Here is a 57671-nt window from a genome sequence, read left to right on the forward strand (position 1 = left end):
CATTCAGCCATTCAGCCATTCAGCCATTCAGCCATTCAGCCATTCAGCCATTCAGCCATTCAGCCATTCAGCCATTCAGCCATTCAGCCATTCAGGGCATCATAAATTGACAAAAGTATGCTCACCCACTTTAAAAAGACAACTCATAGCTAAAATCAGACAACCTTGAAGAAAAATGAAAGTCACAGAAATAAAAAAAGCTTTGCCGAAGCAAAGCTTTTAAATTCTGTTTTAAACTTAGAAATTCAAGATTAAGAAACGAATTGTAAGAACAACCAGTATAAACCACCTGACAATGCAATCGTCGCGGGTAAGGTAAAGATCCACGCTGAAAGAATGGTTTTCACCGTTGCGAAGTTCAAGCCTGATCGATTCGCAACCATGGTCCCTGCAACCGCACTGTTTAACACGTGTGTGGTTGATACTGGCATACCTAAGCCATCCGCCGCAGCAATGGTGCTCATTGCGACCAATTCAGCCGACATCCCCTGACCATAAGTCATATGGTTCTTACCAATACGCTCACCAACAGTCACTACAATACGCTTCCAACCCACCATTGTACCTAGACCAAGTGCCAGTGCTACCGCAACTTTCACCCAGTTCGGAATATATTGGAGGAATGAATCCAAGCTACTACGATATTCTTTAACCACTTTCGCTTGCTCTTTATCCATTTCTGGTAAAGCTTCCGCTTTGTCTAAACGTTTGAACGTTGTCGTACTTAAATACATGTCATTGCGGATTTCACTGACAGCAGCTTCAGGAATCGCTTTAAGATCGCCATAACCTGCAACACGTGTACCTAAATGAGCCGTCATACTTGCAAGTGCAGGTACAACTTCAGCAGTCTGCTCTTTGGTTTGAATATACTTGGTTAATACATCACGCGCTTTTTCATCTGTCAGCTCGTTTTGATTAACATTTAAAACCGTCGCAGTTTGTGAAGAAAGTTGCTCGAAAGACTGTAAATGCTGAGCATCTAAGTTTTTATTCAATGAATAAGCCAATGGAACCAAACCGATCAAGATCAACATGATCAAGCCCATGCCTTTTTGACCATCGTTTGAACCATGCGCAAAACTTACACCTGTACAGGTAAAAATCAAGATAGCACGAATCAGTGGTGGTGGTGGCTTATTGCCTTCTGGTGGCTGAAACAGCTCCATTTGGCGTTTAAAGACTTTCTTCACCAATAAGAATAGGATTGCTGCAAAGGCGAAACCAATCAATGGCGAGAACAATAAAGCCTTACCTACTTTAATCACCTGATCCATATCAATACCACTACTGGTCGCACCAGCAGACGCATTCAAGATATGGTTCATGATGCCCACACCCAAAATCGAACCGATTAAGGTATGTGAACTTGATGCAGGAATCCCCAAAAACCACGTCCCTAAATTCCATAGGATTGCCGCGATTAACAGAGCAAAAACCATCGCAAAGCCAGCACCACTGCCGACATTCATGATCATCTCTACAGGGAGTAATGCAATAATACCGTACGCAACTGCGCCACTCGCCACCATAACCCCAAGGAAGTTACAGAAACCAGCCCACATCACTGCTGCTGGAGCAGGTAATGCATTGGTATAGATAACCGTCGCTACAGCGTTTGCCGTATCGTGAAAACCATTTACAAACTCAAAGCCTAAAGCAATGAAGAGTGCCGTCGATAAAAGAATAACTGAATATAAACTTAAAGGCGGTACATGTGCCAAGTCAGCACTGAGCTGAAAACCAATATAAATCAGTGTCGCAACAATAACAGTTAAGAACACCGGCATAAAAAATTTCGGTGTTGGTACATGTACATTCGTCGATTTTGCCTGAGAGCTGGCAAGCGGTGAATCCGAAACAGGAGGAAGATTAGAATTCATGTAGACGGTTAGAGGATAATAAAATCCCCTGTATTGTTTAATTAAATTATGACAATTATATGACAAAGGACTGTCACATAAAGCCAAAATTTCATGTTTTCATCACATTTTTTTGTATTTTCTTGCGATAAACCCGCCCTACTCTTTATTTTAATTAATAAAAAACAATGCATTATAAATTCAAAAACAGCGATAGAACTGTTTGTCTGATTTTGCAACAAATGCAAAGAAATATGAAATCAAACTGTCATATTTCGAACAAACTGTTTGCTTTTTAGGCATTATCTATCTCAATTGTGACAATTAAATGAAGCTTTTATGACATTTTAAAATGAACCAATGAATCATCACTGCTGACTGCTGAAAATACGCGCTTTTGCCTCGCTTCTGTTACAATGCCCCTGCTTTTTTATCTTCATCATCGACTGGGGTTTCTGAATGTCCACGCTTACCACCCTACAATCACTTCTTGCCCAACGTATCCTGATTATTGATGGTGCGATGGGAACCATGATTCAACGCCATAAATTAGAAGAAGAAGATTATCGTGGTGAACGTTTTGCAGATTGGGCATCAGACCTGAAAGGCAATAACGACTTATTGGTTTTAACCCAACCCCAGATTATTCAAGGTATCCATGAAGCCTACCTAGATGCAGGCGCGGACATTATTGAAACCAACAGTTTTAACGGCACCCGTGTTTCAATGTCGGATTACCACATGGAAGATCTTGTTCCAGAGATCAACCGTGAAGCGGCACGTTTAGCACGTGCAGCCTGTGACAAGTACTCGACCCCAGATAAACCTCGTTTTGTTGCAGGCGTACTCGGCCCCACTTCACGTACCTGTTCAATTTCACCGAATGTTAACGACCCTGCATTCCGTAATATTACCTTTGATGAACTCAAAGAAAATTATATTGAAGCTGCCCATGCCTTGATTGAAGGCGGTGCTGACATTCTGTTGATCGAAACCGTATTCGATACTTTGAACTGTAAGGCTGCAATTTTTGCGGTGAAGGAAGTCTTCAAGCAACTTGGTCATGAACTGCCGTTGATGATTTCAGGCACCATTACCGATGCATCTGGCCGCACCTTAACAGGTCAAACCGCAGAAGCGTTCTGGAACTCGGTGCGTCATGGTGATTTACTGTCGATTGGTTTTAACTGTGCCTTGGGTGCAGATGCCATGCGTCCACATGTGAAAACGATTTCTGATGTTGCAGATACCTTTATTTCTGCCCATCCAAACGCTGGTTTACCGAATGCCTTCGGTGAATATGATGAAACGCCTGAACAAACGGCAGCATTCATCAAAGAGTTTGCTGAAAGTGGTTTGATCAATATCACGGGCGGTTGCTGTGGTACCACACCCGACCATATCCGTGCTATTTATAATGCAGTCAAAGACATTCAGCCACGCCAAGTGCCTGAAACTGTTCCTGCTTGCCGTTTAAGTGGTTTAGAACCATTTAACATTGATGAAAATTCATTATTCGTGAATGTTGGTGAACGTACCAACGTGACGGGTTCAAAAAAATTCTTACGTTTAATCCGTGAAGAGAACTTTGCCGAAGCTTTAGAAGTGGCTCAACAACAAGTTGAAGCTGGTGCACAGATCATCGACATCAACATGGATGAAGGGATGCTCGATTCGCAAAATGCGATGGTGCATTTCCTCAACCTTGTCGCATCTGAACCAGATATCTCTCGTGTGCCGATCATGATTGACTCATCGAAATGGGAAATCATTGAAGCAGGCTTAAAATGTGTACAAGGTAAACCTGTTGTTAACTCAATTTCCTTGAAAGAAGGTTATGACGAGTTTGTCGAAAAAGCGCGCCTATGCCGTCAGTACGGTGCTGCAATTATTGTGATGGCCTTTGATGAAACAGGTCAGGCCGATACCGCTGCACGGAAGCGTGAAATCTGTAAACGTTCTTATGATGTTTTGGTCAATGATGTCGGCTTCCCTGCTGAAGATATTATTTTTGACCCGAACGTATTTGCCGTGGCAACAGGGATTGAAGAACATAACAACTATGGTGTCGACTTTATTGAGGCTACAGGTTGGATCAAACAAAACTTGCCGCATGCCATGATCTCAGGCGGTGTCTCTAACGTATCGTTCTCTTTCCGTGGTAATGAACCAGTGCGTGAAGCGATTCACTCGGTATTCCTTTACCATGCCATTAAACAAGGCATGACCATGGGGATCGTGAATGCGGGTCAAATGGCGATTTATGACGATATTCCAAAAGAACTGAAAGAAGCGGTTGAAGATGTTGTTCTAAACCAGAACCAAGGTGAGTCTGGTCAAAACGCCACAGAGAAACTGCTTGAAGTGGCAGAAAAATTCCGTGGTCATACTGGTGCACAACGCGAAGCTGAAAACCTTGAATGGCGTAATGAATCGGTTGAAAAACGTCTTGAATATGCCTTAGTTAAAGGCATCACCACGTATATTGATGAAGATACCGAAGAAGCCCGTTTAAAAGCCAAACGCCCACTCGATGTGATTGAAGGCGCATTGATGGATGGTATGAACGTGGTTGGTGACCTGTTTGGTTCAGGTAAAATGTTCCTGCCACAAGTCGTGAAATCTGCACGTGTGATGAAACAAGCCGTGGCATGGCTAAACCCGTACATCGAAGCTGAAAAAACGGGTAGCCAGTCGAAAGGTAAAGTGTTGATGGCAACTGTAAAAGGTGACGTACATGATATTGGTAAAAATATCGTGGGCGTGGTCTTGGGTTGTAATGGTTATGACATCGTTGACCTTGGCGTGATGGTTCCTGCGGAAAAAATCCTGCAAACTGCGATTGATGAGAAATGCGACATCATCGGTTTGTCTGGTTTAATCACCCCATCTTTGGATGAAATGGTGTTTGTTGCCAAAGAAATGCAACGTAAAGGCTTTGACATTCCACTGTTGATTGGTGGTGCGACCACATCGAAAGCGCATACCGCAGTGAAGATTGATCCGCAATATCAGAATGATGCTGTGATTTATGTGGCAGATGCTTCTCGTGCAGTGGGTGTTGCAACGACCCTGCTCTCGAAAGAAATGCGTGGCAATTTTATAGCAGAACATCGTGCTGAATATGCCAAGATTCGTGAACGCCTAGCCAATAAGCAACCGAAAGCAGCCAAACTCAGCTATGCCGAATCAATTGAAAATGGTTTCAAGGTGGATGACAACTATGTGCCACCGATTCCAAATCATTTAGGTACGCAAGTGATTACCAACTATCCATTGGCGACCTTGGTTGAATATTTTGACTGGACACCATTCTTTATCTCTTGGAGCTTGGCAGGTAAATTCCCGAAAATTCTGACAGATGAAGTGGTCGGTGAAGCGGCAACTGATTTATATAACCAAGCACAAGAAATGTTGAAAGACATTATCGAGAATCATCGTTTCGATGCGCGTGCGGTGTTTGGTTTATACCCTGCACAACGTACAGCTGCGGATACAGTCAGCGTGTTTGATGAAACTGGTCAAAAAGTGACGCATACTTTTGAGCATATTCGTCAGCAATCTGACAAAGTGACAGGCAAACCGAACTTATCTCTCGCTGACTTTATTAGCACCTCTAAAGAGAATACTGATTATCTTGGTGGTTTCACTGTATCGATCTTTGGTGCAGAAGAATTGGCAAATGAATATAAAGCCAAAGGTGATGATTATTCAGCAATCTTGGTTCAGTCTTTGGCTGATCGTTTCGCCGAAGCATTTGCCGAGCATTTGCATGAGCGTATCCGCAAAGAATTCTGGGGCTATAAAGCTGATGAAACTTTGGATAATGAAGCGCTGATCAAAGAGAAGTATGTTGGTATTCGTCCTGCACCAGGTTACCCAGCTTGCCCAGAGCATTCTGAAAAAGCGGTGTTATTTGACTGGTTAGGTTCGGAAGCGAAGATCGGTACCAAGTTGACTGAACACTTTGCCATGATGCCACCTTCTTCTGTCAGTGGTTTCTATTATTCGCATCCTGAAAGTGAATACTTTAACGTGGGTAAGATTTCTCAAGATCAGCTTGAGGATTATGCGAAACGTAAAGGCTGGACACTGGACGAAGCGAAGCGTTGGTTAGCACCGAATTTAGATGATTCGATTGGTTAAGTTAGACTCCTAATCTCCCCTAACCCCTCTTTAAAAAAGAGGGGAACTTTCACGTATCTAATAAATTACGTGACAGCTCCTCCCTTTTTAAAGGGAGGTTGGGAGGGATTGAATAAGAAAACATGATTAAGTCTAAATTATTTAAAGAAAAAATTATAATTGTAATAAATTCAAGAGGAATTCATATATGTTGGTATATAAATATCGTGGTGGTGCATTTGAAAGAGATCTAAAATCTTTAAAAAATAATGAGTTTTGGGCATCAAATACAAAACAACTCAATGATCCTTGTGAAGGACTAATAACTAGTAGTGCCTACCAGCAACAAATTAATGTTCTTAAAGATATTTTCCCTCAAAACAAAAACAATATAACTTTAATCGAGCAATGTCTTAAAAACATTATAGATATGAAAGATAGTAAACTTGGTATCTTTTCTTTAAGTAGACGTTATGATGATGAACTTCTGTGGGCACATTATGCTGATAGCCATAATGGTTTTTGTATTGAATACGATCTAGAAAGACTGTTATCAAACCAAAATCCTAGACATCGATTTTTTGACGTTCAATATACGAATAGCATCCCTAATTTAGATCTTTCAAATATTATAAATCAAAATGACTCTGATAAATTAATTAGAATAATGCTTGGATTTAAATCTCAGCGCTGGGAATACGAGAATGAATTAAGAATTATTACAGAAAACCAAGGGTTAACTACATATGATTTCAGAGCTGTAAAAGCTATATATTTTGGATTAAAAACCCCAAAAGAAGATATAGAACTGTTAATGCAGGCTTTACAAGGCAGAAAAATAAAATATTTTCAAATGCAATTAAAACCAAATTCTTTTGAGCTAGAAGCTAAACAAATAAAAGATAAATTTCCAACTAGTGTAAAGTATAAATATTCAATAGCACCTATCAGTAAATTAGCAGTCGATCCTTCCACCTTAAAACTGGAATACCAAAAATTTTCACCATATTTACAGAAGTTAGCAGAAATTATTAGACGAGAACCAGATTGCTATGAAGTTGACTATATAGATATAAGTCTTTCTAAAAGCACATTAGATAATCCTATATTTTTTGCTCAATATAGAACTCAAGAGGATGTTTTTTTCACCCAAACTGTACATTACACCACATATGAAATTGATACAGAATATGATCAAATTGATGATCTCTAGTATAACAATCCTCCCCAACCCTCCTTTAAAAAGGAGGGAGCGGCGCGAATCCACGATATAGGTCCAATTCACAGCAAAGCTTCCCTCTTATATAGCGGGATTAGAATGGCTCTAACCTTTGCCGAATCACATAATAAATCTGCTCTACTACAACATCAAGCTCAGTCAAAATCTGATGATTACTTAATCTTAAAGTGATCAGACCTAATTCACTTAAAGCATAATCACGATTTTGGTCAGCTTCCAACCCTATTTCGGTGTAATGCTGCCCACCATCACATTCAATTACTAAACTTGCTGTGGGACAATAGAAATCTACAATAAAGTTTAGAATCGGTTTTTGTCGATAAAACTGTAATCCTAGTATCTGTTTACGTCTTATTCTTTGCCATAGCAGTTGCTCAGCATCTGTCATATTGCTTCTTAAATTTCGAGATGCTTGCTTTAGATTTTTATTATAAGGCTTCATCTAATCAATTCAACGTTAGAGTAAAATTAAGAAATAAAAGACAGCTAAATCTTTAGCTTACCAATCTTGTATACTTAATCTTCCAAAATTAACAATCATCAAAGAACAACTTATATTTTAGAAGTTTTCCATTTTTAAAAACAAATTCTATTGAATCATTTCCACTTTCAGCCAGCCCACTATAAACAGCATTCTTATTTTCAGCATCCATCCACAATTCATATTTTTTGAATTGTTGCATAAAACTCTTTTGATCTATCCCACTACGAATCTTTTGCCCATGAAACACTAGCGCATTGTTCTGACTAAAATAAACCTCTTTAATGACACCCGTGTCTAAAAGTTTAAAACTGCCATAATCATATTCATCAGGGAAATAGCCACCGTTACATTCATCTGGTTTTCCTTTAACAACACTTTTCGGTTTACCCAATGAACGTATAGGCACCTCCCAATTATTGTACGTTTTACCCTGAATCACAGGTTGAACAAATGGAGCTGCAAAGAGTGGCTGTGAAACCATACTCATCAATGCTAAACCCAATATTTTATTTTTCATTTTAGATATTCTGCAAAAACTAATCGGCTCAGTATAAATAAAATTTGAAGTAAATACGCCCCACAAGCGACAATTCAACCAACAATATTATTTAATACGATGTTTAAACCTTACATCGGAAAAACATCGCACTAATTTAGAACCTATATCATTTCAATATAGGCTCTCTACGCCTACAGCTCTTTATGCTTTTCAATCAAATCCTCAAGATTCTGATAAACATGCAACACCCGATCTTTATGCGTTCGTGCATGATCCAAACGCTGCTCAGGATCAACTAACAGCAAATTATGACCATCATCAATCAAGCGATCAATACCTTCTAAAAACATCCGTTTTCCGACATCATGAATCAAGGAAATCTGAGTTAAATCAATCACAATAGAACTTTTATCGACAGGCTCACATTGCAAGGTCCGTAACAACATTTCCGCTTCAGTAAATTTCAATACACCGCGAAGCACATACACACTCAAAGATGCATCTTTTCCAGTGCGATAATGGCTCTGCACAATGGTTTGCGCAGACGGCGTGCCTTCCATCAAATGCAAGCCCATATCACGGGAGAGCCGCTCCAAGATATCTATGCCACGTACACTGTTACCATGTTCATCGAGTCGAGGAGAAAAGGCTGCAATACTCACCTGACCTGGCAACACACCCAAGATTCCACCTGCCACGCCACTTTTAGCAGGAATACCCACCGTTGTGAGCCAATCCCCCGCTGCATCGTACATCCCACAGCTCATCATCACACTCAGGACTTGGCGTACCACTGCCCGATTCAATAGGCGTTTACCAGTTTTTGGATCAACTCCACCGTTGGCAAAAACACTGCCCATCCGCACTAGATCTTTGACCGTGACCAAGATCGCGCATTGGCGAATATAGCCGTTCACAATCTCTTCAGGATCGGATTCCAAAATCCCCACGGTTCTTAACATATAACCAATCGAGAGATTACGGTAAGCCGTTTTTACCTCAGATTCATATACCGCATGATCAAATTGCAGCTCACGTCCTGCCAGTTCACTCATAAATCGACGTAAAATTTCTGCGCCTGATACATCTTCTTTGGCAGGTATTAATGAATGTGTAGTAATTGCACCCGAATTAATCATCGGATTTTTAGGACGGCGGTCTTTACCCAATGAAATTTCATTAAAGGCTTCGCCTGAAGGTTCAACTCCAACTTTCTCTAATACCGCGTCTATACCAAGCTGTTGTAGCACGTAGGCATACGTAAATGGTTTAGACATCGATTGAATGGTGAATTCAATCTCATCATCCCCAACGGAATAAATCTCACCATCAACTGTGGATAAGGCCAGTGCCAGTCGATTCGGATTGGCATTGGCTAACTCAGGAATATAGTCTGCGAGATGCCCACTATTATCGATATCGCAGGCATCTATCACATGTGCCAAATAATCAGGAAGTGGAGTTTTCATGGTCATCTAGCCTTTAAATGTTTCAAGTTTTAATTTAGATAAAAGTTATAATACAGATCACTGATTATATAAAAATTATAGCTTTTGTAATGATTTTATGAGCTTACAAACATAACTAACTCAAACGCTCAACAAATAAAATACCATCCAAATGATCCACCTCATGCTGAACAATACGCGCAGGAAAACCCTCAAAAGTGGTTTCAATCACTTCACCCTGTAAGGTGTAATAGCGAACTTTGACCGCTTGTGCCCGTTCAACCTGCCCACGTTCATCGGGCACACTGAGACAGCCCTCCTCACCCAAACAAGACTCTTGAGAAAACGCTAAAATTTCAGGATTGACCATCACCACAGCATCCATTTCAGGCGCATCGGGATAGCGTGGATTGGGACGCGATGCCACAATAATCAATCGCTTCGAGATATAGACCTGCGGTGCGGCAATCCCAACACCATTACGCTCCAGCATGGTCGCATGCATGGCAGAAGCCAATTGCAACAACCATTCACTATTAAATTCCCCGTTCGCGACCGTTGCCGCTTTAATTTTTAGAACTTCTTCACCACGTTGTGCTACTGGTAGAATTACACTCATCCCACGCCCTTATAATTGTTTTGACCAAATAGTGAATATTATCGTATTGGATATTTTATCGCGTTACCATAATTTTCATTTAAGAATCTTGTCATAATATATTCGCGATAAAAATAACGCATGGCAAAGCACATGAATGCAACTCAACTATTTCTAGGTGTCATCTTTAGCTCAATAGGCTTAGGCTATTTTATGTATGGCAAAAAGCAGAAAATGACTGTGCCTTTAGTCTGTGGTTTGGTCTTGATGCTCTTTACCTATTTTATTGATAGCACGGCCATGATCAGTATCATTGGCGTGGCGCTTTCGATTGTTCCCTACTTCCTGCGCTTCTAAATAAAAAAACTCCCCACATGGAGAGCTTTCTTTCCTGCAAAATTAAAGGTGTTTCTTTAATTCATCGGCCACGATCTCGATTTCAAGCGTGCTGAATTTACGGATTTCACCTTCTGCATGCTTCTCTAGCATACCGCCAATCAAAGGTACTTTAACTTTAACCGTCCACGTTAAAGAGATATTCACTTTTTCACTATCACCCGTAACACTGCGCTCGCCCTTCGCTTCCAAAGGCAGGTTTGCACCCAATTCAACTGTCGAGGTTAAGTTTTTCAAATGGGTAATATCAGCACGTTTTAAACGGAACGCATTTTTTAATAATTTTTTCGCCACCTCTGGAATATTGACATCCAGATTATATTCACGGCGTAAGGTATAAATATCACCATTAATATTCGATTCGATAATTTCCAAGTTCTCACCCGGAATACGTTTACACACTGCTTCATGCAATGAAGTATCCGCCACCAGTCTTGAAAAGTCCTCAATTGAAACACCATGAATTGTTTCATTAACCGTAAATTGATGTGCCATTTTTAAATGTCCATTTCGTTTTATTAGGATGTCATCATTGCGCAAAAGTATAGCATTCTCATTTAGATCACAAAATCTGATCAGACAAAAAAGGATGACTGCTTGGATTAGTTATTTTTATTGTAATGATGCCGTATGCCTAATTTGACCGTGACCCGTTCCATACGGCTGATATATAGATAATGATCGCCATATTCAATCACCGCATAAAAATGTTCTGCTCCATCATCTAAACCTGTGGCTGACCACGTGGTGCCTTGCGGAAACGCATCTAACCATGCCGCTTTGTAGAAATCTGAAACCGAATCAAAATCCAAATAAAACGCTGGATCAGCCATAATTTTGGCTGCCATCTGGTCAAATTTTTGTTGTTTAAACGCCTCTAAACTCAATAACACAAAGCTTCCTTCTGATTTAAATCGTGCTTGAATTGCATGGTTAACTCTCAGCTTTATTTTCCACTGAATTACAAAAATACAGTGATTTTCTTATGCTGCTATTTTGCTGCGGAATATGCTGTTTTTCTACATTATTTTCAGTTTTATCATATATTTTTAAGCCGTTCTGATTTGCTAGTGCAGGCTCAATATGTTATCACCTTGTTATGTTTTCTATTTTTACAACGATAAACGATAAGGAGTAAATATGTCTTACCAAAATATTTTAGTTCCTGTTGATGACTCTCCAATTTCCTATGCCGCAGTCGAACATGCGCTTTCTTTAGCAAAACTCTCTGGGGCAAAAGTCACTATCCTGAGTGTGGTTGCGGTTGACCCATTTGTCGGTGTGGATTTTTATCAGGTTGCCCCTGCAGTGACCGATTATTTTATGCAAGCCGAGGCACAAGCCAAAACACAACTACAAGACATTTCTCAATCCTTTGTCCGTGATGGCATTCAGGTGAATACCAAAATTCATCATGGCACAGCCAGTGAAGGCATTATCTTTGTTGCCGATGAAATCGGAGCTGATCTGATTATTATGGGTTCACATGGCCGCACAGGGGTAAAACGTTTATTGCTGGGTAGCGTGGCCCGTGCCGTTTTAACCGAATCACACATTCCAGTATTGATCGTGAAGCAATAACGCTTTGCTTGAAGTGAAAAAACCTTGTGTCTCGGCACAAGGTTTTTTTATTGTCTCAAAGTTAGGGATTTGACCGCTCCGCCCCCCCATATTGATCATTTTCAACCCTATTCCAGCCCTGTAAAAGATGTTTCACTCAAACCTAGGCATTGCATTCACTTTCCCACGAAAGTGAGAAGATGACCGTCAATAAAAACAGCATGTTTAAGAATAAGACACAGTTTTACAAGGATGATCAATATGAAACTCAATCCAATGGTGATTGCCCTCTGTGGGATGTGCATCAGTACATTAAACCACGCTGCGGCACTGGATCAATCGGGACAATCCATTCTCCCTTTTCTGGAAAATGGCAATTATGTCGAGGTCAATGCCACAGCTGTTGATGCTGATATTTCAGGAAAAATTCGTAATCGTCCAGAACTGGTCAATGATCCGCAAAATCTTAACTCAGGCAATATGGGCAATAGCTTTCAATATTATAGTGCCGCACTCAAACTCCAACTGACTGATCGAATCAGCTTTGGTCTGCTCTATGACCAGCCTTTTGGTGCCGATATTACTTATCCAATACAATCGAATAATACCTTTTCGGATAATGAATTTACCCAGCAAGGCACATCGGTCAATGTTGATACCGAAAGTATTAGCATGATTTTGGGTGTCAATCCTTTTAGCAATTTTCAACTCTATGGCGGTGCCGTCTATCAATCGGTCAAAGGTGATGTCGCGCTGCGTGGTAATTCATACAGCGAAGCCTTTAATGGCTATGATGCCAAATTTAAACAGGATCATGCTGTCGGTTGGCTGGCAGGCCTGAGCTATCAAATTCCAGATATTGCCTTAAAAGCTGCGGTGACCTATCGCTCCAAGATCGACCACGATATGCAAGTGACTGAGACCATGTTCGGTCAACCGTTAGAAGCAACTACGCCAAGTAAAACCAAAATTTCGACACCACAATCGGTGAATGTTGATTTTCAAACTGGTGTGTATAAAGACACACTGCTCTATACCAATCTACGTTGGGTCAACTGGAAAGATTTCCATATCCGCCCTACTCAGTTTGGTGCAGTTACGGAGTATCTAACAGGTTTGATCAGTGAAGGAAGCTATACGGGTGGTTTTGATTTAGACAGCTATCAAAAAGATCAATGGACGGTCAATGTCGGACTTGGACATCAGTTTACTGAAAAATGGAGTGCATCGACTGAAGTCAGTTGGGACTCTGGTACAGGCGACCCTGCATCCACGTTGAATCCAACCAAAGGGTCTTGGGGTATTGGTCTAGGCGCTCAGTTTAATCCTGCCCCGAACTATTTTATTGCCGCTGGAGTTAAATACTTCTGGTTAGGTGATGTGGTTGCCGAAGACGGTACCTATTATATTCCTGTACCAGGGATTAAACCTATTGCTGAACAGGCCGATTTTAAAGATAACAGTGCAATCGCTTATGGTTTGAAAATAGGCTATCACTTTTAATCACGACATCTCATCAAGCCAAATAGGAACAGATCTGCTTCTGGTCTTGCTCCTACTTGGCTATTTTCTGGCTTTCAATCAACGGATTAGTTTAGAATCTCAAAGCATTATTTTAATAATGAATGTCATCTCTCGGAAAAATCCAATGAAAAAAATCGCTCTTGTCTTTTCAATATTTATATCTAGCTTCGTTTTTCCTTTTACCACTTATGCCAATCCGACTGATCCCAAAGAAAGTATGGATATTTTTATGGGCACCTTAACGATAAAGGATAACAAAGCCATTTTGACACGATGCGATATTGCACAGAATGAATATGTGTTGAAAGATGCAGACTGGTCGAATGAAAAGGCGGTATCAAGTTTTCTCTCCAAAGCCACGATACTCAAACAGCCGATTTATGCAGAAGTAATTGCAGCATATAAAAATGAAAAAGATATTAACATCCTCTTGGTTGATTCCATTGACAATCTGACTGAAGCAAAAAGCTGCCATTTGAGTGATTTATTTTAAAACTCCAAATACACGGCAGATTTTTAGATCAAATATTGGTAATCGCAATACCGTTATTCACTAAAGGTTTGCCATGTCTCAAAAGCATGTGTGCGATACAGCTTTAACACGGAAAACTGAGGAATAATTGCTTCACTCTGCGTTGGTCTTAAAAATACAAAATCATCGACTTGAATATCACAATCCTTCGGTACATTAACCAATTCCTGATTACTGCTACGCCCGTACAATGCGTGAGTATGTGCTTGATGAGGATAAATATAATCAGCCAACCAATAGCCACCATAAATAAACAGTGCCTTACATTTATGTGGCAATTTATCCAATAAAGACATAGAGGGAAGCTGGGTAAATGGCAGTATTTTTAATACAGGCGCAGCAATCCATAACGCAGGTTGTAAGGCTCTTAAAAAATCACTGTCAAAATCACTTGGTTTTAATAGCATTGAACCAAAAGACAAATCGTTGCAGACACTTTCAGTGGTATGAAAGCTAAAGGTTGGACTGCCACCGCCATTAAAACAAAGCTCATCGTGCCACAGCGTTGGGAACTGTTTTTGAATTAACTGTTTATAACAGGCATAGGTTTGCTGTGAGCTTTGATAAGCCAATTCAGGTTTTTTAATGATGGCTGGAATTTTAGTGACATGTGCATCATAACCCATCAAACCAGAAAGTTTTAAATACTGTGGATACTGTTGAATCAGCTTTAAAATTTCGGTTAGTTGCTGTGTCGACTGTACCCCACCACGATGTAAACCAACATCAATTTCAATATTCACATCCAAACACAGAGAATAGAGCTGAGCGATCTCGAGATATTGCTGTAAGCGTTGCTTAGTATCAATCAGCCATTGAATTTTGGCATTCGACCACTCCGCATGCTGATCAAAAAATTGATGGACTGCTTGAGCAGGCATCGGCTTACCCAACAGAATATCGGCTTCGGCAAAATTTTCTAGGATCGAAACAATATGTGGTTGGTGAAATACCATAAAGCGTTGCGTATTCAGTTGTTCAGATAACAACTTAAGTAGGTCTAGGCTTGCTAATGATTTCACGACCAAGCGTGCTTGTAAATGTTTGGCATGAGCAAGACGAATCTGAACATGCTGAATATTTTGTTTTAACGCTGCTTCATCGATGATCAGTTGCGGAGTCGCAATCCCCTGTTTTTTTAGATCGAGATTGAGTTGTTTAAAATAATGATCCAACATGGCTATACCTTTTTTATTTAATCGTGATCCTAAAAAAACCATCTTATACGAGGGAATGTCATCTACAACCTGAGCAAGCCAAAGCGACTAAAGCTTTGGCAAAACGCAAGAGTTTAAATACATCTTATGCTTCTTAGGATGAAACCAAAGTAAATCTAGCTGAAAGCTTCACCCTTAATTGGATGGGAATTCGATATGATTCCGTTAAGTACTTTCAACTCATAAAAATTCGATTTAACCTAAAAACAGCTTTTCCAGATAGGGATTTAAAAACTTAGCTTCTGGGTCAAGCTGCTGACGCAAAGCCATAAAATCATCCCACTTGGGATATAAAGTCCGAAGCTGTGTTTTGTTCATTTGATGCATTTTACCCCAATGCGGACGCCCTTGATATTTTTGCAAGATTGGCTCAACCACATCAAAAATCAAACGCGGGTCTTGCTTATGATATTGATGCACCGAGATCGAAATGGAATCCTGCTGATAAAACGGACTGAGCCAAATATCATCCCCTTTGACAAAGCGAAATTCGAGCGGAAAAAAGGTGGCTACGTTATAACTTCTCAATGCGTGTAGCACCTCATCCAGACAGGCAATCCCTTGATCAACAGGAATCTGATACTCCATTTCATTGAACTTCGTATTGCGTGGTGTTGGAAATATCTTGCTCGACCAATCGATATAGGTCGTCGGTTTAACAAAAATGCCGAGTAGCTTCTGTAAGTACGGATTCAACGAAGGAAAATTTTTGGTCAGCTCTGAACAAAAGGTCAGTAAGGTATCATCCGATGGGAAATTTTCCTTACGGGGCAAAACCGCTTCATCTGTCTCATCCAAGGTTTTCAGCATCAACTGCTTTTCATAGGAAAATATAAAGCACTCAATATGTCGATGCTGATGTTTCCATTGCTGAATGTGTTGCATCATGTCCTCGACTGGACAAAGTTGAATGTGTTCTTTGAGTTTATAGCGCGGACGATTTTGCATAGTGATTTGGGTCAAGATGCCTAAGCACCCCAAAGAGACTCGCCCTGCGGCAAAGATTTCAGGATGCTCTGTGCGACTACATTTTAGGATTTCACCCGAAGCCGTCAATAGCTCAAAAGCTTCAACATAAGCTGAAATGCAATGTAAATCTGCACCTGTGCCATGTGTGCCTGTAGAGACTGCACCTGCCAGACTTTGCTGATCAATATCGCCTTGATTCATCAACGCCTGATTAATCGATTGCTGCTGTAAATGTTGGTCTAGGTCATATAAGCGCGTGCCTGCATAAATACTACTCTGACATCGCTCAAGATCAGCCGATGCAATTCCCGCAATATGATCCAAAGACAATAAGGTTGCATCGGTACACACCAACGGCGTAAAAGAATGCCCAGCACCGACTACCCGTATTTTTTTCTGCGCCTGAACAATGGACTGTAGTTCTTGAATATTGGCAGGTTGCAAAATCTGTTGCGGCATAGATTTTTGAAAACCAGACCAGTTTGACCAAATGCCCTGTGTTAAATCACTCATACTGCCTCTCCTTGGCTAACGGCAGTTTTTAAATTGCCATGATTAGTGCGTTTTGCGAGTTCCTGCGCTGGAATATACGGTGGTCGTGTCATTTCATCGTAATGACGTTTATCTTTTTCTAATAATAACTGTTCTGCTAAGCCTTGGAACTTGCTCTGACAGGCTGCCAATGACCATTGACCAAATAAGGTATGCCCACCTTCATACGCCTGCACTTGGTATTCTTCATAGGTAGTGACATAACCCATGTAATCATTGCAGTACGATGCTAACCAAACTCTTTTAATCGAAGCCTGTGCGGCAAGCATCTGTTTAACTGTATCAACCACCCGCTGCCCTGCAATAGTGGTAAATTCGCCCGGACAACATATCAATGCCAAAGACCCTAATCGTACAATCTGTAAGGGAACCACACTTGGGACTAAAGGACTGTCCTGAATCGCACCCGCTTTCACTTGTCGGTTCATTTCTGCAATCAGCGGATCAAGAATACTTGGCGGAAAACCAATCTGTTGACCTAGGATCTTTTTGGCGCCTGCTTCCAGTAAAATCCGTTTCGGCCCTTGAGATGCATACAGCTGCTGATATGCTACAAAGTCTGCTGCTTTGGGATGTTTGATTTTTTGTTTGCGAAATTGATCGGCTAAAAATTGCATCCCCATCATTAAGGGTTTAGGCGCACCTAGACCATCGACAGGCGTACCTGCAAAAAATGCGGTGCCATGACAAGGCTGGCTGGTCTTTGCATGCTTTTGACCATCTGCAAATGCATCGGGAATCTCAATATTGGTCAGATCCACATAGGACAAAACAGCATCAATCTTGCCTTCAACTTTTTGCAAATTTTTAGCAATATTCCCCTGTAAGCTAGTTAAAGCCAATTCACTCTGATAACGCCCATTTTGTTGCGCATATTGATACTCCTGCTCACCTTTAATTTGATTGCGAATCTTGAGCTGATCTTTACCATGGAAATGCGGTGATACATCCCCAGCGGTTGCTTGGGCAAAAATCGTGACTGGATTATCAACTCCTTGCTCAATTAAAGCCTGCTCAGAAAATGCAGCTGCATAACCCTTGTTATCGCCATCATAGGCTTTTAAGGAATTTCCCAAACAAGTCGCATGTACCCCAAATAATGAAATAAAGGACTGCAATTTTTGTTCACGATAAAAACCAAGCAATTGCATTTCACGATTCAAAGCCAAATGCGTTTCGGCATCAGTGCGTGGCAAAACCTCTGGATTACGATTATAGGCTTTGATCGAACGATTCCATGCCACAGCGGTATGTTCTGAAAAATGTTGCGTGCCCAAGAAAATCTCGGTGTCTTGTTCAGATACAATCGCATTTTGAATACTCAGTACAATCGCCTCGACAATTGCACTGAGATGCTCAGGCACAAAACCGGGTGTTGGCATATTATATAAAGCTTCATAACCGCAACCACCAGGCCCAGAGTGGGTATGGGTTGCCATTAACACCAGTTGATTTTCATCAAATGGCGTACCTATGATTTGCGTGAGTCGCGCTACCGTTTGGCTGCGCATGGCATGGGTAATACAACCTAAATCAAGACAACAAAGCAGCAGTCGATGATCGGATGAATCGACAATACTCACGCTACGTGCAAATAAAGCTGTGCGCTGTTCATAGGCCCGATGTGACCATTGCCCATAACCAAACATGGCATAGCCTTTCGGTGTAACTTTGATTTGTTGTTTATCCCAGCCCACTTGATACATTGGCGCGTCCCTTTCTCAGTTCTTTTTCTAACTGTGTTAAAGCCTGTTGAAAGTTAATCAAAATTATGCGATACCCAACAGGGTTAAAGACACTTTTCTTTGGGGGGCAAAACGGACTTATGCCTAAACAATTCATCAATAGCGCTGAAACACAGCAATATATTCCACCCACCATTCTGGCCAGCCTGATCCATTATGCAGAGCAGCAACAGTGGAATTATGCTGCATGGTTTCAGCATTCAGGTTTAGACATTGCACAAATACAGCAAACTCAAGGCGTGGTTCGCTTCTCTCAATTGTGTGATGTGATACGTCAGGCCATGACAGCCTACCAACAACCCGACCTCGGTTTAAAGCTTGGCAGTAGTGAAGGTTTAATTTCAATGGGGATTCTCGGTTTCGCCATGCAATCCTGCAAGACTGTTGCAGATGCCTTAGACATTGCGCTGCGTTATCATCGTATTTCAGGTAGTGTCTTAAATATCAACTTTTCCATCCACGCTGATCTCTGTGAATTAGAAGTCACTGAAACCTCTCCCTGCAATGAACTCAAAGCTTTTTTCTATGATGAATTATTTAGCAGCATCATCACCTGTTTAAATGCAATGCTAGGTGATCATGATGATGTGATCAGTCTTGAACTCAGCTATTTTCCAAGCGAATATCAACAACAATATAGTGATCTCTTTGGCTGCCCCGTCCAATTTAACCGTGATAAAAATATCATGCGTTTTAGTAGTCGCCTATTGCAGCGTAACTTAAAAAATTACAGCCCCGCCAACTATGCAACTGCACTACAGATTTGTGAACAGGCGTTAAAAGAAATAGACCAGCTCAATCAAGTCGGCTACGTCCATTTACTTGATCATTTGATTGAACAGCATTTACCTGAACGTTTTGAGATGCAACAAGCTGCCGAACAATTACACCTCAGCGAGCGTCATTTAAGACGACAATTATTGGCAGAAGGTTTGAGTTTTCAACAAATTCGGCAAAATGTGTTGGAGCGGAAAGCTAAACAATTACTGGAACAGAACCTATCCATGAGTGAGATTAGCCTACAACTAGGCTTTAGCGAATTACGTGAATTCCGACGTGCCTTTAAACGCTGGACTGGCCAAGCGCCTTCGGTTTATAAACAAGAGAGCATTTTACATAATGCCTAAGAATAAAACGGTCTAGAAATTTCCAAGCGCAGATGCAGATAAAACCGAACCGTAAATGCTTTTTCTTGTAATTTTAAATTCTCGCAAATATTCACTACCGCGCTCGGCGGCATGGATGCCGCCAGTTTGGCTGTGATACAAGGAAGTATCATCAGCCAAACAAAGGATTTTTGTTACTTTTCATCCCTGAAAAGTAAGAGAGAAAACGGATGCTTATCCAAAATAAGATGAGATCTCTGTAAGATTCCACAAAGACGATCGGACTATAAAATAAAAAGCTCAGGATTTTACCCAAGCTTTCTAAGCTAAATCAAACCTTAACTTGCTGCTTGATAAAACGGTACATCACCATTAATCGTGGCACGATGCATAATCCGATGCGCCTCACCATAATCAAATAAAGCCTTATGCTGCGTGCAACGATTATCCCAAATCGCCACATCACCTACCTGCCACTGCCAACGCAAATGGAACTGCTCATTAGTTGCATGGGCAAATAAATACTGTAGCAATTCAGCACTTTCAGTCTCATCCAGCTCATTAATACGCGTGGTGAACCCTTCACTCACAAACAAAATTGGCTGACCCGTTACAGGATGTGTTCTCACCACAGGGTGAACAACGGGTGGATTACGCTTAAATGTGTCTTCCAGCTTTTGACGCTCTACATCATTATGCGCAAAACGCTCAATCGGGAAAGACTGACGAATGTCATGTGTTGCAGTTAAGCCTTTTAACTTTTGCTGCAAACCTTGATCCAAGGCTGCAAATGCCGCTGCCCCACTCGACCAAAGTGTATCACCACCAACAGGTGGAATCTTAATCGCTTGTAAGACACAGCCCAATGGCGGTTTCTGGCTAAAAGTGACATCGGTATGCCAAAGTTCATTGTCACGTAAGTCTTGCTTCCAACTGTCCAATACAATGATTTCAGGTACATTTGCTACGGATGGATAAATAGGATGAATATGCAAAGAACCAAAACTACGTGCCAACTCCGCTTGCGCCTGAGGTGCAAGTTGCTGATTGCGGAAGAAGATCACATGATGATCCAGCAAAGCCTGTTGAATTTGTTGCGCGGTATGTTCATCAGCCGTGTTTAAGTCAACATCATGAATAATTGCACCGATTGTTGGTTTAATAACTTCAATATTTAAGGTCATCTTCTACTACTCACACTTATAACTGTTGGCCATACCAAGGAGATAATTGTTTCTGTAACCAACGCAAAAACAATTCAAAACTAACCGCGACAATCGCAATCACAATAATGCCAAGAACTACGGTATCCGTGATCAGGAATTGTGCCGCTGACTGCACCATAAAACCAATACCGCGATCAGCTGCGACCAATTCCGAAGCCACCAACGTTGACCAACCCACGCCTAAACCAATACGAATACCCGTCAAGATGTGCGGTAAAGCGGTTGGCAGAATCACATGCCAAAACACTTGTGATTGGCTCGCACCCAAAGACAATGCCGCTCGCTCACGATTGAGCTGGTGACTGAGTACACCATGAGTACTGCTGATAATCACAGGTGCAAGGATCGAAAAGAAAATCAAAAGCACCTTGGTGGTTTCACCAATCCCGAACCAAATCACCAATAAGGGTAAATAAGCCAAAGGTGGAATCGGGCGCAATAACTCAACCAATGGATCAAGCACCGCACGCACCCATTTGTTCAATCCCATCCATAAGCCAAGCGGTACACCAATCGCAATCGCAGCCACTAAAGCCAACAAAACACGAGAAATACTCGCGGCCAAATGCTGCCATAAAGTGGCTTTCATAAAACCTTGTTGGCTGACTTCTAGAAATTTTTGCCATACTGCTTGTGGGCTCGGCAAAAATAGACTCGGGACAATTTTTAATGCCGTGATCAAATACCAGATCACCAATACGCTCAAGACACTGGAAAGGCTCAGCGCTAAACTACGATGGCGTGTAAAAAAAGCACCAATTGGACTAAAAAACGAACCCGACTGTGCTTGGTTTGTCGATTGTAGTTCCTCGACTTTATTCACCTCATAGGCCGTATTCTTTGCTTGCCCTGTCATACAGCCACCTCATGCCCTGCTTGTTTCTGCACACGTAGGCGTTCAAATAATTGCTCACGTAATTGAATAAATTTTGGGTCCGATTTAATCGCACGAATCGATTCACCTTGCTTATAACGTTCCGCGAAATCTAATTTTAAGGTTTCGACAATTTTGCCAGGACGAGCAGTCATCAATACCAATTGATTGCTCAGTAGCAAAGCTTCTTCAATATCATGCGTGATCAAGAAGAAAGACTTATTTTGTTCAATCCACAAATCCAGCACCAACTGCTGCATGGTTTCACGGGTAAAGGCATCAAGCGCAGCAAAAGGTTCATCCAACAAAATAAACGCAGCATGACTCACCAATGCACGTGCAATCCCCACCCGTTGCTTCATACCACCCGACAATTCCCAAATATTGGCTTGAGCGACATGGCTTAAACCCACGATTTTTAAGATTGCATCGACTTGCTGCTGAATCTCTTGCGCTTTTAAACCCTTAAGCTGTAAAGCAAAACCAATATTTTCAGAGACATTTAACCAAGGTAGTAAAGCATGATCCTGAAACACCACCGCACGGCGCGCATCAGGTGCAGTCACCACTTCATGGTCCAGTGTAATCTGACCTGAACTTGGCTTTTGAAAACCCGCCAAAATATTCAGCAATGTTGTTTTCCCACAACCCGACTCGCCCAAAATCACAGTCAACGTACCTTCTTCAATCTTCAGATTGATATCTTGCAAGACAGGTACGGTCTGCTTTGGAAAAGTTAAATGAAGATGCTCCGCAGCTAATACGCTCATTTCGATCTCCTATGGCTGTAAGAAATTGGTGGTCACATTATCTTGATAATCAGGCTTCACTTGATCGACCTTGCCTTGGCTCTTTAAGAAAGTTGCGGTGTCGAAAATATTTTTGGCAAACTCACCTGATAAAGTCGCTTGTTGCTGCTGACGATCCAAATAAATATTTCCTGAAAGCAACAATGGAATATCTTTTACATCAGAACCCGTCAGTTGCGCGATTTTCTGGATATGGTCAGCATTCTGCTCAAATGCTTTTGGATCTTTCTGGTACGCCTCAACTTGTTTCAAGCTGGTTTGCACAAAGGCCTTTAAAAACTCTGGATTTTTCTCAGCGAAATCTTTACGAACCACCCATAAATCATAAGTTGGTGCGCCCCACTCGCCGACTTGTTTTGAGTCTGTTAAGACATGGCCACTGGCTTTGACTTTGCTTAACGCAGGTTCCCAAACATAAGTCGCATCAATATCACCACGCTCCCAAGCGGCAGTAATTTCAGGTGGACGTAAGTTAATAATCTTGACCTGGTTATCCGCAATGTTCCAATGCTTTAAAGCTGACAATAAGCTGTAATGCGTGGTTGAAACGAAGGGTACAGCAATGGTTTTACCAATCAAATCTTGAGGGTTTTTGATGCCTGATTTGTTACTCACCACCAAGGCTTCAGAACCACCTAATTTAGCCGTCACAAGGAATACTTCAATCGGTAAATCACGACTTGCTGCGGCTGCCAATGGGCTAGAACCAATGTTACCAATCACCACATCACCTGAAGCGAGTGCATTGACCACATCTGATCCTGCATCAAACTTACGCCATTGGATTGCCTGTTGGCTATCACGTTCATAATCACCATTGGCTTGTGCAACCTTGGTTGGATCTACACCAGTCTGATAGGCAATCACCACCGCTTTGTTGTTTTTAGACTGAACAGGTGCAGCATCTTTTTGATTTTGATAGACAATAAAAGCAACAATCGCCACAAGGACGATCGCTGTCACGATTAACGGCTTGGTGTTCTTGATGCCCATAATTAGATGATCTTTCAACAATATAGGCTTATGGTATGCGGCATGCTTTATGATTAAAAATAAGAAAAAGTGACTTGCTTATTCCTTTATGAGATAAGAATAAGTCTTAGACAATTTATGCTGCTTTTATCATCAAGTGCGATATTTTTAATGTGTTTGCATTTAATTTTCCAAATCATGCTTTTAAATATTTATCATCCAACTTAATTGAAAAGTAAAATATTTAATCTCGATAATTTCATCTTTAAATTAAATAAGATCATTCAATTTAAAGCTAGGTTTTAAACCATATTCCGAATAAGCCGATAAATACTTATTATTTATCAAAAATAGATATATAAATAAATTTTGCTTATTTTCCTGAATATAAAAACCGTCCTAAGATAAAAAAATCATCCCGCTGATGTATATAAAGGTTGTAAAAATGAATGCTCAATTTGATTCTGCTCAAGCTTTGGAATCCAACATTACTTCCCACGGTTCTTTCAACGATCCACAAGATATCCTACAACGTGCTCAGCAATATGCTGAAGAAAATGAACTTGATTTCACGGGCAGCATCCCTCCTAGCGAAGCTTGGTATTTGGTTCAACAAGGCCATGCTGTCTTGGTTGATGTAAGAACCAATGAAGAACGTAAATTTGTCGGCTATGTGCCTGAAAGTATCCACGTCGCATGGGCAACAGGTACATCTTTTAACCGCAATCCTCGTTTTTTAAAAGAACTGGATAGCAAAGTCGGCAAAGACAAAACAATTTTATTGCTGTGTCGTAGCGGTAAACGTTCTGCTTTAGCTGCAACAGCAGCTTTTAGTGCAGGTTTTGCACAAGTCTATAACGTACTGGAAGGTTTTGAGGGTGATTTAAACGAACAGCAGCAGCGCAATCAAAGTAATGGCTGGCGTACCCACCAATTACCTTGGTTACAAGATTAATGCTGCTTTCTTAAGCAAAAAATTAACGATTTATTCATGACTTTGATTTGCAAGGAATTCTCGTGAGCCAATGGAAAATACAGCCTGTCGTTGAAGGTTTGCAACAAGCGAGACACGAATGGAGAGAGCGTCAACATCGCATCAAAGAATTTGGTGGACGCGAACTCCCATCTAAGGATGCGCTGAAGTCAATTTTAGATGATCTGTGTGGAATTCTGTTTCCAATGCGACTTGGCCCCAGTGATCTGCGTCAAGAAACCGAGGATTACTATATTGCCTATACCCTAGACCGCGTACTCAATGAATTATTTTCACAGGTAAAACTGGCCTTAAATTACGAAACCAAAAGTCGCGTCAAACCGATCCCTGTTTCAAGCAATGAACGTCTGCTTTATGAACAGCAAATCGCTTTGGCACAGACCATCGTACAGGACTTTGCCAATATCTTGCCTGATATCCGTCGCGTATTAGATGCAGATGTCTGTGCCGCATATGAAGGTGATCCTGCTGCGCATAGCGTCGATGAAGTCCTGCTCTGCTACCCAGGTATTTTGGCAATCATCCATCATCGTGTGGCACATCAGCTCTATCACAGCGTTCCGCTACTTTCACGAATTATTTCTGAATTGGCCCATTCAGCCACAGGGATTGATATCCACCCAGGTGCACAAATTGGTAAAGGCTTCTTTATCGATCATGGTACAGGGGTGGTAATTGGTGAAACCTCAGTGATTGGTGAATATGTGCGTATCTATCAGGCCGTGACCCTCGGTGCAAAACGTTTCGAACTGAATGAGGATGGTGCCTTGAAAAAAGATTACGCCCGTCATCCAATCGTGGAAGACCATGTAGTGATTTATGCAGGTGCAACAATTTTAGGCTGTATCACTATTGGTAAAGGGTCAATTATTGGCGGCAATGTCTGGCTCACCCATAGCGTTACAGCAGGCAGTCAGATTTTACAGTCACCCAGCGAGTCACTCCACAATAGTAAAGTTTAAATGAATGAATTATTTAAATAGTTCTTAGAATAAATAAACGTATATTCAATACTTATATTTATTTCATATAAATATATTCTTATGAGTAATAAGTAAATAGTTCACGATTATTTATCTCATAATAATATTTTTAAAAATACTAAATAGTCTCTAGTCTAACTAAATAAATCATTCAACATTATTGCAATAAACCAATTTTATTAACAAAGCCAAAAACAACAGGAAAATTGATTCATGGCAAAAACCACAGATAAAGTCCAACTTGCACTTGGTGATCACGCAGCCAGACAGCTTGCAAATGCCACCAAGACCGTTCCACAACTATCGACCATTACCCCGCGTTGGCTCACGCATTTATTGCAATGGATTCCTGTTGAAGCAGGTATTTATCGCGTTAACCGTGTCAGCAATACTGATGATATCCAAGTCGCGTGCACCCAACGTGATGAGGCCACTTTGCCACAAACTTTTGTGGATTATGATGCACAACCACGTGAATATTTCTTAAATGGTGTTTCGACTGTTTTAGATATCCATACCCGTGTTGCTGATCTTTACAGCAGCCCGCATGATCAGATTAAAGAACAATTACGTTTAACCATTGAAACCATTAAAGAACGTCAGGAAAGTGAGCTAATCAATAACCCTGAATATGGTTTATTGGCCAGTGTCGCAGAAGACCAACGTATCTCTACTTTGAATGGCCCCCCAACACCCGATGACTTTGACGATTTACTGCGTAAGGTCTGGAAAGAACCTGGTTTCTTCCTTGCCCATCCAGATGCAATTGCTGCTTTCGGTCGTGAATGCACCCGACGTGGTGTTCCACCACCAACTGTGAGCTTATTCGGTTCACAGTTCATCACGTGGCGCGGTGTTCCACTGATTCCATCAAATAAGATTCCTGTGGAAGATGGTAAAACCAAAATATTGTTACTGCGTGTGGGTGAAAAACGCCAAGGTGTGGTGGGATTATTCCAACCGGGCTTGGCCGGCGAACAATCCCCAGGCCTTTCTGTACGCTTCATGGGCATCAACCGCAACGCGATTGCGTCTTATCTAATCTCACTGTACTGCTCATTGGCGGTATTGACTGAGGATGCATTGGCTGTGCTCGAAGATGTGGAGGTGGACAAGTATCATGACTACCCAGTTAACTACAAGTAATTTACACGGTAGTCCAACGGGTTCTGAAGTGGTCGGTGTTAGCCCACCGTCCAACTTCCCAGATGAAGCAACACTTTCACGGCTTGCCTCTGAATTTTTTGCTGCCCTGCCAAATTCTGGCAGTGGTCATTCCTCTGGTTTGAATTTGGACTTACCCCATGTTGGTACGCCCCCACATCAACCACAGCCCGCTGAACCTTTAGCTGCGCTCAGTGGTCGTGCGCCCAATATTGCTTATGAAAAAAGTTTAAATCCTGAATATCCTGAGCATATTCCAAACTATCCTGACTATCCTGAACGTCGTGCGATCGCCTCGGCGCCGGTCGTGGGTGGTGCCAATTTACCACGTCCACCGATTGAACCTAATTTTCCTCAAGCGGTTCATAGTGCACCAAACGTTCCTTTAGTTGAACCCTCTCGTCCTTCAACAAGTGATGCGTCACCCTTTTATTTTTTGAATGAATTTACAGCACCGAGTTCATCCAGTTCTGAATTTGATGCTGCCAATTTTGCCACGGCACAATCATTTCAATTGCCTCATGGTGATGCATTAAAAAGTCTGTTGCAGCAAGATACTCAAGCTTCTACTCAAGCAAAAAATAATGCGTCTTCAGGCTTTTATTTCTTAGATCTGCCGCAACACAATGCAGGTTATGGCAATTATCAAGCTTCTCAGCCACAGTTTGTTGCCAATGCTGCTCAGCCCTTGGATATTCAAGCGATCCGTCGTGATTTTCCAATTCTGCAAGAACGCGTTAATGGACGGTCCTTAGTTTGGTTTGACAATGCAGCGACCACGCAGAAGCCACAAAGTGTGATTGATCGTATTGCCTATTTTTATCAGCACGAAAATTCCAATATTCATCGTGCTGCACATGAGCTGGCAGCACGTGCAACCGATGCCTATGAACATGCGCGTAATGTGGTGGCCCGTTTTATTGGGGCAAAATCATCCAAAGAGATCATTTTTGTTCGTGGCACCACCGAAGGCATTAATCTGATTGCCAAGACCTGGGGCGAACAGAATATTGCTGAAGGTGATGAGATTATTGTTTCGCATCTTGAACATCACGCCAACATCGTTCCGTGGTTCCAACTCACCAAAAAAGTCAGCGCCAAACTGCGTGTTATTCCTGTGGATGATACTGGTCAAATCATTTTGGAAGAACTACCAAAACTGATCAATGAACGGACCAAACTGATCTCGATTACCCAAGTATCCAACGCCTTAGGTACGGTAACACCTGTCGCGGAGGTGATCAAAATCGCGCATGCCAAAGGTGTGCGGGTTCTGGTCGATGGTGCTCAATCTGTTTCGCATATGCCAACTGATGTCCAAGCGATTGATGCCGACTTCTTTGTATTCTCAGGACATAAAGTGTTTGGGCCAACAGGTATTGGTGCAGTTTATGCCAAGCCTGAAATCCTAGAGACCATGCCCGTCTGGGAAGGCGGCGGCAATATGATTCAGGATGTGAGCTTTGAACAAGTGGTTTACCAACCTGCCCCCAATAAGTTTGAAGCAGGCACAGGCAATATTGCCGATGCAGTAGGTTTAGGCGCTGCATTGGAATATGTTGAACGCCTTGGCATTCATAATATTGCGCGTTATGAACATGACTTGCTGGAATATGGCCAGCATGCGTTAAGCAGTGTCACGGGGTTAAGACCAATTGGTACGGCGAGAAATAAAGCCAGTGTAATGTCCTTTACTCTTGAAGGTTATTCGACAGAGCAAGTGGGTAAGGCACTGAATCAACATGGGATTGCAGTGCGTTCTGGGCATCATTGTGCTCAACCGATCTTGCGTCGTTTTGGTGTAGAAAAGACCGTGCGTCCATCTTTGGCCTTTTATAACACCACAGAAGAAATTGATTTGTTGGTGTCGGTCTTGCACCAACTGACCAGAAACAAACGCAGTGCCTAAAACTCCTCTCCAATAAAAAAGACTGCCTCAGTGCAGTCTTTTTTATGTTCAAGTAAAGGCAACGCTCCAGATCAATCGTATTGCAACTGCACTCAAGATAATCCCCATCGCCCGTTCAAAATACACCCCGAACTCCAAAAAGCGTTTCCGCACAATCGGTTGTGCAAACATGATGCTGACCAAAATAAACCATAATGCATTGACTAGACACATCCAGACACCATAACCAATTTGAACCTTTAACGGTGTGGTCGGGCTAACAATGGTGGTAAAAATCGCCAGAAAGAAAACTGTTGCTTTCGGATTCAAAGCATTGGTTAGAAAACCCATATTAAAGGCTTGAATTAAGCTCGGTTTACCCATCACCTCGCCAGCCAAAATATCCAGATTGGCATTCGGTTGACTACGTAAACATTGCCAGCCCAAATAAATCAAATAAGCCGCCCCTGCTACGCGTAATACCGACATTAACCAAACGCTTTGCTGGATCAATACGCCCACCCCGACCAAGGTGTAAAACACATGCACCGAAATGCCGACACCAATACCAATTGCAGTGATACAGCCAATTAGATAGCCATATCGAACACTCTGTCGTACTGTAATAATAAAATCAGGACCCGGTAAAACAACGGCCATAAAATGGATCAATGCCAAGGCCAGAAACTCATGTCCATACAACTGCCACATTTGATTTATCTCCATCATGACTACAGGAAAAGATTGTATTGCGCTTTTTAAATCGCGATAATCCAATCAAATTCCAAATAACTTTTGCTTCATGAGCACAAATCAAAGTCTGGTTCTGTTAAATGAAATGGCAACCTTTGTCAAAGTTGTCGAAACGGAAAGCTTTTCTGAAACGGCACGTCAGCTCGGTTCAACCCCTTCTGCCGTAAGCCGTGCGATTGCCCGTTTAGAACGGGCTTTGGGCACACGCTTATTACATCGCACCACCCGTAAACTGCGCTTAAGTGAAAGTGGTCAACAGGTGTACGAACGCTGTGTCGACATGGTCAATGCTGCGCAAGCGGTGATGGAAAGTTCAGGACAGTTTCATATTGAGCCACAGGGCATTATTCGGATCAGCGTGCCCAAAGCCGTTGGGCATTTTATGCTGCATCCCCATCTGCCCGAATTCTTGGCCCTATATCCAAAAATTGATATCCAACTGCTGTTGGAAGACCGCTATATTGACTTGATTGATGATGGTGTCGATCTGGCGATTCGCATTACCGAGCAACCTCCAGGTGGATTGATGGGGCGAAAACTGATTGATATTGATCATTTGATCTGTGCCACACCTGAATATTTGCAGAAAAATGGCACACCGCAACATCCACACGACTTAAAGCAGCATCAGTGTATCTATTTGGGTGAACAACCGAATGATTCGAAGTGGAAATTCCAGCAAGAACAGAAATCAATTACGGTGCTTGTCCGTGGTCGTTATGCTGCCAATCATACTGGGGTGCGCCTCAGTGCCGCTTTACAACATTTAGGCATTGCCAGTTTGCCGTACTTCGTAGCACGCCATGCTTTGGAGCAAGGCACACTTGTTCAGGTCTTACCTGATTGGCATTTTAAAACCCACTACAGCGGTGGCGCATGGTTGCTCTATCCACCTACCCGTCATGTGCCACCGAAATTGAGTGTATTCATTCAATATTTAGCAGAAAAATTAGCCGCAGAACCGATTTTAGTTCAACAGAGCTCACCAATAAAAAATAATGATTAACTCATCTAAATTCAATAATTTCATCATTTTGAATTATTAACTCACTAAAATTTATAAACTCAATACTCAATTTTATTTATCATCTAGAAATAAAAAGAAAACTCTTTGGAATACATCATGCAATCAGCTGATCCTACAAATCCAACGCCAACAATTCCGTTCAGGCAAGCCTTTTTGTTCTGGCTGAAATTGGGATTTATCAGCTTTGGCGGACCTGCTGGTCAAATTGCAGTGATGCATCAAGAACTGGTAGAAAATAAACGTTGGATTTCTGAAAAAAGATTCTTACATGCGTTGAATTACTGCATGCTACTCCCCGGTCCTGAGGCACAACAGCTCGCCACCTATATTGGTTGGCTCATGCACCGAACGATGGGCGGTCTTGTTGCAGGGATTTTATTTGTTCTGCCCTCCCTATTTATCCTGATCGCGCTATCATGGATTTACGTGCAGTTTGGTGATGTACCGATTATTGCAGGCTTGTTTTATGGGATTAAACCTGCGGTCACGGCGATTGTCTTTCATGCCACTTATCGTATTGGTAGTCGTTCCTTGAAAAATCCATTTCTATGGGGAATTGCTGCTACTGCATTTATTGCCATCTTCGTATTTAACGTCCCTTTTCCTTTCATTGTTTTAGCAGCTGCTATTTTAGGCTATGTACTGAGTAAGAAAAAACCAGATTTATTTACGGTTCAGAATTCCCATCAAAACAGTCATAAAAGTTATGGGACCGCCCTAATTGATGATGATACGCCAACACCTGCCCATGCAATTTTCCATTGGTCAACTCTTATTAAAATCGTGGTCATTGCAGCCTTGCTCTGGTTGATTCCAATCACACTGTTAACCCTAAGCCTCGGTTGGCAAAATGGCTATACCCAAATGGCATGGTTCTTTAGCAAAGCCGCCTTACTCACCTTTGGCGGTGCTTATGCAGTTTTGCCCTATGTGTATCAAGGTGCGGTCAATCATTATGCGTGGCTGAGTCCAACCCAAATGATTGATGGGTTAGCACTTGGTGAAAGTACTCCTGGCCCGTTAATCATGGTGGTGGCTTTCGTGGGTTTTCTGGGGGCTTATAACCATGCGTTATTGGGGGCTGATCAGCTCTTTTTAGCAGGTGCAATGGGTGCCGTGATTGTCACTTGGTTTACCTTTTTATTTTCCTTTGTATTTATTTTAGCCGGCGCACCAATTATTGAATCTACGCACAATGAACTAAAATTTACGGCGCCACTCACTGCCATTACAGCCGCCGTCGTCGGGGTGATTTTAAATCTGGCGTTGTTCTTTAGTTATCATGTGCTCTGGCCAAAGGGCTTTGATCATGCTTTTAATTATGAAGCGGCTTTTATTACCATTGCCGCACTGATTGCTTTATTCAAATTTCAGCTCAACGTATTGTATGTGATTTTTGCATCGGCCTTTTGCGGCCTCATCTTATATATCGGTGCTTAATTCAATTCATCGAGTAGAACATCTCTCTACTCGATGTCCCTCAGTATTAAATATGATGAATTTCCACAGACGCATGAACAATTTCGTCATGAACCGCCAATTCCGCTTTAACCTGATCAGGATTGAGATCAGTCATGGTGGTTTCCAATCCTAAAATACAAGAGAACTTGCCTTTCCCGACCTTCCATACATGCAGATCAGTAATTTCAACCTGTGAAAACTGGGCAATCACCTCACGTATTTCTTCAACCACAGGATGCCCCATTTCGGCATCCAATAAAGTTTTTGCTGTTTCCTGCATCAATCCCCAAGACCATTTTGTAACCAATAATGCGCCGACAATCCCAAGCAAAGCATCCAGAAAATTCCAGCCAAAATACTTGGCCGCAAATAAGGCAATAATCGCCAAAACGGACGTTACCGCATCAGCAACCACGTGTAAGAATGCGGCTTTTTGGTTTAAATCATGATGATGATCATGGCCATGATGATGTGTTTCATCATGAGAGTGATGATGCTCATGTTCCCCATCATGTAACAACCATGCACAAATCAGATTGACGATCAGACCCACAATCGCAATGGGAATCGCTTCATTAAAATGAATGGTGACAGGGTTAAATAAACGCTCAAGAGATTGAATCCCCATCAACAGCGCCACCACCATCAGTAAAATAGCACTGCTGTATCCCGTCAAGATTTCAATTTTCCATGTACCGAAACTAAAACGTTGATCCTGCGCATAATGTCGTGCCATACGATAGGCAAAATAAGCCAGTCCCAAAGCCAGCATATGCGAACTCATGTGCCAGCCATCAGCAAGCAAAGCCATCGAATTAAAAAACCAACCGCCTAGAATTTCCAAGATCATCATTACAGCGGTCAAAATGGTGGCAATTAAAATTCTTTTTTGGGCCAAGGGATTTCCTTGATCAAACTGATGAGAATGACGTCGTTCTAGGTTACTATGCTGCATTTATTTTAGTCTTTCAATATACCCCCCCCAGTATATATTTTTTTAGGAAAAAAGTATGTCTCACCTCCATCAAGATAAGAAAATTTTAAATCGTCTTAAACGGATTCAAGGGCAGTTCGCAGCAGTCGAGAAATCAATCACAAATCCTGAGAGTTCTTGCATAGAAGTTCTACAGCAGGTTGCGGCAGTCAAAGGTGCGGTAAATGGTTTAATGAATCAATTGATCGAACAACACCTAAAAGAACATGTTTTAAAAGGTGCTGATCATGTGGACGAAGAAGAAGTAGAAAAGTTTTTCACCTTATTACAACGCTATCTATAAATACCAAATTTCGTCCGTGAGTTGTTTAATCTCGGAATGATCATGACTCACATACAACATTGGAATCTTGGTTTCCTGTTTAACGCGTTGAAAAAAAGGAATGATCTCAGCTTTATGCGCCATATCCAATGCAGACAGTGGCTCATCGAGAAGTAACAATTGTGGCGAGTACAACAAAGCTCGTCCTAAGGCGACCCGTTGTTTTTCTCCCCCAGAGAGCTTAATCGGCATACGTTCCAGTAAATGTCCCAATTTAAGCAATTCAACAATATAGTCCACTTCAAACTGACGTTGTTGTGGAGCAATATGCTTAAAACCAAACATTAAATTCTGTTTGACGTTTTTATGGGGGAACAGTTGAGCGTCCTGAAACACCAAACCGACACGACGCTGTTGCGTACTAAGATAAATCTTCTGACCTTGATCAAACCAGGTCTGGTTCTGGATTTTAATCCATCCCGATTGTGGTCGAATTAAGCCCGCAATACTATGTAAAATCGTAGTTTTTCCTGAACCCGAAGCCCCAAATAAACCAATCACCGACTGATCAGATTGAAAGCGTTGATCCAGATAAAATTGCCCTTGTTGTAACTGTATATGACAATCAATCATGTTGAATATCCACGCTTATTTTTCTGATAACGGTTGAACCACTGTGCAAACCACAAGGCAAAGAACGCCACCGATAAAGACAGGATAATCAATCGCCATACCGCGGCTTCGGTATCGGGTTGCTGCATCAAACTATACATTGCCAACGGTAAAGTGCGGGTTTCGCCAGCAATATTGCCCACAAAGGTAATCGTTGCTCCAAACTCACCTAAACTTCGGCAAAAACATAAAATAGCACCGACCAAAATACCGCTACTGGCAAGCGGTAATGTCACCTGCATAAACGCCCCAAAGGAAGATGCACCCAAGGTTTTCGCTGCTAGCTCCAAGCGTTGATCGACCAGTTCAATCGCCAGCCGAATCGATTGTACCAATAAAGGAAAGCCCATCACCGCAGACGCCAATACCGCACCTTTCCAGTTAAAAGCAAACTCTAAACCGAGCGGTGCAAGATATTGCCCCAATAGCCCCCGATTACCAAACAACTGCAGCAGTAAGTAACCAGGCACCACAGGTGGTAAAACCAAAGGTAAAAATACCAAAGTCTCAAACAGTGATTTTCCCCAAAACTCTTTGCGGGCCAATACCCAAGCCACCAAAGTTGCAGGAATTAGGCTAAACACCAGACACGCTGCTGCCACTTTGCAGGACAGCTTGAGAACTTCAATTTCTTCAGGGCTTAAGATCATCATTTAGTTACTGCAACACGCTAAACCCATATTTTTTAAATATCGTTTTTGCCTGTCCGCTTTGTAAAAAATTATAGAATTTAACCGATTCCGCATTCTTCTTGGTTAAACCTACAGGATAAATAATTGGTGGATGCGTATTTTCTGGGAAGATACCCGCCACAACTACATCTTTGCTAATGGCAGCATCCGTCGCATAGACAATACCGACCTGACATTCGCCACGCGCTACAAAGTTTAAGGCGGCACGAACATCTTCTGTTTCAACCAATCGTGGTTGAACTTTGTCCCACCACCCTAGTGAGGTCAACGCCTGTTTAGCATATTTCCCGACTGGCACACTTTTGGTATCCCCTGTACATAGCTTGCCTTGGATGACTTTACTTGGATCAAAACTTTTATCCATTTTTAATTTAAGTGGGCGATCTTTGGGGGTAATCACAACCAAGCGGTTGCCCAATAAATTAATCCGATCTTCTGCTGCAACCAGCTGTTTATTCTGTAAATAGTCCATCCATTGTACATCAGCCGAGATAAACACATCAGCGGGTGCACCTGCCTCAATTTGCTTGGCTAAGGTTGAAGACCCTGCATAGGAAGTTTTAACCTCTGTTTTATTTTTCTGCTCATAGATTGTATCGAGTTCATTCACTGCATTGGTTAAGCTTGCAGCGGCGTAAACAGTAATCGCATCTGCGGCTACTGCATGGGTCTGAATCAATAAACTCGCCCCGAAAGCGGCAGCACAGAGATAAGTTCTTTTCATCATTGTTGGCATTGTTTTGTCCTCAAATTTCGATATGTTTTTAAAAATATATCGCTTAATAAAGATACACTAAAAATAACAATTCGCTAGTCTTGTTATCTTTAGAGCAAACTTATTTCATTGAGATCATTTCTGGATCCAGATAGATAATACCCAAATCAATCTTTTTGGAATAACTAAAATTAGATTTCAATTCTGGAACTTGTTCTGCGTATACATTTGAATAATCAATAATTTTAGAATCATAACCTTTAAAACTTATAAAAATTTCAGCAGGGAGATGACTATATTTCCGCGTATTCGGTTTAATAAAAAAATATGTTTTTCTAACAGAAGGAATTGTAAAATGGCCATCAGCTTTTAATTCTATTTGTGCATCTTTGTCACTTGTTTGTCCATTAAAGCCCATTTCACCACCTTGTTTGACCAATGGTTGCTTAGTCTTACGATCATAGATATAACCTACAACTTCAGGGGTCAAATATAGGGTATGCTTTGTACAGGCTAGCGTAACTAGCACGATAACAACGAGAGAAAAAAATAAAATGCTTTTTTCCATTTTTTAAATCCCTTTAGTGCGTAATAATTACATAAATACATCTCTGAACTAGCGACGCTGCCGATGAGACGACTTCACTCTCTATCTAAGCCAAACAAAATCTTTGCAAATAAAGCATATACCCTAAAAATCCTGTAAAACACTTCATAACTAAAGCAAATTAACCTCTATTATTTGTGAATACTGTTCCTTTTGAACTACACACTTGAACAACTTGATCTTTTGATAGGTTTAGCTCTGAACCAAAGCTTGATAGACATGAATAATTGATAAATTCATACTGTCGAAGATATTTCCCTTTTTTAATTTCTAATCTAATTTGTGTCTCTAAAACTCCATCTTTTAATTTTGAAGTGTCAAAACAGAAAATATGCCGACTCTCTTTATTGGATAAGTTGTCTAAACTTTCGTGATAGATTTCAACAGACATTTGTTCATCAAATGAATTTCCTTGAGAGTGAAATGAGCTATCAAATAAGCCAAACTCACTCGCGGTGTTAATGTCATTTGTTTTGACAGCACAAAGCTGATGACCTGAAACCTCATACTTAAAATCTTCAACCTGCTTCTCTTTACAACCTAAAAGAAAAACAAGCAATAAGAGCATAGAAATTTGTTTTAACACCACCAAAATCTCATCCCAAAATGAAATGCGGAACATCCTTTGATCTATTCATGCTCTATCTATTATTTGATCAAAAATCTGTTCCTTCAACCAATTTTCGAAATCAGTGATCAGAAAAAAATGAAGCCCTTTGCTGAATCAAAGGACTTTAACAGTCTTTAACCTCTAACGGCTAAATTCTGTTTCGGCAATAATTTACAACCGCAAGAAAGTGGGTCATTCACTCTAGCAGCCGCTTTACCCATGACCTGCATATTCGGATCACCAGCGACAATCGTCGCCACCGTTTTATGTTTTGGGCAAGTTGCCTTATCCCCAACACAAGCAATCGGAATGCCTTCTATGAGAAAGCTGCTATTTCCACTGATGACCTGCCCACCACCTGTGGTTGGGCAACCAACAACGATATAGGGTGTTGCCATAATCCCATCCCTCACATTTGGATTTATGAATAATTAAAGTACTTCAAATTCAATACGACGATTTTTCTTACGACCATCTGCTGTTGCATTATCCGCAACTGGCTGACTAGAACCTTTACCTTCAGTGCTTAAACGGTCCGCAGCAATACTTTTACCCACCAGATAACTTTGTACCGCTGCAGCACGTTGCTGACTTAACACCGTATTCTTGTTGGCATCACCAGAGCTATCGGTATGGCCAATAATTTTGACTTTCTTGCCGCCAACCTTATTTAACGCCACTGCCATTTCATCCAGAATCTGTTGTCCTGCCGCAGTCAAGATTGCACTCCCCGATTCAAATTCAATGATTCGGTTCTTCAAAGCATCATCAATGATTTTTTGCTCAGCCTGATTTACTGAAAGTTGTGCATTAAATCGATACGGTTGTTGGACCAGAGCCTGAAAACTGCTCGTGGTCGGTTGAATTTGATTTGGGTCGGTCATTTTACCAGTTAAATCAACCTGAGTTCCTCTAACTCGTAACTGACCTTGTGAAATCTTTTTTAGATCAGGAGTGATAACTCGAGTCACTGAATCACTCCAACCACTCGGCGCAGACACTGGACGTACCTGAATTTTATCCACGACTTGATCAGCACCATAAACAGACTGCATCTTGACCAAGATCGCCTGCTTACTCTCCTCATTAGGAACCACACCCTCCACTACAATCGGTGCAGCATGGAGCAGATGGCTTTGACCTAAAATACATAAGCCAAACAGTAAACTTGCCCAGATAGATTTCGGATTATTTCTCATATTCATTCATCTAAAAAAGTTTGTCTGAACAGCTTCAAACCTTGGTTAAGGCTCAACTGACGCTGACAAAGTGATTGTTCGAGTGTGGCAAGGCCTGCATTCTGCTCCAGATAGGCATCAATCCATTGTGCTTGGATTAAGGACACCCAATGCTCGCTCTGCATGTTTTGGGTAAAAATATCGCTGAGCGCCATGATATCGGCACCTTGGAAACCAATGAATAAAATTGGCTCCTCACGATGCAAGATGCCAATCAGGATTTCAGTATTATTGATACCTAGGAAGCGTCCAATCATCCCAACCCAAAACGCTGCGATTTCATAGCAATACATCGCGTTATTGATCGGTAAGATCAGCACCTTATTTAAACGACTGGTACCATTTTTTAAGATCGGTTGCAGTAAAAGTCCTAATCCGATCATGCTCTGTGCCAGTTCATAGACATTGATTTTCATTAATTGGGCAAAGGAATGCATAGTGTGATTTTCATAAAAACCATTGCATTCTTCAGCAGTGAAAATCTGAACCACATTCGGTAGGTTGTTGAGCTTCTCCAGCATAATATTGGTATCACGAATACTGCGTAATACGCGATTGCGCTGGAATAAATCGACCAAAACTGACTTGTAGTAAAACGGCGCCAATAATAAATTTTGATAAGGCTGCTCAACTTCAAGCAATTGACTCAGTACCATCGGAAATGCACGACCCGAGCTGTCTTGACTAGTAATCAAGTTTGCAGCTAAAAACATCGACTCGGCAGGATTAGCAATAAAAAAATCCAAAGAAGGCAAAGACTCGTAACGCTGCTTAAACTCAGGGACGCGCATGGCATGTTCAAGTGCTTCAGTAATCCACTGATCCAGCACTTGGATTAATGCGTATTGTCCTTTGGATTTCAGAAAGTCACCACGAGCAGGTGTCTTTCCGTAGTACAAAGCTGTTGTTTTTACTTGTTGCATCCAAGCACCTCCGGCTGTTCCCTGATCATCCCTAACATTACGGCGTTACTCCTGACTGGGCAGGCGCTGTGGTTTGCGGCTTTGGTGCGACAGCTGTGGCAGCCCCAGCAGGGGTTGCTTGCGCAGAGACCACACGTACCGCTTTCTCTGTCACCACTTTATCCACCAGTTGTAAGCCTGCATAACCACGGCTAGAGCCAATACTGCCCGAGCTATTACCGCTAATGAGTCGGAAGTTTACTTTCAGCGTTAAAGATGGTTCAGTTTTGCTGGTCCATGTCATTTCAAAACTACCATTTTGCTCTTTACGCTGCGCCGCATCGATCAAACGGTTAATCCCATATTCACCAGGTTCTTCAAAAATCGTATGGGTTTTACCTTCCAAATCAACTGCAGTGATTCGGGCACCAGGGACTGCTCCCTGATTTGGCCAAACAAAGTTCACCCATTGTTGAATTCCATTTTCAAACACCATTCGCTGACCATCAATATCAATGGTATACGATAAGTATTGCGGATTTGGTAATGGATAGAACTGGAAGTTTGATTGATTCGATACAGGTGCAGCTGCAGGTTGATCTAGGCTACCTGTCGCCATGCCATTGATCGGCGCCACATATTGCTGGAACGCCACGACAAATTGTGGATTTAGGCTAATGCCCAAGTCTTTCCATGTTTTCGAGGTCAAGACATAACCACGGCGGATCACAAATGGATCTAATGCTTCTTTGACAAAACGTGCAATACTACCCGTCTCACCAAAGATTTGACCAATTTCATTACTGGTGGCTTGTAAAGTCACGCCCGAATTAAATGGATATTTCTGACTTAAATTGGTTTTAAATGGCTGGTACGCTTGAATACCCCACAATTTATTCAACTCATCTTGGGTCGGCACAATCAAGCTGGCAAATGATTGCGTTAGTGGCGTCATCAGCAATTTTTGTAATAGCTGTTGATCGGTGTCTTTCAGCCCCACCATCATCTTCTCATCCACATATTTCTGTGTGGTATTAAAGACTGACGTTTGATCATTGATGGTCTGTTTCACCAATGCCATTGCACTTGGACCAATTTCACCTGCTGTTTTCAGGTCATTGAACTTACTACGTACTTGTGCAAGATTGTTCATGTACTCATCGAATAATGACTTATCTTGTAAATCATCACGCTTACGTACCAATTGATAGAACATTTGATATTCTTGCGAAATTGCACCTTGTGCACGGTCCATCGCTTGAGCCGCTGCTCTATCATCTGAATTGTTTAGAACTTTACGTTTAAACCAAGCGACAAAGCCTTTTTCAGGAACGGCCAGTTCAGCCTGTACAATTGGATTATCCCAGTTGGTTTCAATTGCAATGCGTTGTAATAAAGTACGAATTGGTGAATTTTGTGGTTCACCCAAAACATCAATACTCTTCACTTGCTGAGCGAATTGATCGTTTTTAGCATAATAAATGCCGTTCAGGAATTTTTTCCATTCCGCCACATATTCTTGCTTATACAGCGCGACCAATTGTTTGCGGATTTGTTCTGGACTACCAGAGAAGGTTAAATCATCCGATTGACGGCTATTTAACACCCAATCTTTGCTGTCTGTTGGCTTATTCGCAGCTTCATCAATTGCCTTTTCAACATACTCATCCCATGCCTTTTGCGTAAACACACCTGGTAATGCATAGCTACCCAGGACAATGGCACGGTTTTGTTCACCCACAATTTGCCCAACTGTGACTGCTGGGAAGCGTACCGCTGCACGCATCTTAATCTCGTTATAGACACGGTCACGTGCTGGCATCCCACGAATCACTGACAATAAAACTTGACGGGTTTGATCGACCACTTGTGCATCTGTTTCAAGTACTGGGAAGCCTTCTTGATTAGCCAAAGTCATGGCGTAAGAGAGGATCTTCTCTGCATCCTGAATCATTTCACCACGCGGCATTTGTCCACGATTGGCATCCAGCCAAGAGCGCCAGAAGCGAGATACTTGGTCACTTAAATGACTGGTATCCATATATTCATGGTTACTCATCATCAAATAGGCTTTTAATGCATTATAAGCATCTTGTGGATTGCTATCCGAAGGCTCTAAATACTGCTGTGTTTTTGCAACTTGTTTGATTTCGACATTGACATGATTGGCTTTTAAAGTCGCCTCGTTATTTTTAACACGCTGTAAATATTGCGCAATATTTTGCTGTGTTGGGGTCAAAACAATTTGCTTGATCCCTTTCAAATACTCGGCTTTTAAGCTCTCACGTAATTGATTGCCTTGGTAAAGACCAAAACTGAATTTAAGCGGACGATGATCATCAAACTCGTCCAGTTGTTGCAAGCGTTCTTGCAGAATCAATAAGGCTTCAAGTTGAGTCGATAATTGCTGCCCAGACGTTTTTTCCAAGTGCACCACTTTATCTAAATCAGCCTGTACATCCGCAATCAGTTGCTGATTATTGCGATATGACCAGACCCAGACACCCAATACTAAAGAAACCCCAACCAATGCCGCAATAAATCCGATATAACGCTGGCGTTTTTTTGCAGGATTGATGTGCTGTTTCACCAGATCTTTATCTCGTAAAATCACATTAGAGAATAGACCCTGTAAAAAATAACCATGATTTGGCGCAAGCGAAGCATTTACACCATCTTGACCATTGCCCTGAACTTGCTGCAGTTGAAACTCTTGCGCAATGTTTTCCGTCATTGGGCTTTCAATCGTCCCTTCTTGTAAGGCACTGGTAAAATAGAAACCACGGAAAATCGGTTGGAACTGGTATGGATTATCTTCAAATAATGTGCCGACAAAACTTTTTAACGCGGGTTTAAGCGTTTTGAATTCCAATGGAAAAGTCATGACACTCGGCGAAATATTTTGCGAATGGCGACGACTTAAATGCGTGGTACTGACACTCTTTAAACCGTCATAAAGAATGCTGTAATGTTTTTCGAATAATTCTACCGCATTCTGAGACGAGTTCTGTTCATAAGGTAAAGTTGCACCCCACGCCTGATTATATTCTTGCGACTCATAGCAATCAAAAAACTCCGTAAAACCTGCAATCAAGTCCATTTTAGAAAAGACCAAATAAACAGGAACCACGACCTCAAGTTTTTCAGTTAGATCTTGAATTCGAGCGCGTAGATTTTTGGCTAATTTTATTGAGTTCTCAGGACTCTGGCTGATCAATTCGGCAATACTAACAATCAATACCAAACCATTGACAGGGGCTTTAGAACGGTTTTTCTTTAAAATATTTAAAAAGCCCAACCATTCAGAATGATCTTCGGAATACACTGAATAGCGTCCTGCGGTATCCAGCAAAATGCCTTCGGTAGAAAAGAACCAGTCACAGTTCCTTGTTCCACTTAGACCCGCTGAAACCATTTTCTGATGGGTTTCTTCAAAGGGAAACTTCAAACCAGAATTATAGATCGCAGAACTTTTACCCGCAGCTGGATTACCAATCACCATATACCAAGGCAATTCGTACAATGCGGCATTGCCCTTTTTATCACCCAATTTAGATTTACGAATCAATTGAATTGATTCTTTCATCTGCTGCTGAATTAACTGTAGCTCGGCTTTGTCTTTGTGTTGACCATATTCAGCTTGGCTGTCTTTCTCAATCGCATTGGCCAGTTCTTCACCTTGTTCAGCGTGGCGTTTTCTTTGAATCAGCCAATAGATACCATAGACGATTAAACCCAATGCATAGGTTGCTGCCAATGCCCAAAAGATATGCCGAGGAATAGACGAGTATGAAGAAATCAGTGCCACGAATAAGGATAAAGCAATAATAGCTTTAGGATTCGTGATGTACTGCCACAGATAACCTAAAATGATATACATTGAGTTCTCGAATTCTTAATAAAGTTAATTAATCAGCAATTGCTACACTTTCCTGATCTTGTGTGATCTCAGGAACAGCTTGGATAAATGCTTGTAAATTTGATCCATAAACAAAGGCAACCTGTGACTCAGAAAAATGTGCCCCCAACATTAATCCAAACAGTTTTGCCACGTTTTGGGTGTGTCCAAAAATAGGTTTGCAGTACAAATAATGGTGCGCCTCGACTGGACTTTGCTTAAAAAACTGTTCCAATTTCTTGGCCACCTTGACATCAGCACCATCCTCAACCACCAATACAAAAGGTTCTTCAGCCTGATACTGCGGTAAATCATCAATCCCCAGCTCTTTGAAAATTTGATCGATATTATTTTGGTTGCTGACCAACTTAAAGGTCTTTTCAGGTTGCCACTGTTCTAGCTGAACCGCAGGATTGGCCAAACAACTACTGCTCACAAATTCTGCAGGGATATACGCGCTTGCTCCCCAAGACTTTTCATCAATAATTTCTTGTTCAATTTCTGAATCTGCCGCAATGATCAATGAAATTTCATGGGCTTGGTTTTGAATCCGCTCAAGCAACTCAAGCAGATGTTGCTCAGTCGATGCCGCGCTAAGATAGTGATATTCAATATGGAACTTTTGTGGAATGATACCAAGGTCATAAAAAATGGCCTGAATACTTTCATTGCTACTCAAATCATTCCAGGTATGCACCACGTCTTCAGACAATAAAATGTGCAGATTTAGTTTATCCAAACGATAGACCTGCTCGACCTGAATGGATTCATGCGCTTCATCGTCGGAAAAGCTTGGATCAATCCATGCAGGGTGCATACGGTATTCATGCAAATTTTGGCTTTCATAAAACAGACTAGACCGCTTTAAGTGGTCTGAAATCGAAGCTAAAAGTTCTGTGTGCTGTTCAATTTGATGGTGGATTAGCGCCATGATACGTTGCTGTCGAACCGACAAGAACTGCAACTCCTCATCATCCTCACTTTGGACTTGTTGGTCTAAGTCTGTAATGCGATAAGAAAGAATGGGAATACCATGAAAATTCACCAGATCCTGATCTAACTGAGGACTGGTAAACTGCTTGATTCCATCCAGAATCGCATCATTTTCACCCAGTGCACTATATGCACCTGCCGCATAGAGATTTAGCTTTAACCATTTACTCTCCAACTCAACTGGCTGTGCCTCAGTGGCACTCTGCTCTGAATTTTGTTGGGCTTGCAATGCTTGTTGCTTTTTTTCTTTATAATGTTGATAAGCTTTATAGATCAACCAAGGTGACAGTAACACCAAAGTAATCACGACTGGTAGGATCAGGAAATAATTAATTAAATCGGCAGATTCGGGCTGATATTGAATATCACGCCAGTAATAAACCACCACCAAGCCGACCAAGATAAAGCAACTGATGAGTGTCGCTAAAATTTTCTTCACCATTATGCGGCTCCTAAAAGTGCATAACGTGTTTCCGTGTTATGTTGTAATTGTTCAGATGGCATTAAAAATGCCCCTTGGCCCAGACCTACCTGATGCTCAGAATTTAAACAGATTGGATTGATGTCACATTTATCCAAAATCAAACGTACATCAATAAACAGTGTTGGACTGCACCAAGTTTGAATCAGGTGTTTTAACTTTTTATTTAAAGGCTGATCAGGCAGAAAAGCTAAATACTGTTCTCGCGGTAATGGCCCAATTTGAATCTCGATTTTGCCGTCAATTTGCTGAACCGTATCGCCACAAAAGGTATTTACACCCAGTAGACTTGGGTTACTACCACCTAAACTGGTCTTCTGCTCATCAGCCAGATGAAAGGTTTCTTTAACAAATTCTTGAATCTGAACCTGTTGATTAAACACACATGACAGCACTGTTTTTAAAGCATGTGCGGTATTGTTTTGCCCCTGCATCAAACCAGAAAATTCTGCAAAATACTCATCTAGATCTTGTTGTTCATGCTGGGCGCGAATATAACCATTTAAAGCATGCAAAATATCCAGATAATGATTGTCTTGTTCAATCTCATAACGCACTGCCAAATTATACGCCAAGCTGGCATCGACATATTTGGCTGTCAACTTATGATTGAATAGACCTAAAAACTCTTTAATCTCGAGTCGCTGCTGTCGGCTACTTTGTTTTAATTTATTGGTATAGGTATAAGGCAGTGCCCCTTGTGTCCCTGTAAGTCCGACCACCAGATTGGTTAAATGAATACGCTGATCTTGATAACTGAGTTCTTCAATCTCAGTCGCAGGGAAGCTTAAACTAAATGAGGTGCCAAATTTAAAATCCTCAGACCAACGCTTTACTTGTGATGCCTGTGGATGATGGCGTAACAAGCGTGTAGATTGAATAAACTCAAAGGAACCTGACTTTTTAAAAACTTGGTCGACTACAGAAGAGTCTTGCCACCAACGTTCTGCACGCATTGGTATATCTCCTGCTGGTTAAGACTGTCTTTGACGACCACATCAACAAAACTATTAATTTGAACTTTTAAATTAAAAATGTGGCTTAATAACTGGCTGAAAATATAGAGACTATGTCCACGGAAAACACTCTTATTCACTGAAAGCTCAGCCTTAACCCCACGAATGAACATCGGAAAAGGTTTTGCATTCATCAATTTATTGGTGGTTGTGAAGTTGAGCTGTTTCAGAGCATCAATCAATAAAATATTTTCTTTAGAATGCGGTAAGTTATATAAAGCCAAAAGCTCCTTCACATGACTCAGTGCATCCCCTTTCATTAAGGCCAAGGTATTCAACGAAAGATGAGAAATAATGCGCCATTGCTCGTTGCTATTTTTATCAAAATGATAAGGCGATGTCGGACGCTTTAAAATCAAGGCGCGTCTTGCCAAACTACTGTCATTTAAATTCAGAATATTATTGCTCTGGCTTAATGCTTCATGCGGCAAATCACCATTGGAGCAGAGTAAACGTGTACTAATAAAATCTGATTTGATTTCATAAGGTTTCAAATGTTTGGAAACAATCGAATAACCCATTTGCATGATTTTGGTCTGCGAAGGCAGATAATTTAAAGAATAGAAAAATTGAACCTTATCATTGTGATAATGACTCATTGCAAAAAATGGCAATACAGGGAGATGGGTTTGTTCCTGATTGGTCTTTTCACGTACCATATTCATCTCAAGGATAGAATAGACTTGATACAACTCAGGATGATGCGCATCCGTGACCAATGGATATTGTAGTTGTGTATGTGAAATTTTTTGCGGTTCAGCCTGCTTTTCAAACAAATTAATTGCAGGTGTGGTAAATAATTTAAAATTGGCAATATTAAGTTCTGAATAATTACGAACCACTGCCTGATCATTCAAATTGAGTTTGAGATGGATCAAAATTTCAAAGCTATTGTGCTGCTGTAATAATCCCTTGAGCACACTTAAATCAAGATTCAGATAATTAAACTTTTCAGGGAAGCAAAAATATTCCATCAATAAGCGATAAGCGTGGTGGGTATGCTGATCAATCGGCAATAAACTTTCTTGCTCACTAAAACCCATCACCTCAAAAGGATTACTCACCTCGATGACGCGCTGCCCAACCCGAATTGCAAAACCTGTATCTTTACGAAAAATACTATCCAAAACTTGCAATGGAAAATTTGAAATTGCATCTAAATAGATCGGTAATTTTTCGTCCAAGATCCATTGTTGGGCATCATTAAAGATTTCAAATTTCAAACTTAAGGTCGCATTTTGATTCAAATGCATATGCGTACTCGGTGAGGTTTGAAACTCCAAATGCGTCAATTCAATTGGTAATAATCGAACCTCATTGCTGGTATTAAACTCACATTGCACACCTTTAAAACTGCGTGACTTCAAGGCTGTTTTTTGCGGAATCAAATGTGCTGCAGTTAATTGTTTAAGTTTATTGCTATCTTCAAAACTAACCACAGTACAAGCAGGAAAATGGCGTAAATATTGAGGAAACATCACCTCAAATAAAGAATGGGTAAATAGCTCATAGCTGTCAGCTAACTTTTTATCAATACGCGCTGCAATCAATGAAAAGGCCTGAATTAAGCGCTCAATATGCGGGTCATCAATTTGTTCTTGGTTAAGCGATAGACGTTGCGCAATCTTCGGATATTTCTGCGCGAACTCTCGAGATTGTTGACCGAATTCTTGTAGTTGTTTTTCATAATACGGTAAAAGTTGCTCTATCACTGTTCGCTCACACTAAGTTCTGGCAGAAATAACATATTGTTGTGTTGTTGGTTTGAGTAAAGCATCGAAAAAGACAGGTTCATATAAGGGGTGAATATTTAAGTAGGCCTGAATACTTAAACACAGCGATCCCATATTATGTCCATCTAATAGCATCTCAACTTTGATCTGCCGCAATCTCGGCTCATGTGCTGCAATAGACTGCTCAATCGATTGACAAATTTTATCTCGATCCAAGGGATTCGCCGTCGACAAGCCGACGAAATCAATAATTCCAAACTGCAAAATTGATTTTTTTGCCAGTGGAAATTCATCCATATCTCGATCAAATTGTGCGATCCGACTATTCAACAAGTCTTCCAAATCACGAGCAACCGACTCTCGCAACTGCTGAATCGACATTCCTCTTAAATAATCTTCTTGCTCTGGTACTAAACGATCAAATAATGTTGATCTGAATCCATAAGGATATAGATGATCTAAATTCATTTTTTATAAGAACAACATCTTGGAAAAATAGAGGCTAATAGGCACCTATTAACCTCTATTAGAAAATCACGGTACTAATTACGCAGCGTATGAAGCTGTGTTATTAGAAAGTGACCATTTCTTAGTAACAGCACCTTTCGCAGTACCGTTAATGTCTTGCTGGTTATAAGTCCACTCAACAGCAGCGTATTTCAAACCAAATGTTTCTGTTGGAACACCTTCTTCGTTTACAGTCGGTGTTACGCTAGAAACAAGAACGTGTTTCAATTTGATTTGTAAGTATTTGATGCGTTTATCACCATTTGCACGGTAGTAATCGATCTGTACTTCATCAAATGTATAACCTGCAGAACACGCTTCCCAAAGTTTAGGACTAGTTGCATCCAAATCTTTAACGAAGATCATGTCTGAGTGCTCAACACGTTCAGCTGTATGGCCACCTACGCTACTAGAAGTCGCAGATTTAGGTTGACGAATGTTATGAGACCAAGAGTTAACTTCTAGCCAACCTTTGTGTTCAGAATCGCGAGATTCTCCGTCTACCTTGTACTTACCACGAAACTCAACATATATATCTTTCATTTAAAAATTACCTCTATTTTATTTAAAGTTATTATCTAGCTGATCTCATTGTTAATTTGAGGACTGAGGTAGTTCAGTCACGAGTCGTAAAGAAACAGATAACTCGTCCAGCTGGAAATGCGGTCTTAAGAAAACCACAGACTTGTAGTGACCCGGTTGAGCTGGATCTTCTACAACTTTTACAGATGCCTCGCGAAGCGGATATTGTGCTTTTGCTTCTTGAGATGCACCATCATCTAGCAAGACATATTGCGAGAGCCATTCATTTAAAAATGCTTCGACGTTGCCTGCAGATGCAAAACTTCCCACTTTGTCACGCATCATTGCTTTTAAGTAATGTGCAATGCGCGATACCGCCATGATGTATTGGATTTGGCTAGAAAGTGCAGAGTTTGCATTCGCCGTATCGCTGTCATATTTCTTTGGTTTTTGAGCAGACTGTGCACCAAAGAAAGCCGCATAATCAGTGTTCTTGCAGTGAACCAATGGAATAAAACCAAGATCGCTAAGTTCTTTTTCACGACGGTCAGTAATGGCGATTTCAGTTGGACATTTAAATACCACTTCACCATCTGAAGTTTTGAAAGTATGAACTGGTAAGCCTTCAACCAAGCCACCGCCTTCAACCCCACGAATCGCCGCACACCAACCATGCATATCAAAGGCATTGGTTAAACGTGTACCGAACGCATAAGCGGCATTCATCCACAAATAATCATCATGGTTTTCACCAGAAACATCTTCAACGAAGTTAAAGCCTTCAGTTGCAGTGCCTTCTTTCGGATGGTATGGCAAACGACCTAACACGTGTGGCATGGTCAATGCGACATAACGAGAATCTTCGCTGTCACGGAAAGAACGCCATTGTACGTATTCAGCTGTTTCAAAGATTTTTGAAACATCACGAGGACGATCAATATCGGTGAACGACTCAAGACCAAGAATGCTTGGGCTAGCTGCTGAAACAAATGGCGCATGTGCTGCTGCTGCAACATGAGAAATTTGTTCCAATAAATACATATCTGATGGTGTACGATCAAACTCGAAATCACCAATCAGTGCTGCATAAGGCGCACCACCAAATGAACCGTATTCTTCTTCATAAATCTTTTTAAACAAGGTACTTTGATCAAAGTCTGTTGCACCTTGAAAGTCTTTCACTAACTCTTTTTTGGTCGTATTTAACATACGAATTTTAATCATCGAGTTAGACGGTGTTTCTTGGCAGAAATAGTAGAGTCCACGCCATGTTGACTCGATTTTCTGGAACTGCTCATGATGCATAATTTCGCTCAATTGATTTGAGATCAGTGCATCAATTTCTGCAATACGCTTGTCAATCGACAAGGTCATGTTCTCAGAAACAGTAATCGTCCCTGCCATGACTTCTTTGGCCAACTCACCAATTAAGCTCTTGGCACGAACATGTTCATCATCATTACGGGCAATACGGCTTTGCTCAACAATTGAATCTAGCAAATGAACTGATTCAGTTTCTACATTTGCTGCAGTGGCTGCTTGTAAATTACTCATTTTCAGCCTCCGCACTTAACTGACGAACTTGATCGGTATTTTTCAGTACTTCATCTAGCAAGTCTTCTAAACGTTCGCTGTTTGAAATCTTATTGCGTAAATCAGTTAAACGTTCACGTGCTGCAACCAACTTACGCAATGGATCAACCTGTTGAACCACTTGTTCTGGACGGAAGTCTTCCATCGAGTTAAAAGTGAGGTCCACTGACATGCGACCGCCCTCTTCCGTCAAAGTATTTTCGACTTGGAAAGCAGCACGTGGCGCTAAAGATTCCATCACTTCATCAATATTGTCTAAATCGACATTGATAAATTTTTTGTCTTTTAACTTAGTCTTTTCTAGCTCTGATGCAGCGGAGAAATCCCCCATCACACCCACAACAAAAGGGAGTTCTTTTGACTCTTTACCATCACCAACTTCGACATCATATGTCAGCTGTACACGAGGGGGACGTATGCGTTGCAGTTTCTTCTGTACGCTTTCTCTCTTTGCCATAACTTTTCACCCTTGATTATTATTTCAACGAATCGAATGGATTCGAACCTGTTTTTTGAACAGTAGGTTGTTTGGTAACTGTTGGTGTTACAGCCGTTTGACGTTTTACCGGCGCAACAGATTGAGTTACATTACTACGTGTTGGTTGAGTTGTACGTACTTTTCTGTTCGTTGTCCGTCGCGTTGTGTTATTAGTCGACGTATTTCGTATCTCTTTTTTTAGCGACTCATCTGTAATCGCCTTGCTCGTGGATGTATCAGGAGCAGGTAAGGCAATACGAATGCTGTCACTCAACTGTTTTGCTGGTGGATAAGTGAGTTCATTACTCAAATAGCGCATTTCATTTGAGCGCATATGCTGCAATGCTTCATTGGCAATCTGAACACTGGCTAAAAAAGTGACATCTGTCAAAGTTGTACCGCGTACATTTTGCTCTTGTAGCTGCGTCGCCAATTTTAAAGCATTCATCGGTTGCTTTAATTCATACATACGCATCGCGGCCTGAGCCAACAAATCGTTTACACGCGAAGCATTATCTTTGTCACAAACTTGTTGATAAATATCTAATAAAGCACGATCTGTTTGGTTTACTGCCAACGGATTCTGTTTTAGACATTTACTTTTTAATTTAATTGGTTTTATTTCTTTATCATCAGCATAAGCTGAATTACCTATTAAACCAGCTGTTATACAAAGAATTGATATTACAATACCTTTTTTCAAAATATGCCTCGTATTATTTAACTTATAATTGAAGAGCTGACAATTATTGTTAAAAAACCCTCTTACTCGTCAATTTTTGTACATTTACATCATTTCCGCGAATTTAACAAAAAAAACACATACAAAGTCAATACTAGTTACGTTTATTAACATTATTAAATTTTCATGACAGACATTCATGTAAAAAAAAACTTTAATCAGGTGCATTTTTTGTTTAAAAGTGACATTTTTTGTTGTAGAATAATCTGTATACTCGTACAGAGTTTAACTAAGTTTTTGATTTTATTCAAAAAATATTTCTAGCAAAAACAACCATATCAAGTTAGAACTCAGTCAATAGAACTTGGTATTTAAAAATTATTGTGAGTAATAAATGAGTAACTTAAAGGTTTTAATTACTAAACTATCACCTCCTACTCGTACTGCATTAGAAAAGTCTGCAAATTACTGTATTAACCAATTGAATTATGAAATTGAGATTGAACACCTCTTTGTTGAATTACTAAATCAAAATATAGTCAATGATTTACATATTTTATTGAAAAAAAATAATATCTCTCCAGATGCCTTAATTATTGATTTAAAAGAAACCATTGCCTCTTTGCCTAAAGGTAATACCCGTACCCCTATATTTGCAAAATCAATCGTTCGGTTATTTGAACAAGCATGGTTACTGGCTTCTGCGGAACAAACCCCTTTAATCCGTAGTAGCCATTTACTAATTGCTTTGTTAACGGCACCCGATTTACAACAAATCGCTTTTAGAGCATCTAGTTTATTCGAACGCTTCCCGATCGATACCATGAAACATAAGTTTCTCGATATCTGTGGGAAAAGCAGTGAACAACCGCAAGCAGAAAATACCTCGACAACAACTGAACAAACCACAGATCCTGAATCGACAGTAACAACCGCAAAAACGCCTGCCTTAGATCAATACACCATTAATCTGACTGAAAAAGCTAAACAAGGTGGCATTGATCCTGTGATTGGTCGCGAATTTGAAATTCGCCTCATGCTTGATATCTTGATGCGTCGTCGTCAAAACAATCCGATTTTGACTGGTGAACCTGGTGTGGGTAAAACCGCTGTTGTTGAAGGTTTGGCCTTAAAAATTGCTCAAGGCTTAGTCCCTGAAGCACTCAAAAATGTTCATCTGCATGTCTTAGACATGGGCTTGTTACAAGCAGGTGCCAGCGTCAAAGGTGAATTTGAAAATCGTTTGAAACAAGTGATTCAAGAAGTTCAGGCTTCAGCTCACCCAATTATTCTGTTTATTGATGAAGCACATACCATGATTGGTGCTGGTGGTCAGGCTGGACAAAACGATGCTGCAAACTTACTCAAACCCGCATTAGCGCGTGGTGAATTAAGAACCATTGCGGCAACGACTTGGGCTGAATACAAACAGTACTTTGAAAAAGATGCGGCACTCAGCCGCCGTTTTCAGGTGGTTAAAGTTGAAGAACCAACCGAAGAAGTGGCGATTGATATGTTGCGTGCCATGATCCCCGTCATGCAAAGTCACTTTAACTTACAAATTGATGATCAGGCCATTATCACTGCCGTTCAAGCATCGCATCGCTATATCAGTGGTCGTCAACTTCCAGATAAAGCAGTGAGTGTACTCGATACTGCTTCGGCACGTGTTGCTTTGACACACAATGCACAACCCGTGGTTCTTGATCAACTCAAAGCACAACAGCACAACTTTCAGTTAGAACATCAAATTATCAACAACGAACATCAGCAGTTCCCTGTGCATCACCAACGTTTAGATGAGCTTAATCAACAACTGACAAGCTTGGAAAAAGAGATTCAAGCAACTGAAAGCAAATGGCAACAAGAACTTGCTTTGGTTAAACAGATTCAAGCGCTGAATGCACAAACAGAGCAAGACCATAAAGCACAAATTGCGACATTGAGAGCAGAGTTAGCCCAATTGCAAGGCCAAACACCGTTAGTATTTGAACGTGTCAATGCACAGATCATCAATGAAATTATTTCTGATTGGACTGGTATCCCAGTTGGCAAGATGGTCAACGATGAAATCAAACAAATTCTAAGTCTTGAAGATAAACTGGGCGAACGTGTAATGGGCCAAGACTATGCCCTCACCCAACTGGTTCAAGGCATTAAAACCTCTAAAGCCAAATTAGAAGATCCGAATAAACCACAAGGTGTATTTCTATTGGTTGGTCCAAGTGGGGTGGGTAAAACAGAAACTGCCCTTGCGCTTGCTAACGAGCTATATGGCGGTGAGCAACATCTCATCACCATCAACATGTCTGAATATCAGGAAGCACATACAGTTTCCTCTTTAAAAGGCGCGCCTCCTGGTTATGTTGGATATGGTCAAGGAGGTGTTCTCACCGAAGCCGTTCGTCGCAACCCGTATAGTGTTGTATTGTTAGACGAGGTTGAAAAAGCCCATAGTGATGTACAAGAATTATTCTATCAAGTCTTCGATAAAGGGATGCTTGAAGATGGTGAAGGTCGTGTCATCGACTTTAAAAACACCACCATTTTGCTGACATCGAATACAGGGTCAAGTGCCATCATGCAGGCCTGTTTAAATCAGCCTGTCGAAGACTGGCCACATGCCGAGGATTTGATCGAGCATTTGAAACCAAGTTTATATAAACAATTTAAGCCTGCATTTATTGGGCGTATGCGGATCGTGCCTTACTTCCCATTGCATGATGAGCTACTTATTCGCATCATTAAGCACAAACTTGGGAAAATTGTTGACCGTATTGAAAAACAATATGCCACCAAGGTTCAGTACTCTGATGACTTAATCGAATTACTCTTAAACCGTTGTACTGAAGTCGATAGTGGCGCGCGAAATGTGGACAATATCCTTAACTCTACCGTCTTGCCTGCTTTAGCAACTGAAATTTTAGTCGCTTTAGCTGATCATAAATTGCCGAAGTTGATCGTCATCGATACCAAAGATGATGAAATTACCTATCAATTAGATCCGGTCGAAAAAGCAACCAAGAAACGTTCAACTAAAAAAGTCAAAGCTGAAGTTTAAAATTTAAAGATTGAGCTAAATTTGTGATGCATATGGATATTTTATCTTTACTAACGCCAATTAATGAGCAGTCACCGTGCGGTGAGGATTATTCATTTTCAAATGAGTTCCACGCCATTAAAAAAGCAAAAACCCAAGATGATGTATTACTTGATCAAGGGGATTGGGTGACTGAGCCCAAACAGGCAGATTGGGACTTTGTCGCCAGTACGTCTATAGATTTACTACAATCAAAAAGTAAAGATATTCGTTTGCTCACATGGCTGTCTGAGGCTTGGGCAAATCTGTATGGCTTTGAGGGCATTAGCAAAAGTCTGGAACTTAGTCATCGCCTATTAGAACAGTATTGGTTAACCCTACATCCAGAAGTTGAAGATGATGATTTAGACCAACGTATTGGTTTATTACAAGGTTTAATTAATCAACTCCCTTTACTGATCAAAAAGGTTTCTTTAATTAACCATGCGCCTTATTATCATTTGCTCGACTACGACAACTTTCTTTATCACGAAAATATCCGTCGTAAACAAAGCGATGATTATGAAGATTCAAGTGGTTCAACTGAATTAGAACAGTTCGAACAAGCCCTATCCAATACCGATAAAAACTTTCAGCGTCAAAATTACCAACGTTTCAATGACATATTGCAACAATGGACAACGTTGAAAAATGTGTTGGATGGCTTGCTTGGTTTGGACTCTCCAAGTTTTGCTGCAATTGACTCTAGCTTAGATACCATTCATATCACACTGAAAAAGATATACAAGACTGATCTATTTGAGCAAACGACTCAAACAGTCATGACAGAAACTGAAACATCGACAACACCGATGGTACAACACGTGACGACACAATCTGCTGCACCTCAAAATCAGCTGTCTTTTCAGCCGCAAGTTCAATCGCATGTTGAAAACCGCGAACAGGCAATGCGTGTGCTGCAAGAAATTGCCACTTATTTTCAGAAAAATGAACCGCATAGCCCAGTGAGCTATATGTTGCAGAAAACCATCAAGTGGAGCCAAATGCCACTGCATGAGTGGTTAACTCAAGTGATTAAGGATGAACATCCTTTACAAATGCTCCAGGATACTCTTGGTGTTCAGCCAAAGAATGAATATGAATAATTGTTGGTAAATACATATGTTTAAAGCAGAAAAGATTCTTTGGGGTGAAGGCTTATTTTTACGTCCTCAGCATTTTCAGATCCAAGATACCTACCATGAACAACGTTTGAATCATACGATTCGGGCAATGATTCCACATGCCTATGGTGTACAAAAGTTGAAGTTTGACGAAGTTCAGCTTTCTACTCATATTCTGGCACTTCAAGAAGTAGAAATCATTTGGCAAGATGGCGAGATTTATCAGGCTCCTGCACAAGATTTATTGCCTGAGCCGTTATTGCTGGATGATCTTAATCTACAAGGTGAAATGACAGTTTATTTGGCACTGCCAATCTTACAAGCCAATAAGAAGAATATCGCAGATGAAACACGCTCAGTTTCTAGTCGCTACCATAACTATTTGACAGAAACCCATGATCTGTTTACCGATGCGAGTCCTGCTGAACTGAATCTGTTGCGTCGCCGTGCAGAATTTAAGTTGTTAGAGCAACATATTCAGCCGAGCCAAAATTTAGATGGTTTCTTATATATTCCTGTCGCTAAAATTAAGCGTCAAAGCTCGGGTCACTTTGAGTTAGACAATAAGTTCATTCCACCGATTTTACATATTGCGGCCTCTGAATCGCTGATTAACAATCTAAAGCGTACACTCAACGTCATTAAGGCAAAAATTAAAACCATTCAAAGTAATAACCGCGAAAACGAACAAAAGTTGATCGAATTCCGCTCAGGAGACATTGTTTCATTCTGGTTAATTAATGCTTTAAATACAGCCTATGCCGGATTAAATCACTTACTCCAATATCCTTTAATTCACCCAGAACGTTTATTCTCAGAATTATTGCGTTTAACAGGTTCATTACTGACCTTCTCTACGGCTTATGATGTTGACCATTTACCACACTATAAACATCATCAATTACAAGACAGTTTTCAGCAGCTAGACCTGATTTTAAGAGATTTACTAGATACCATCATTTCGAGCCGTTATTTCAGTATTGCCTTGAAAGAAACACGACCATCTTATTGGGTGGGTAGTCTAGAGTCAGACAAAATTACCCGTGATACACGTCTTTATATTGCTGTTTCAAGCAGCATGATGCAAACCCATGAGCTGATTCAAATCGTACCTTTGCGCTTCAAAGTGGGCAGTACCATTGATGTAGAACAGCGTGTGATTGCAGCACTTCCTGCTGTTCCACTCCATCATCTAATGCAAGTTCCTACAGCGATTCCAGTGCGCTCTGGGGTCAGCTATTTTGAAATTGAACCACATCATGAACTCTATCAACGTATGCTTGAGTCAGAAACCATTTGTGTCTATGTTCCCGCAGGTTTCCAAGATATTAGTATTGAACTCATTGCTGTAATGAATAGTTAAGAGAATCACAATGACTCAACCAACAGGCATCCCCTCTTTATTTGATGATGGAAAAATTGGTTCAGGTTTACCTGCGTCTGATCAACCACAAAATAAAGCGCAAGCGACCAACCTAATTGACCTATTACATGATGGGTTTTATTTGGTTTTTTTACTTCGCAACCGCTATATACCTGCAAATCCCACTGATTTTCGTGAAAAAATCGTCGATTTATTGAACCGCTTCGAACAGCAAGCTAAACGTTTGCAGTTTTCTGCTGATGATATTCACGATGCCAAATACGCCTTTTGTGCCTTGATTGATGAAACGATTGCAACGCAACAGGATGCAGCCTATTTTAATTTACAGAATTCATGGCTGATCAGCCCATTGCAATTAAGCCTGTTTGGCTCTCAACTGGCTGGTTATCGTTTTTTTGAAATCTTAGAACAACTGCGCAGTCGTGGCAAAGAACGCCTAGCATCGCTTGAGGTTTTTCATTACTGCCTCTTACTCGGTTTTCAAGGTAAATACCGTCTAGAATCAGTAGAAAGCTTAAATCACCTCGTGGCTCGTGTTGGAGATGAGATTGATTATCTCAAAGGGAAAAAAGCAGCATTTTCTCCTTTTGCTGCCATTCCAGACCACATTAAACACATTATTCATCACGAATTACCTTTTTTCTGGATTTTGATCTTCTTACTGATGTTTGCTGCGCTCACTTTTGCAGGTTTAAAGTTCATGCTCTCCAAACAAAATCAGAGTGCATTAGCTCCTTATCAGAATGTGATTTCAGCGCCTGCCGAAGAAGCACATATAACCATCCATTTGCCTTAGTTGATAACGTATGACTCAGGAAAGAACAACTTCTTTACGCATATTACAGACCAATAAGAAAAAAACCTTATCTCCTGTAATTTATTTACTGATCGGATTTCTTTCAGGAATCATCGTTGCTGCATTGTTTTTTTTCATCTTTGCAAGTGACGTCAATAACTCAGCGCCGAGTGTCCCACAAACGATTGAAGAAACTGAAACGGTTCAAACTGCCACCAAAGCAACCGTACAAAATAATGAAGTGGAAGTGAATACTCCAAATCATCATGAAACAACTGAATCGGTGGAAGACAATAATTTTGCTCAACCTGGGAGCAATGATTTAAACAAATTTTTCCAACGCACACCGCCGCCTGCTGCACCCGCTCCGAATGGCCAGCATGTTTCTCCATTTGCCAATGAGCCAAATACGAAACCAACAACAGTAACATCAGTAAAAGTGCCGCATAGCAAAAATGAAACCATTGCTCCACCAACAAATAAAGTAGTGGCTAAACCGGTTCCTCCTGCGACCAAGCCAGCACCAGCAAAAACTGCAGAGGCGGAAGTAGAAGCACCTGAGGCAACGGTACAGATCAAAGTGACACAAAAACCCTTTGCAGTGAATGAACTCAAGTAAACAATGATTTTTATCATCTTCTTTTGCTTTGTCGCTGTCGCGATCGGATTAACGCTGCTTATGTCT

The 57671-nt window shown here is 41.1% G+C and carries 53 protein-coding genes (1 of these 53 running past the window's edge); 20 read left to right on the forward strand and 33 right to left on the reverse strand.

Annotated features, from left to right (window positions below; all coding sequences use genetic code 11):
• Nucleotides 1-251 precede the first annotated feature (251 nt).
• The gene (locus F957_RS08420; protein ID WP_016541738.1) at nucleotides 252-1883 is read right to left on the reverse strand and encodes an inorganic phosphate transporter; all 1632 of its coding nucleotides are present in this window, start codon (nucleotides 1881-1883) and stop codon (nucleotides 252-254) included.
• A gap of 438 nt (nucleotides 1884-2321) precedes the next feature.
• On the opposite strand from F957_RS08420, the gene metH reads away from it, so the two are divergent.
• Nucleotides 2322-6008, forward strand: coding sequence for a methionine synthase (gene metH / locus F957_RS08415; protein ID WP_016541739.1), 3687 nt, complete (start codon nucleotides 2322-2324; stop codon nucleotides 6006-6008).
• A 187-nt stretch (nucleotides 6009-6195) separates the two neighbouring features.
• Nucleotides 6196-7200, forward strand: a complete 1005-nt coding sequence (locus F957_RS08410; RefSeq protein ID WP_016541740.1) for a DUF2971 domain-containing protein — start codon at nucleotides 6196-6198, stop codon at nucleotides 7198-7200.
• Between the two features lie 100 nt (nucleotides 7201-7300).
• Here the strand turns inward: F957_RS08410 and F957_RS08405 are convergent, their stop codons facing one another.
• The 4 genes from F957_RS08405 to def form a co-directional block, all read right to left on the reverse strand.
• Nucleotides 7301-7669: an endonuclease domain-containing protein gene (locus tag F957_RS08405; RefSeq protein WP_016541741.1), complete on the reverse strand. Its 369-nt coding sequence runs from the start codon at nucleotides 7667-7669 to the stop codon at nucleotides 7301-7303.
• A gap of 88 nt (nucleotides 7670-7757) precedes the next feature.
• Complete coding sequence (locus F957_RS08400) at nucleotides 7758-8228, reverse strand: hypothetical protein (protein WP_016541742.1); 471 nt, start codon at nucleotides 8226-8228, stop codon at nucleotides 7758-7760.
• A gap of 173 nt (nucleotides 8229-8401) precedes the next feature.
• Complete coding sequence (locus F957_RS08395; RefSeq protein WP_016541743.1) at nucleotides 8402-9679, reverse strand: glutaminase; 1278 nt, start codon at nucleotides 9677-9679, stop codon at nucleotides 8402-8404.
• Nucleotides 9680-9794: 115 nt separating this feature from the next.
• A complete protein-coding gene (def, locus tag F957_RS08390; protein ID WP_005273808.1) occupies nucleotides 9795-10277 on the reverse strand; it encodes a peptide deformylase in 483 nt (160 codons plus the stop codon).
• A 132-nt stretch (nucleotides 10278-10409) separates the two neighbouring features.
• Here def and F957_RS08385 point away from each other — a divergent pair, with 132 nt between their 5' ends.
• The gene (locus F957_RS08385; RefSeq protein ID WP_016541744.1) at nucleotides 10410-10613 is read left to right on the forward strand and encodes a hypothetical protein; all 204 of its coding nucleotides are present in this window, start codon (nucleotides 10410-10412) and stop codon (nucleotides 10611-10613) included.
• Between the two features lie 42 nt (nucleotides 10614-10655).
• On the opposite strand, the gene F957_RS08380 is transcribed toward F957_RS08385, so the two are convergent.
• On the reverse strand, nucleotides 10656-11147 hold the full coding sequence (locus F957_RS08380) for a DUF2505 family protein (protein ID WP_016541745.1): 492 nt from the start codon (nucleotides 11145-11147) through the stop codon (nucleotides 10656-10658).
• Between the two features lie 107 nt (nucleotides 11148-11254).
• Entirely contained in the window at nucleotides 11255-11545 is a 291-nt protein-coding gene (locus F957_RS08375) for a hypothetical protein (protein WP_016541746.1), read from the reverse strand.
• A gap of 247 nt (nucleotides 11546-11792) precedes the next feature.
• Between F957_RS08375 and F957_RS08370 the strand changes: the two genes are divergently transcribed.
• The 3 genes from F957_RS08370 to F957_RS08360 all read left to right on the forward strand — a co-directional run bounded on the left by F957_RS08370 (nucleotide 11793) and on the right by F957_RS08360 (nucleotide 14229).
• On the forward strand, nucleotides 11793-12233 hold the full coding sequence (locus F957_RS08370) for a universal stress protein (RefSeq protein WP_016541747.1): 441 nt from the start codon (nucleotides 11793-11795) through the stop codon (nucleotides 12231-12233).
• A 240-nt stretch (nucleotides 12234-12473) separates the two neighbouring features.
• Entirely contained in the window at nucleotides 12474-13715 is a 1242-nt protein-coding gene (locus F957_RS08365) for an OmpP1/FadL family transporter (RefSeq protein WP_016541748.1), read from the forward strand.
• A 145-nt stretch (nucleotides 13716-13860) separates the two neighbouring features.
• Nucleotides 13861-14229, forward strand: a complete 369-nt coding sequence (locus F957_RS08360) for a hypothetical protein (RefSeq protein ID WP_016660415.1) — start codon at nucleotides 13861-13863, stop codon at nucleotides 14227-14229.
• Nucleotides 14230-14282: 53 nt separating this feature from the next.
• On the opposite strand, the gene F957_RS08355 is transcribed toward F957_RS08360, so the two are convergent.
• From F957_RS08355 to F957_RS08345, 3 genes are all read right to left on the reverse strand, one after another.
• Nucleotides 14283-15446: an alanine racemase gene (locus F957_RS08355; protein WP_016541750.1), complete on the reverse strand. Its 1164-nt coding sequence runs from the start codon at nucleotides 15444-15446 to the stop codon at nucleotides 14283-14285.
• Between the two features lie 234 nt (nucleotides 15447-15680).
• The gene (locus F957_RS08350; RefSeq protein WP_016541752.1) at nucleotides 15681-16967 is read right to left on the reverse strand and encodes a D-arabinono-1,4-lactone oxidase; all 1287 of its coding nucleotides are present in this window, start codon (nucleotides 16965-16967) and stop codon (nucleotides 15681-15683) included.
• Nucleotides 16964-18712, reverse strand: a complete 1749-nt coding sequence (locus tag F957_RS08345; RefSeq protein ID WP_016541753.1) for a neutral/alkaline non-lysosomal ceramidase N-terminal domain-containing protein — start codon at nucleotides 18710-18712, stop codon at nucleotides 16964-16966. The genes F957_RS08350 and F957_RS08345 overlap by 4 nt, the downstream gene beginning before the upstream one ends.
• A gap of 65 nt (nucleotides 18713-18777) precedes the next feature.
• On the opposite strand from F957_RS08345, the gene F957_RS08340 reads away from it, so the two are divergent.
• A complete protein-coding gene (locus F957_RS08340) occupies nucleotides 18778-19878 on the forward strand; it encodes an AraC family transcriptional regulator (protein WP_016660416.1) in 1101 nt (366 codons plus the stop codon).
• 317 nt (nucleotides 19879-20195) lie between these two features.
• Here F957_RS08340 and tauD read toward each other — a convergent pair whose 3' ends face one another.
• Genes tauD through tauA form a run of 4 tightly spaced genes read right to left on the reverse strand, consistent with a single transcriptional unit; the run spans nucleotide 20196 to nucleotide 23777 of the window.
• The gene (gene tauD / locus F957_RS08335; RefSeq protein WP_016541756.1) at nucleotides 20196-21041 is read right to left on the reverse strand and encodes a taurine dioxygenase; all 846 of its coding nucleotides are present in this window, start codon (nucleotides 21039-21041) and stop codon (nucleotides 20196-20198) included.
• Nucleotides 21042-21057: 16 nt separating this feature from the next.
• The gene (tauC, locus tag F957_RS08330; protein WP_016541757.1) at nucleotides 21058-21939 is read right to left on the reverse strand and encodes a taurine ABC transporter permease TauC; all 882 of its coding nucleotides are present in this window, start codon (nucleotides 21937-21939) and stop codon (nucleotides 21058-21060) included.
• Nucleotides 21936-22727 carry a taurine ABC transporter ATP-binding protein gene (locus F957_RS08325; RefSeq protein WP_004661032.1) on the reverse strand — a complete coding sequence of 264 codons (792 nt, stop codon included), beginning with the start codon at nucleotides 22725-22727 and terminating at the stop codon, nucleotides 21936-21938. Before F957_RS08325 ends, tauC begins: the two co-directional genes overlap by 4 nt.
• A gap of 9 nt (nucleotides 22728-22736) precedes the next feature.
• Nucleotides 22737-23777 (reverse strand): taurine ABC transporter substrate-binding protein, encoded by a 1041-nt coding sequence (gene tauA, locus F957_RS08320; protein ID WP_171068298.1) that lies wholly within the window; start codon nucleotides 23775-23777, stop codon nucleotides 22737-22739.
• Nucleotides 23778-24183: 406 nt separating this feature from the next.
• On the opposite strand from tauA, the gene F957_RS08315 reads away from it, so the two are divergent.
• The 4 genes from F957_RS08315 (at nucleotide 24184) to F957_RS08300 (ending at nucleotide 28788) form a co-directional block, all read left to right on the forward strand.
• Nucleotides 24184-24693, forward strand: coding sequence for a rhodanese-like domain-containing protein (locus F957_RS08315; protein ID WP_016541759.1), 510 nt, complete (start codon nucleotides 24184-24186; stop codon nucleotides 24691-24693).
• Nucleotides 24694-24755: 62 nt separating this feature from the next.
• Nucleotides 24756-25694: a serine O-acetyltransferase EpsC gene (gene epsC, locus F957_RS08310; RefSeq protein ID WP_016541760.1), complete on the forward strand. Its 939-nt coding sequence runs from the start codon at nucleotides 24756-24758 to the stop codon at nucleotides 25692-25694.
• Nucleotides 25695-25928: 234 nt separating this feature from the next.
• The gene (locus tag F957_RS08305) at nucleotides 25929-26861 is read left to right on the forward strand and encodes a family 2A encapsulin nanocompartment shell protein (protein WP_016541761.1); all 933 of its coding nucleotides are present in this window, start codon (nucleotides 25929-25931) and stop codon (nucleotides 26859-26861) included.
• Nucleotides 26836-28788: a family 2A encapsulin nanocompartment cargo protein cysteine desulfurase gene (locus F957_RS08300; protein WP_016541762.1), complete on the forward strand. Its 1953-nt coding sequence runs from the start codon at nucleotides 26836-26838 to the stop codon at nucleotides 28786-28788. The genes F957_RS08305 and F957_RS08300 overlap by 26 nt, the downstream gene beginning before the upstream one ends.
• A 48-nt stretch (nucleotides 28789-28836) precedes the next feature.
• On the opposite strand, the gene F957_RS08295 is transcribed toward F957_RS08300, so the two are convergent.
• On the reverse strand, nucleotides 28837-29478 hold the full coding sequence (locus F957_RS08295) for a LysE family translocator (protein WP_016541763.1): 642 nt from the start codon (nucleotides 29476-29478) through the stop codon (nucleotides 28837-28839).
• A gap of 91 nt (nucleotides 29479-29569) precedes the next feature.
• Between F957_RS08295 and F957_RS08290 the strand changes: the two genes are divergently transcribed.
• Entirely contained in the window at nucleotides 29570-30526 is a 957-nt protein-coding gene (locus F957_RS08290; RefSeq protein WP_016660417.1) for a LysR family transcriptional regulator, read from the forward strand.
• Between the two features lie 117 nt (nucleotides 30527-30643).
• Nucleotides 30644-31987 carry a chromate efflux transporter gene (gene chrA / locus F957_RS08285; protein ID WP_016541765.1) on the forward strand — a complete coding sequence of 448 codons (1344 nt, stop codon included), beginning with the start codon at nucleotides 30644-30646 and terminating at the stop codon, nucleotides 31985-31987.
• 46 nt (nucleotides 31988-32033) lie between these two features.
• Here the strand turns inward: chrA and dmeF are convergent, their stop codons facing one another.
• A complete protein-coding gene (gene dmeF / locus F957_RS08280; protein ID WP_016660418.1) occupies nucleotides 32034-32963 on the reverse strand; it encodes a CDF family Co(II)/Ni(II) efflux transporter DmeF in 930 nt (309 codons plus the stop codon).
• Between the two features lie 55 nt (nucleotides 32964-33018).
• On the opposite strand from dmeF, the gene F957_RS08275 reads away from it, so the two are divergent.
• Nucleotides 33019-33285, forward strand: coding sequence for a metal/formaldehyde-sensitive transcriptional repressor (locus F957_RS08275; RefSeq protein ID WP_004654733.1), 267 nt, complete (start codon nucleotides 33019-33021; stop codon nucleotides 33283-33285).
• On the opposite strand, the gene F957_RS08270 is transcribed toward F957_RS08275, so the two are convergent.
• From F957_RS08270 to F957_RS08190, 17 genes are all read right to left on the reverse strand, one after another.
• Nucleotides 33280-33897 (reverse strand): ATP-binding cassette domain-containing protein, encoded by a 618-nt coding sequence (locus F957_RS08270; RefSeq protein WP_016541767.1) that lies wholly within the window; start codon nucleotides 33895-33897, stop codon nucleotides 33280-33282. The genes F957_RS08275 and F957_RS08270 overlap by 6 nt on opposite strands.
• Entirely contained in the window at nucleotides 33894-34589 is a 696-nt protein-coding gene (gene modB / locus F957_RS08265) for a molybdate ABC transporter permease subunit (protein WP_004654738.1), read from the reverse strand. Before modB ends, F957_RS08270 begins: the two co-directional genes overlap by 4 nt.
• Before the next feature lie 4 nt (nucleotides 34590-34593).
• Entirely contained in the window at nucleotides 34594-35364 is a 771-nt protein-coding gene (gene modA, locus F957_RS08260) for a molybdate ABC transporter substrate-binding protein (RefSeq protein ID WP_016541768.1), read from the reverse strand.
• 100 nt (nucleotides 35365-35464) lie between these two features.
• The gene (locus tag F957_RS08255) at nucleotides 35465-35911 is read right to left on the reverse strand and encodes a hypothetical protein (protein ID WP_016660419.1); all 447 of its coding nucleotides are present in this window, start codon (nucleotides 35909-35911) and stop codon (nucleotides 35465-35467) included.
• A 160-nt stretch (nucleotides 35912-36071) separates the two neighbouring features.
• Entirely contained in the window at nucleotides 36072-36572 is a 501-nt protein-coding gene (locus F957_RS08250; protein ID WP_016541770.1) for a hypothetical protein, read from the reverse strand.
• A gap of 122 nt (nucleotides 36573-36694) precedes the next feature.
• Nucleotides 36695-36958 carry a PAAR domain-containing protein gene (locus F957_RS08245; protein WP_004654745.1) on the reverse strand — a complete coding sequence of 88 codons (264 nt, stop codon included), beginning with the start codon at nucleotides 36956-36958 and terminating at the stop codon, nucleotides 36695-36697.
• A 33-nt stretch (nucleotides 36959-36991) separates the two neighbouring features.
• Nucleotides 36992-37765, reverse strand: coding sequence for an OmpA family protein (locus F957_RS08240; protein ID WP_016541771.1), 774 nt, complete (start codon nucleotides 37763-37765; stop codon nucleotides 36992-36994).
• Nucleotides 37762-38721 (reverse strand): type VI secretion system-associated protein TagF, encoded by a 960-nt coding sequence (gene tagF, locus F957_RS08235; RefSeq protein ID WP_016541772.1) that lies wholly within the window; start codon nucleotides 38719-38721, stop codon nucleotides 37762-37764. Before tagF ends, F957_RS08240 begins: the two co-directional genes overlap by 4 nt.
• 37 nt (nucleotides 38722-38758) lie before the next feature.
• Nucleotides 38759-42580, reverse strand: coding sequence for a type VI secretion system membrane subunit TssM (tssM, locus tag F957_RS08230; RefSeq protein ID WP_016541773.1), 3822 nt, complete (start codon nucleotides 42578-42580; stop codon nucleotides 38759-38761).
• A gap of 28 nt (nucleotides 42581-42608) precedes the next feature.
• Nucleotides 42609-44033 carry a hypothetical protein gene (locus tag F957_RS08225; protein ID WP_016541774.1) on the reverse strand — a complete coding sequence of 475 codons (1425 nt, stop codon included), beginning with the start codon at nucleotides 44031-44033 and terminating at the stop codon, nucleotides 42609-42611.
• On the reverse strand, nucleotides 44033-45028 hold the full coding sequence (tssG, locus tag F957_RS08220) for a type VI secretion system baseplate subunit TssG (protein WP_016541775.1): 996 nt from the start codon (nucleotides 45026-45028) through the stop codon (nucleotides 44033-44035). Before tssG ends, F957_RS08225 begins: the two co-directional genes overlap by 1 nt.
• Nucleotides 44992-46800, reverse strand: coding sequence for a type VI secretion system baseplate subunit TssF (tssF, locus tag F957_RS08215; RefSeq protein WP_016541776.1), 1809 nt, complete (start codon nucleotides 46798-46800; stop codon nucleotides 44992-44994). Before tssF ends, tssG begins: the two co-directional genes overlap by 37 nt.
• A gap of 12 nt (nucleotides 46801-46812) precedes the next feature.
• Entirely contained in the window at nucleotides 46813-47289 is a 477-nt protein-coding gene (tssE, locus tag F957_RS08210) for a type VI secretion system baseplate subunit TssE (RefSeq protein ID WP_004654759.1), read from the reverse strand.
• A 78-nt stretch (nucleotides 47290-47367) separates the two neighbouring features.
• Nucleotides 47368-47871 (reverse strand): Hcp family type VI secretion system effector, encoded by a 504-nt coding sequence (locus F957_RS08205; RefSeq protein ID WP_004654761.1) that lies wholly within the window; start codon nucleotides 47869-47871, stop codon nucleotides 47368-47370.
• 51 nt (nucleotides 47872-47922) lie between these two features.
• Nucleotides 47923-49404, reverse strand: a complete 1482-nt coding sequence (tssC, locus tag F957_RS08200; RefSeq protein ID WP_016541777.1) for a type VI secretion system contractile sheath large subunit — start codon at nucleotides 49402-49404, stop codon at nucleotides 47923-47925.
• Nucleotides 49397-49900 (reverse strand): type VI secretion system contractile sheath small subunit, encoded by a 504-nt coding sequence (gene tssB, locus F957_RS08195; protein WP_004805522.1) that lies wholly within the window; start codon nucleotides 49898-49900, stop codon nucleotides 49397-49399. Before tssB ends, tssC begins: the two co-directional genes overlap by 8 nt.
• 19 nt (nucleotides 49901-49919) lie before the next feature.
• The gene (locus F957_RS08190; protein ID WP_016541778.1) at nucleotides 49920-50624 is read right to left on the reverse strand and encodes a hypothetical protein; all 705 of its coding nucleotides are present in this window, start codon (nucleotides 50622-50624) and stop codon (nucleotides 49920-49922) included.
• A 373-nt stretch (nucleotides 50625-50997) separates the two neighbouring features.
• On the opposite strand from F957_RS08190, the gene tssH reads away from it, so the two are divergent.
• The 6 genes in view from tssH to F957_RS08160 are tightly spaced (at most 26 nt apart) and all read left to right on the forward strand, a layout consistent with a single transcriptional unit that may run on beyond the window.
• The gene (gene tssH / locus F957_RS08185; RefSeq protein WP_016541779.1) at nucleotides 50998-53664 is read left to right on the forward strand and encodes a type VI secretion system ATPase TssH; all 2667 of its coding nucleotides are present in this window, start codon (nucleotides 50998-51000) and stop codon (nucleotides 53662-53664) included.
• 26 nt (nucleotides 53665-53690) lie between these two features.
• On the forward strand, nucleotides 53691-54788 hold the full coding sequence (gene tssA / locus F957_RS08180) for a type VI secretion system protein TssA (protein WP_016541780.1): 1098 nt from the start codon (nucleotides 53691-53693) through the stop codon (nucleotides 54786-54788).
• Between the two features lie 16 nt (nucleotides 54789-54804).
• Nucleotides 54805-56169 (forward strand): type VI secretion system baseplate subunit TssK, encoded by a 1365-nt coding sequence (tssK, locus tag F957_RS08175; protein ID WP_016541781.1) that lies wholly within the window; start codon nucleotides 54805-54807, stop codon nucleotides 56167-56169.
• Nucleotides 56170-56179: 10 nt separating this feature from the next.
• Nucleotides 56180-56986 carry a type IVB secretion system protein IcmH/DotU gene (icmH, locus tag F957_RS08170; RefSeq protein WP_016541782.1) on the forward strand — a complete coding sequence of 269 codons (807 nt, stop codon included), beginning with the start codon at nucleotides 56180-56182 and terminating at the stop codon, nucleotides 56984-56986.
• Nucleotides 56987-56996: 10 nt separating this feature from the next.
• A complete protein-coding gene (locus F957_RS08165) occupies nucleotides 56997-57605 on the forward strand; it encodes a hypothetical protein (protein ID WP_016541783.1) in 609 nt (202 codons plus the stop codon).
• Between the two features lie 3 nt (nucleotides 57606-57608).
• On the forward strand, nucleotides 57609-57671 hold the 5' end (the start) of the coding sequence (locus F957_RS08160; RefSeq protein ID WP_016541784.1) for a M15 family metallopeptidase. 906 nt of this gene lie beyond the right edge of the window; the window shows 63 of its 969 coding nt (coding positions 1-63); it begins with the start codon at nucleotides 57609-57611; its stop codon lies beyond the right edge, outside the window.

It is taken from the genome of Acinetobacter gyllenbergii CIP 110306 = MTCC 11365, from assembly GCF_000413855.1.
GTDB classification, from domain to species: Bacteria; Pseudomonadota; Gammaproteobacteria; order Pseudomonadales; family Moraxellaceae; genus Acinetobacter; species Acinetobacter gyllenbergii.

Coding starts and splice junctions, on each gene's coding strand:
- F957_RS08420 (WP_016541738.1), bottom strand. CDS start 1,883: ATGAATTCTAATCTTCCTCCTGTTTCGGATTCACCGCTTGCCAGCTCT.
- metH (WP_016541739.1), top strand. CDS start 2,322: ATGTCCACGCTTACCACCCTACAATCACTTCTTGCCCAACGTATCCTG.
- F957_RS08410 (WP_016541740.1), top strand. CDS start 6,196: ATGTTGGTATATAAATATCGTGGTGGTGCATTTGAAAGAGATCTAAAA.
- F957_RS08405 (WP_016541741.1), bottom strand. CDS start 7,669: ATGAAGCCTTATAATAAAAATCTAAAGCAAGCATCTCGAAATTTAAGA.
- F957_RS08400 (WP_016541742.1), bottom strand. CDS start 8,228: ATGAAAAATAAAATATTGGGTTTAGCATTGATGAGTATGGTTTCACAG.
- F957_RS08395 (WP_016541743.1), bottom strand. CDS start 9,679: ATGAAAACTCCACTTCCTGATTATTTGGCACATGTGATAGATGCCTGC.
- def (WP_005273808.1), bottom strand. CDS start 10,277: ATGAGTGTAATTCTACCAGTAGCACAACGTGGTGAAGAAGTTCTAAAA.
- F957_RS08385 (WP_016541744.1), top strand. CDS start 10,410: ATGAATGCAACTCAACTATTTCTAGGTGTCATCTTTAGCTCAATAGGC.
- F957_RS08380 (WP_016541745.1), bottom strand. CDS start 11,147: ATGGCACATCAATTTACGGTTAATGAAACAATTCATGGTGTTTCAATT.
- F957_RS08370 (WP_016541747.1), top strand. CDS start 11,793: ATGTCTTACCAAAATATTTTAGTTCCTGTTGATGACTCTCCAATTTCC.
- F957_RS08365 (WP_016541748.1), top strand. CDS start 12,474: ATGAAACTCAATCCAATGGTGATTGCCCTCTGTGGGATGTGCATCAGT.
- F957_RS08360 (WP_016660415.1), top strand. CDS start 13,861: ATGAAAAAAATCGCTCTTGTCTTTTCAATATTTATATCTAGCTTCGTT.
- F957_RS08355 (WP_016541750.1), bottom strand. CDS start 15,446: ATGTTGGATCATTATTTTAAACAACTCAATCTCGATCTAAAAAAACAG.
- F957_RS08350 (WP_016541752.1), bottom strand. CDS start 16,967: ATGAGTGATTTAACACAGGGCATTTGGTCAAACTGGTCTGGTTTTCAA.
- F957_RS08345 (WP_016541753.1), bottom strand. CDS start 18,712: ATGTATCAAGTGGGCTGGGATAAACAACAAATCAAAGTTACACCGAAA.
- F957_RS08340 (WP_016660416.1), top strand. CDS start 18,778: ATGCGATACCCAACAGGGTTAAAGACACTTTTCTTTGGGGGGCAAAAC.
- tauD (WP_016541756.1), bottom strand. CDS start 21,041: ATGACCTTAAATATTGAAGTTATTAAACCAACAATCGGTGCAATTATT.
- tauC (WP_016541757.1), bottom strand. CDS start 21,939: ATGACAGGGCAAGCAAAGAATACGGCCTATGAGGTGAATAAAGTCGAG.
- F957_RS08325 (WP_004661032.1), bottom strand. CDS start 22,727: ATGAGCGTATTAGCTGCGGAGCATCTTCATTTAACTTTTCCAAAGCAG.
- F957_RS08315 (WP_016541759.1), top strand. CDS start 24,184: ATGAATGCTCAATTTGATTCTGCTCAAGCTTTGGAATCCAACATTACT.
- F957_RS08305 (WP_016541761.1), top strand. CDS start 25,929: ATGGCAAAAACCACAGATAAAGTCCAACTTGCACTTGGTGATCACGCA.
- F957_RS08300 (WP_016541762.1), top strand. CDS start 26,836: ATGACTACCCAGTTAACTACAAGTAATTTACACGGTAGTCCAACGGGT.
- F957_RS08295 (WP_016541763.1), bottom strand. CDS start 29,478: ATGTGGCAGTTGTATGGACATGAGTTTCTGGCCTTGGCATTGATCCAT.
- F957_RS08290 (WP_016660417.1), top strand. CDS start 29,570: ATGAGCACAAATCAAAGTCTGGTTCTGTTAAATGAAATGGCAACCTTT.
- chrA (WP_016541765.1), top strand. CDS start 30,644: ATGCAATCAGCTGATCCTACAAATCCAACGCCAACAATTCCGTTCAGG.
- dmeF (WP_016660418.1), bottom strand. CDS start 32,963: ATGCAGCATAGTAACCTAGAACGACGTCATTCTCATCAGTTTGATCAA.
- F957_RS08275 (WP_004654733.1), top strand. CDS start 33,019: ATGTCTCACCTCCATCAAGATAAGAAAATTTTAAATCGTCTTAAACGG.
- F957_RS08270 (WP_016541767.1), bottom strand. CDS start 33,897: ATGATTGATTGTCATATACAGTTACAACAAGGGCAATTTTATCTGGAT.
- modB (WP_004654738.1), bottom strand. CDS start 34,589: ATGATGATCTTAAGCCCTGAAGAAATTGAAGTTCTCAAGCTGTCCTGC.
- modA (WP_016541768.1), bottom strand. CDS start 35,364: ATGCCAACAATGATGAAAAGAACTTATCTCTGTGCTGCCGCTTTCGGG.
- F957_RS08255 (WP_016660419.1), bottom strand. CDS start 35,911: ATGGAAAAAAGCATTTTATTTTTTTCTCTCGTTGTTATCGTGCTAGTT.
- F957_RS08250 (WP_016541770.1), bottom strand. CDS start 36,572: ATGTTCCGCATTTCATTTTGGGATGAGATTTTGGTGGTGTTAAAACAA.
- F957_RS08245 (WP_004654745.1), bottom strand. CDS start 36,958: ATGGCAACACCCTATATCGTTGTTGGTTGCCCAACCACAGGTGGTGGG.
- F957_RS08240 (WP_016541771.1), bottom strand. CDS start 37,765: ATGAATATGAGAAATAATCCGAAATCTATCTGGGCAAGTTTACTGTTT.
- tagF (WP_016541772.1), bottom strand. CDS start 38,721: ATGCAACAAGTAAAAACAACAGCTTTGTACTACGGAAAGACACCTGCT.
- tssM (WP_016541773.1), bottom strand. CDS start 42,580: ATGTATATCATTTTAGGTTATCTGTGGCAGTACATCACGAATCCTAAA.
- F957_RS08225 (WP_016541774.1), bottom strand. CDS start 44,033: ATGGTGAAGAAAATTTTAGCGACACTCATCAGTTGCTTTATCTTGGTC.
- tssG (WP_016541775.1), bottom strand. CDS start 45,028: ATGCGTGCAGAACGTTGGTGGCAAGACTCTTCTGTAGTCGACCAAGTT.
- tssE (WP_004654759.1), bottom strand. CDS start 47,289: ATGAATTTAGATCATCTATATCCTTATGGATTCAGATCAACATTATTT.
- F957_RS08205 (WP_004654761.1), bottom strand. CDS start 47,871: ATGAAAGATATATATGTTGAGTTTCGTGGTAAGTACAAGGTAGACGGA.
- tssC (WP_016541777.1), bottom strand. CDS start 49,404: ATGAGTAATTTACAAGCAGCCACTGCAGCAAATGTAGAAACTGAATCA.
- tssB (WP_004805522.1), bottom strand. CDS start 49,900: ATGGCAAAGAGAGAAAGCGTACAGAAGAAACTGCAACGCATACGTCCC.
- tssH (WP_016541779.1), top strand. CDS start 50,998: ATGAGTAACTTAAAGGTTTTAATTACTAAACTATCACCTCCTACTCGT.
- tssA (WP_016541780.1), top strand. CDS start 53,691: ATGCATATGGATATTTTATCTTTACTAACGCCAATTAATGAGCAGTCA.
- tssK (WP_016541781.1), top strand. CDS start 54,805: ATGTTTAAAGCAGAAAAGATTCTTTGGGGTGAAGGCTTATTTTTACGT.
- icmH (WP_016541782.1), top strand. CDS start 56,180: ATGACTCAACCAACAGGCATCCCCTCTTTATTTGATGATGGAAAAATT.
- F957_RS08165 (WP_016541783.1), top strand. CDS start 56,997: ATGACTCAGGAAAGAACAACTTCTTTACGCATATTACAGACCAATAAG.